Source organism: Alcaligenes sp. EGD-AK7 (assembly GCF_000465875.3).
GTDB classification, from domain to species: domain Bacteria; phylum Pseudomonadota; class Gammaproteobacteria; order Burkholderiales; family Burkholderiaceae_B; genus Alcaligenes; species Alcaligenes phenolicus.
Genome location: NZ_AVOG02000012.1, coordinates 400089 through 457276, shown reverse-complemented (window position 1 = coordinate 457276; position 57188 = coordinate 400089). Strand labels below are relative to the sequence as shown.

Genomic DNA, 57188 nt, shown 5'->3' with positions numbered 1-57188 from the left:
AAAGGATCGTTGCGAGCATTCAAAACGAGCGTAGGGATTTTGATATTGCGCAGCAAAGGCTTGCTGGATGCGCGCGTCCAGTAATCCAGCGCATGGCTGAAGCCGTGCATGGGCGCGGTATAAATGTCGTCGAAGTCGCGTATGGTGCGGGCCTGATTCAAGCGGGCCGTATCGACCATGCCTGGAAAACGGTGGGTCTTGTCCTGCAGCTTGCTGCGCATGCTTTTCAGAAAATAGGGCGAGTAAAACCAGCGGCCCATTCGGGATTCGGACAGGTAGCGGCCGCAAGCGACCAGATCCAGTGGTACCGAAATGGATGCACATGCCTGCAACCAGGACACTTCATCACCCGCTTCCCCCAAATATTTGAGCATGGCATTGCCGCCCAGCGAGGTGCCGGCTACGTGCCAGCGCACATTGGGCAGATGGCCTCGAACCGTATTCAGGATAAAGCTGATTTCTTCCGAGTCACCCGAGTAATAGGCGCGTGCCATGCGATTCGGGAAGCCCGAGCAGCCCCGGAAATGAGCGACCACCACAATCCAGCCACGGGCGCGGAAGTACTGGGCGATTGCCTGGATGTAATGGCTGCGGCTGCTGCCTTCCAGCCCATGAAACAGAACCAGGGCATGGGTATCGGCCGTGCTGGGCAGGCTGTCCCAATCCTGGGGTTGCATCCAGCGACGGGCGGCGGTGCGGGATAAGTGGGCGTCGGGTTGGGCGGTGGCACCGTTGGCCAGCTTGTCGGCAAACAGACCAGGCCCGGTCCAGTCCAGGTCCAGGAAGTCGCCATCGGGTGTATCAATCCTTTGACGGACAAAGGCGATATGGTGATGGCGGGCAAAAAATGCCCCATGAATGGTCTGTATGTGTCCGCCAGGTAACCAGGCGGGCAGGGGGCAGGCGCTGGCATCCAGACGGGCAACCGTATCGGCATGACGCCAGGGTTGCGCGTCAGCTCCGGGCACAGGGCCCGGCTCTATCGCATTGCCAGAGGGGGGAGCAGTGGGGTCCAACGAAGCCAGATTCAGAAATTAATGACCGTGAACTTTCTCGCCTTCTTTCAGGCGGTAGCGGGCACCACAGTAAGGGCAAGCGGCTTCGCCGGTCTTGCTGATATCGATATACACGCGGGGGTGCATGTTCCACAGTGTGCCACCTGGACGGGGGCAGTGCACGGGCAGATCGTCGGCTCCGACCATAATCAGTTCGTGATCTGCTTTTTTAGGTTCGATAGCGGCGCTCATAAGGTTCCTGATAACAATGAGAGAGGTAAGAATACCGTGCACGCAACGGCGGTGCCGAACTTTACGTGCGTAGACTAGCGATTGTAGCAAGACCCGGCCTGTTTTTTCTTGACCTTATCAACAGAGCAAGATGTTCGTGCCTCGGTTTTGCTTCTAGAATAAGAAAAATCATAAGCAAAGCTGCCGCCGCTGTTTACAGCTTGCGGGCAGCACATCTCAGGAGACGGCGTGTCAGCCATCACAAGATTATCGGCCTTGTTGCCTAGTGCACAGGATCGTGTACACATGCGCGCCGGTTTCATCGACTTCATTCCCGCCTTGATTGCCACTGTGGTCTGGGGCTTTGTAACGGGCGTGGCCATGGTCAAGTCCGGCTTGAGCGGGTTTGAGGCCACCTTGATGACCTTGTTTGTGTATGCGGGCTCGGCCCAGCTGACGGCCTTGCCGCTGATCGAGTCCCACGCGCCCTTGTGGTTGATTTTCACTGCCGGGTTCATCGTCAATATTCGCTTCATTATTTTTGGAGCGGCCTTGCAGCCTTTTTTTCGTCATCTGAGCTGGAAGAAACGCCTGGGCCTGGGCTATATCACCAGTGACATGGTGTTTGTGCTGTTCATGTCCAAGTATGGCGACTCCAAAGAGCGCGGCTCTCGCGAGCATCTTTGGTATTACCTGGGAATCATCCTGCCTGGTTGGCTAAGCTGGCAGATTGCCTCCTTGTCAGGCATTGTGCTCAGTGCCTATGTGCCGCCTTCCTGGTCGCTGGAGTTTGCGGCCATTCTGGCCCTGCTGGCGCTCCTGATTCCCTTGGTCAACAACCGTGCCATGTGGGCCTGTTTGATTACGGCCAGCGTGATTGCATGGGTCGGACAGGCGCTGCCCCTGCGTTTGGGGCTGGTGGCAGCGGTGCTTGGCGGAGTGCTGGCTGGCGTGGCGGCAGAACAACTGCAACGGCATAGGGATGCACGGTGATGAGCGATTGGCAGTATGATTGGTACGTTTTGGGTGCAATCGCCCTGTTGGTGTTGTGCAGCTTGCTCACCCGCTCCGGCTATTTCATGTTTGGTGATTTGCTGCCCCTGACCGAACGTATGCGGCGCGCCTTGCGCTTTGCTCCGGTAGCTGCTCTGGCAGCAATCATTATCCCGGAACTTTTGCCTTGGGCTTACGGCGACACCCCCCGATTGGATATTAAAGCTCTGGCCAGCCTGGTGGCTGTGCTGGTGTTCATCCGTACCCGTAACGCTGTTTGGGTAATCGTGGCCGGGATGGTGGCGTTCTGGCTGATACGTGCCGTGATGCCATAAAATCCTGACCCGAGTACTGACATGCCCGTGACTGCTGTGAGGCAGGCGGGCATAAGTTAAAATAGGATTGTTACAAATGCTTGCCACTGGTGGCAAGCCGACTTTTTGCGTACATGACAGATAAAACTCCTTCGACCCCCAATGACCTTACGTTTGCTGATTTCGGTCTGCACCCTGGAATATTAAGCGCCGTTACCGAGGCGGGATATTCCAAGCCTACGCCTATTCAGGCCGAGGCGATTCCCGTGGTGCTGGCCGGCCGTGATGTCATGGGGGCAGCCCAGACGGGTACAGGTAAGACGGCAGCCTTTTCCTTGCCTATCCTGAATCGTCTGATGGCGCACGCCACGACCAGCGCTTCGCCCGCCCGCCACCCGGTGCGGGCTTTGGTGTTGACACCAACACGCGAGCTGGCCGACCAGGTGGCCGAGAGCATTGCGCTCTACAGCAAATCGGTCCCCTTGCGCTCGACGGTGGTGTTCGGTGGTGTGGATATTGGTCCGCAAAAAGAAGCCCTGCGCCGTGGTGTTGAAATTGTCATCGCCACCCCAGGTCGTCTGCTTGATCACATTGATCAGCGCACGATCAACTTGAGCCAGGTCAGCATTCTGGTGCTGGATGAGGCTGATCGCATGCTGGATATGGGCTTCCTGCCCGATCTGGACCGTATTGTGTCCTTGCTGCCCAAGAATCGTCAGGGCCTGTTGTTCTCGGCGACGTTCAGCAAGGAGATCCGCAAGCTGGCCCGCAACTTCCTGAATGATCCGGTCGAGATCGAAGTGGCTGCCCGTAACGCGACCGCATCGACAGTCACCCAGGTGGTGTACCCCATGTCGGCGGACGAGAAGCGTCGTGCCGTGGCGCATCTGATCAAGACCAAGAAGCTGACCCAGACTATCGTCTTTTCCAATACCAAGATTGGTGCTGGTCAACTGGCCCGCTATCTGGAGCGTGAAGGCATCAAGGCGGAATCCATCCACGGCAATAAAAGCCAGCTGGAGCGCATGAAGGTACTGGACGCCTTCAAGAGCGGCAGTGTGGATGTGTTGGTAGCAACTGATGTGGCCGCCCGCGGTCTGGACGTGGCCGGTATGCCTTGCGTGATCAACGTGGACTTGCCGTACAACGCTGAAGACTACGTGCACCGTATTGGCCGTACTGGTCGTGCTGGCGCCTCGGGTGAAGCCATTGCCCTGATGGCTCCTGATGAAGAGCATTTGCTGCAAGAAATTGAGAAGCTGATTGGCACGTCTGTGCCACGTCTGAAGCTGGATCTGCCAGCGGCTGCCTCCTCGTCCCGTTCCGGTTCCAACCGTCACGAGCGTGGCGAGCGTCGTTCGTATCAGTCGAACACGCCACCCGTGGATGAATTTTTCCTCAAGCCTTACGAGCCATCGACCGCTGCTGCGCCCAAGCCAGCGGTGACGACTCCTTCCAATACAACGCGCAAGCGTTCGGTGGGTGTGCTGTTAGGCGGCGGCCGCTACTAAGGCGCGCAAATCCCCAGGCCCGGCATCAACGACCGGGCTGCGTTCGGAGATGCTGTGCACCAGACGCTCCAGATGTTCGATATGAGGCAGCATGGGACCGTAGAAAACGGTCCCATTTTCGTTCTGGATCAGCAGCGTGGGGAAATCTTCAATATCTTCATCGCCCACTAGCTCGGGCTGCTCTTCAATATCAATCCAGATCAGGCAAGCCTGGGGAAACTGTGTGGCCAAAGCCTCAAAAGCGGGTTGATACTGCTGACAGGTTTTGCACCATTCGGCGCAGAAACAGGCAATCAACAAAGCATCGGGTTCGGCTTGCAGGTGGGCCGCCAGGGCGGTCAGATCGTGTTGGGCGTTGAACAAGGCCATAATTTCATACAGACAAAAAGAAGCGACTGTGTCTATGATACTCGGGTAATCGATTTTGCTTAGCAGGAGCAGTATGTCCGTATCTTCGTCTGCCCCATTGCGATCGGGCCCTGCTGGCGGTTGGGCCAGCATCTCCATCGCCTTCAAGCGTTCTTTGGTGTCGCAATTTCAGCCACGCATGCTGGTGGCCCTGGTCATGCCTTTCCTGATCATGTTTGTGGGCCTGATTTTACTGAGCTGGCTATTGTGGACCCCTATTCAGACCTGGTTGCTGGAGCTGCTGGGGGGCTGGAATGCCTTTGAATCCGTGGATCAGTGGTTGGTGGGCTTGGGCCTGTTCTCGCTGAAAGTGTATCTGGCGCCCTTGTTGGCTTTAGGCATTTTGTTGCCTCTGGCCGGTGTGTTGGGCCTGATTATTGCCGCTGTGCTGGTCATGCCTTTGGTCCTGGGCCATTTGCAGCAGAAAGACTATCCCGATCTGATCAAGCAAGGCCACAATGCCACGGTCTACAGCGTCTGGAACGCGGTGTGGGTGGGAACCTTGTTTGTAGTGGGTTGGCTGGTCACCTTGCCGTTATGGATTTTTCCTCCTTTTGCGCTGATTTTGCCCGTGCTGTGGTGGGTTTTTGCCCTGACGCGCATGTTGCAGGTGGATTCCCTGGTTGAGCACGCGAATGTGCAAGAGCGCAAATATCTGTGGTCCCGTCTGAATAGCCAGTACTGGTTGATCGGTCTGATCTTTGCCCTTTTGAACCTGATTCCACCGGCCTGGCTGGTCTTGCCTGTGTTCTCGGCTCTGGTGTTTGCCCACTTCTCTTTGGAAAACCTTCGTCGCCTGCGCCAGCACGAGGCAGCAGCGGCTTCTACTACGCTTATTGACCATGACAACTAAGGATCAAGCCATTATTCGTCTGATTATTATTGGCGACGAAATCCTGTCGGGACGTCGCTACGATAAACACTTTTCAAAACTGATCGAGCTGCTGGGGGCCAGGGGCTTGCAGCTGGGAGGCGCCCAGATCATCCCTGATGACCTGGATACGATTGCCGCCACCCTGGAGCGCAGTTTTGCGACGCCGGATATTGTGTTTTGCTGTGGTGGGATTGGTGCGACACCGGATGATCAAACCCGCCAGGCGGCGGCCAAGGCTTTGGGTGTGGAGCTGAGGCTGCATCCCGAGGCCGCAGCCTTGATTGCTGAGCGCTGTGCTGAAAATGAGCGTAATGGCGTGGGTAGTGCGGATATGTCCTTGCCCGAGAACCAGCAGCGCCTGCAGATGGGTGTGTTCCCGGTGGGTGCCGAAATTGTGCCCAACGTCTACAACAAGATTCCCGGTTTTTTCATTCACAATCACACCTTCATGCCGGGTTTTCCTGTGATGGCCTGGCCCATGATGGAGTGGACGCTGGATACTCGCTATCGGGAACTGCACCATCTGGCTCATCGAGTCGAACACTCTTTCCTGGCCTTTAACTTGCCAGAGTCGCGTATTACGCCGGCCATGGAGCATGTAGAGCTGACTTGGCCAGGTGTGAAAGCGTTTAGCCTGCCCAGCGTGGGGGAAGCGGGCGGACAGCCACATATTGATCTGGGCGTTAAAGGGGAGCCGGAACCGGCGGCAGAGGCCTTGGCTTATTTGCGCCAGCAGGTGCTGGACTTGGGCGGGAGCTTGAGCCCTGCGCTAAAATAGCGCTTGCCAAGCGCGCGACCATTTCATATTATGGAATTTGTTGCGTTGCATCATAATTCTCCTAATAATGACAACAAATTCCTTTACGCCCTCAGGCGCGTCGTCAAACAATGGTGGTCAGATGTCGATCCAGGTTCTGGAACGCGCCATGATTCTATTGGACGAACTGGCCAAGCAATCTGAGCCAGTGGCATTGAAGAATCTGGCGGCTGCAACTGGCCTGCATACCTCAACCACTCACCGTATCCTGAACGATCTGGTAGTGGGGCGTTATGTGGAGCGCGTGGACAGCGGTTTATACCGACTGGGCATGCGTTTGCTGGAGCTGGGCTCCCTGGTTAAAGGCCGTCTGAATGTGCGTGCGGCTTCCCTGGGCCCCATGCGCGAGCTGCACAAGTACACCGGACAAACGGTGAATCTGTCCTTGCAGCAGGGCGATGAAATTGTCTATGTGGAACGTTCCTGGAGCGAGAGCTCGGGTATGCAGGTGGTGCGCGCCATTGGTGGCCATGCACCTTTGCATTTGACCTCGACCGGCAAGCTGTTTCTGGCTTCCTGGGAACCGCGTCAGGTGCGGGCCTACGTCATGCGTACCGGCCTGGCCGGTGCGACTCGTAACAGCATTACTCAACTGGAATTGCTGGAGCGCGAATTGGCGCAAGTTCGTCGTCTGGGCTATGCCCGCGATAACGAGGAGCTGGAGATGGGTGTGCGCTGTATTGCGGCTGGTGTGTATGACGACACCGGCAAGCTTTTGGCCGGTCTGTCTTTATCTGCTCCGGCCGAGCGCTTGCACGACGACTGGATTCCCGTTTTGCTGAATACCGCCGCTAAAATTTCCGAAACGCTGGGATACGACAAACAGCGTTAAGTCTGTGTTTTAGTGTTGTTTTTCCAGTCTTGATTACAAGTCCATGACGGTTTTGTTGCAGCGCAACAAATTACGTTGACTTTGTTTTGGATAGCGCTTAAAGTTGAATTGTTGCGGTGCAACATAGAAGGTTTGCCTTGCGTAGTTGCGAATGGGCCGGGCCTTCTTCAGACCCTTGTCTAGTAACACTGACACTAATTTCACGCTGGCTTGACCCAGGCCACGTATCTCCAAGGAAAACATCATGAGTGCTATTCCACAAAACGTACTGGAATCCCAACAAGCTACTTTGAACAACCTGTTCGCTGCTCAAGGTCAATTGCTGCAAGGCTTTGAAAAACTGGTTGGTCTGAACCTGAATCTGCTGCGCAGCTCGCTGGAACAAGCGGCAGGCCAATCCCAGCAAGTTATCAACGCCAAAGACGTGCAAGACGTTGTGGCCCTGTCGCAAAGCGTGGCCAAGCCTAATGCTGCCCAGGCTCTGGAATACGGCAAAAGCGTTTACGACATCTTCTCCGATCTGCAACTGAACCTGTCGCGTATCGCTGAAGCTCAACTGGCTCAAGGTCAACAGCACGCCGCTGACGCTATCGACCAGCTGGCCAAAAATGCGCCTACCGGTACCGAAAGCGCTGTTGCTTTGCTGAAGTCTTCCTTCGCCACGGCTTCCAACGCTGCTGAAACCGTTGTCAAGGCTGCTCGCCAAGCTGCTGATGCTGCTGAAAGCAACATCCAGGCTGCCACCAACGCCAGCCTGAAAGCTGCTGCTCAAGTCACCGAAGCCAGCAACAAAACGGTTGAAGCCGCTGCCGCTGCTGCGACTGCTGCTACCAGCAAGAAGTAAGTTTTTGCTTGTCTGATTTAATCAGGCGCTAAAGAAAAAGCCAGCTCATTGAGCTGGCTTTTTTCTTGCGTGCAGTGCCAATAGTGACCGTGCTTCAGGGTGCTAGTGCACGCGTTACGCGGGCACGATGCGTTTTACAGGGCGCGAATGCACTCGGAAATCAGGGCCGGGCCTTTGTAAATCAAGCCGGTATACAGCTGTACCGCCTGGGCTCCGGCCTGGATCTTTTCCTGAGCCTGACGGCCAGATTCAATACCGCCAACACCAATAATAGGGAAGTCGGGGCCTAGTTGCTCGCGCAGACGACGAATGACGTTCAAGGATAATTCGTGCACTGGTGGACCGGACAAACCGCCTTGCTCCTGGCCGTGGCGCAAACCCTGTACGGCATCGCGCGACAAGGTGGTATTGGTGGCAATAATGCCGTCCAGACCTTGCGATGGAACCGTGTCCGCAATGGCATCAATTTGTGATTGATCCAGGTCAGGGGCGATTTTCACCACAATGGGCACGTAGCGTTGGTGTTCTTGTGCCAATTCCGTACGTAGCGCTTGCAAGGAACCGAGCAGACGAGCCAGTTCATCCTGAGCCTGCAAGGCACGCAGGTTTTGCGTGTTGGGTGAGGAGATATTCACAGTGACGTAATCGGCGTGGGGGTAGACCGCACGCAGACACGTCAGATAGTCCTGATCGGCCTGTTCAATAGGGGTGCTCGCGTTCTTGCCAATATTCAGGCCCAGAATGCCGCCTTGCGAGCGGAACTGGCTTTTGCGCACATTTTCAATAAAGGTATCCAGGCCGTGGTTGTTAAAGCCAAAGCGATTGATCAGGCTATTGGCTTCAGGCAAGCGGAACAGGCGTGGTTTGGGATTGCCGGGCTGCGCTTTCGGGGTCACTGTGCCAACTTCGACAAAACCAAAGCCCAGTGCGCCCAGGGCATCAATATGCGCGCCATTCTTATCCAGGCCTGCGGCCAGACCCACAGGATTGCGCAGCTTCAAACCCATCAGTTCCAGAGGCTTGCTGGGCAGGTCTTTCAGCAAACTGCCCAAAATAGGAGTTTGGTGGGCGCAATGCAGGGATTTCAGAGTCAGTTCGTGAGCGTGTTCAGCATCCAGACTGAACAGCACCCGGCGAGCCAAGGGATAAAGGCTGAATAGGGCAGACATGGGGATCGATAAAAGAGGACGTTAAGCCAGCCATTCCCAACGACCTTTCATCAGGAGCTGGTAGGGGCGAAAGCGGGTTTTGTAGGCCATTTTACGGCTTTCTTCGATCCAGTAGCCTAAATAGAGCCAGGGCAGGGATTGTTGACGGCAATAGTCCAACTGCCAGAGCACGGCGTAGGTGCCCAGACTGCCGGTGTCGTCGGGATCAAAAAAGGTATAGACAGCGGAAAGCCCGTCTTGCAGCACGTCGATGACGGCCACAATTTTCAAGGTACCGTCGGGTTCACGAAACTCCAGCAGGCGCGAAGTGACATGGCTGGCCAGCAGAAACTGGGCGTACTGGGACTGGTCGTCCTCGTCCATGCCGGCGCCGGGGTGGCGACTGGCCTGGTAACGGCGGTACAGCTCGTAGTGTTCGGCATTCCAGTGCAGGGGCAGGTCTTGTACGACCAGATTGCCGTGGCGTTTTTTGGCACGGCGCTGGGCACGGTCAGGCTGAAAATGCAGGGTGTCACAACGCAGGGGCAGGCAAGCGCGGCACTGGTCGCAATAGGGGCGATAGGTGAAGGTGCCGCTGCGTCGAAAGCCTTGCTGGACCAGCTTGGAGTAAACCGTGTCGTTAATCAGGTGAGCAGGAGCGGCAACCAGCGAGCGTGCCTGTTGTTCTGGCAGGTAACTGCAACGATAGCTGGCCGTGGAATAGAATTGCAGCGTTTGGGGACTGGGTGCTTTGGGATAATTCATGCGACTCTGCCAAGCGTGATAGAGCCATTATGGGATGCTCGCGCCAGCCTAGCAAGTTGGGGGCAGGCCTAGTTGCAATGCCCCACGCGGCCAGACCGGGCTGGGTTGATCTTTGGCCCAGGCCAGGGCAGCCATAAAGTCTTTCCGGGGGATGGGGCTGGCACCCAGACTGGCCAGATGCGATGTCTCTTGCTGGCAGTCTATATACGGGATGCCCGCGAACTTCAGGAACTCCACCAGATGGGCCAGGGCGATCTTGCTGGCATCGGTTTGCAAGGCAAACATGGATTCGCCAAAGAAAAAGCGGCCCAGATTCACCCCATACAAACCGCCGACCAGCTTGCCGCCCATCCAGGTTTCTACGCTGTGGGCGTAGCCACTGTGGTGCAAATCTGTATAGACCTGCTCAATATCCGGGCTGATCCAGGTGCCGGTCGCACTACGTTGGGCGGCGCATTGGCCTATAACTTGCTCAAAGGCCAGATCGCAGGTGACACGGACAGGGGCGTCGTCCTGATCTTGCTGCCGTGCAATCTGGCGCAGTTTTTTGCCCAGGGAGCGGGAAATCTTGAATTGATCGACCTCCAGCACCATGCGCGGATCAGGAGACCACCACAGAACCGGGTCGCCAGGGCTGTACCAGGGAAACATGCCCTGGCTATAGGCTTCCAGGAGGCGTGGAACGCTTAAATCCAGACCGGCAGCCACCAGCCCTTCGGGGCTGGCGTGTTCAGGGCTGGGCAGGGCCTGATCAGGAGCGACCCATACAAGCGACATGATCAGCCGTGGTCGCGGGGGGCGATATCAAATTCGTGAATCTGGAAGCGGCCTGCCTTGTGGTCTTCGACGTAACGCTCCAGGGTGGCGGTTACGGTGCGAAAAGCCAGGTTGTCCCAAGGGATGTCGTCCAGGTGGAAGAAGCGGGCTTCCAGGGACTCCGGACCGGGGTCCAGCACGTCGCTGATGACTTTGGCCAAGTAGTACACGTGAACTTGTTCAGCGTAAGGTACGCTGATAACGGTAAAGAGTGGGCCGGGTTCGACTTGCGCACCCGCTTCCTCGCCCATTTCACGCAAGGCGCCTTGCCCCAGCGTTTCGCCCAGCTCCATGAAACCGGCGGGCAAGGTCCAGGTGTTATAGCGCGGCTCGATAGCGCGACGGCACAGCAAGACCTGATCGTCCTTCCACATGGGCACAATACCGACCACATTGCGGGGATTCTGGTAGTGCACCGCGCCGCAATTTTCGCAGACATCACGCATGCGGTTATCGTCCGGGGGCACCAGGCGTGTCAATTTGCTGCCACATTGATTGCAGAAGTTTTGCGTGCGTGGGGCGGGGAAATAGAAAGAGGCGGATGGCTGGGTCATGCAGATTCTGTGATGGCGGTTCAAATGGGATCGGGCTCTGGCAAAACAATATACGCCAATTCCTCGGCGGGCGACACGCAGGACGACCAGACTGTCAGGGAACAGGCTTGTGGGTAAGCGGGCAAGGACCAGCCTTCGCTGCGCTGGGCTTGCTCCAGATCCAGACTCTCCAGGCCGTGTTGGTCTGTGCGTAACTGTTCCAGCAGGGCAGGAACATCACGACCCGCCAACAAGGCCGGGCCTGCGGAGGTGCGCAAATAGAGCCTGCCCTCAGCGCTGATGTACCAGGCCTGAATAGTTTCAACAGGTCGGCCAGTATGGTCTTGCAAATGGGCTTGATCCTGGGCCAGGGACACAATCAGTGGGGCGGCGTCCAGACGGACATAAACACGTTGCGGACCATTCTGGATAAACCAGCGGCCTTGTTCGTCCGCCTGATAATTGCGGTTGAAAAATGCCAACAAACCCTGGTGGGCAATGCGCTCGCCCACTTTCCCTGGGTGCTGGTTAGCATCGCCAGCCGGGTGATGACGCCAATGACCAGACTGATCCAAAGAGATATACCCGCTGACAGCGGGTACATTGGGCCATTTTTTCATGGCATCCATAACAGCAGCATCCATAAGTTTCAGCCTTGCAGGGACGAAAACAAAGGGTGGCACCGATACGGTTGCCACCCTTGACGGTGTAGGGCCGACGACAAGGTCGACCCTGGGACAAGGCGAGTTTGTGCCTTAAGCCATATAACTGCGCTGCATGGTTCCGGGGATGGTGTGCGAAAGAGGCTTTTCAACTTTGATTTCCGGTGTGTCGTTGCCTTGCAGGGCTTTGGATAACAAATTGGACAAGCGTTCGCGCACGTCTTGGGGCACATGACTAAATACGCCCGATAGCCACTCGATGTAATAGGGCAGCAGGTGCTCGCACAACTCTTGTCCGGCCTCGGTGAGTTTAACAGTGAGCACGCGGCGGTCCGAGGTATTGTTCTGGCGTACCAGCAATTGCTGCTGTTCCAGCCCGTCGAGCAGGCCGGTGATGGTGGCGCGGGTCACGCCAGCTTGTTCTGCCAATAGCGCGGGGCTCAGGCCAGAGGGTTGGCGGCTAAGCAAGAACAGCAGAACCAGACGTCCTTCGGACAGACCAAATTCGTTCAGAACAGAGCTGGAAGCGCGATTAATGCTGGAGGCCAGCGACAGAACGCGTAAACACAGTTCGATATCCTCGGTTTTAGGGTGGGCCTGGCGTTGGGATTCGCTCAGGATAGTTTGATATTTCAGATCGAGTAATTTCATAGTGCTGTGCCGTTAAGGAGTGCGCGGCAAAGAGCAGTAGTTATTTAGAAAGAATCAATAAAACCCAATAAAAACGGGTTTGCTTTCTTTTATTACTGAGCCGCTGCTTTTAATGTGGAAATTTATCTTATTTTTTAATTCCATTTTTACTGATTTAAACATCTTTTATTGATTAGGAATTTTCATTTAGTAAAATAAGTTCAATTTTTTTCAGTATAAGCGGCTATGGGTTTACAGAATAGTCGTAAAGCCTGTGTATACTCTTTTGCCTTCCTTTTTTTCTCAAACTGCAAGGTTTCCGGACTTCCTATCCGGGCAGCATGGGATGATTTTTGATCCTGTGCTGTGAGTCTTATGGCTTGAACGCATCAAAATGATGCAAGCGCGCAACGCTCGTGTCCAAAGCGCCAGACTCTTGTTACAGACATGATGAGCGAGCTATATCGGAGATACACCGCTAAATTAAGTGAGTTTTCAACTGTCAGTCAGGAAGACAAGGCGGCCCAACTCAAGAAAAACCGCAAAACGACGTGCATGTGAGCGCTCGGCGTTTACAATGTTCAAAGCGCTTCCCGAGCTCGACGATGCCTTCAAAAAAGGCGGTTGGATCATTCACCCCGCTTGGCGGATTGCAATAGAGGCCCGTTTTTTACGGGCCTTTGCTTTCCGGAATTGGATACAAGCATTATCCAAAGCTTATTAGCGGTATTTGCCAGCATGTCCCCGAGCCCCTGCCAAGTTCGCAAGAAATGGTAGGGCTTTGTTCCGTTTGTAGTCCGGGATTGAGTATGAGGCGTATCAAAAAAGTCTTGCTATCGTTATTAAGGAAACGAAGGAATTATGAGTCAGTTCCGTATCGAACATGATTTGCTGGGAGACCGCCAAGTCCCCGATGAAGTCTATTATGGTGTTCATACCTTGCGTGCCAAGGAGAATTTCCACATTACCGGTACGCCTATTTCAACTTACCCGGAACTGATTAATGCTCTGGCGCTGGTCAAGCAGGCAGCTGCTCAGGCCAATTTCAAACTGGGTTTGCTGGAGCAGGATAAGCACGACGCCATTGTGGCTGCATGTCAGGCCGTACAAGCGGGCAAGTGCCATGAGCATTTCGTGGTAGACATGATTCAGGGCGGCGCAGGTACCTCGACCAATATGAATGCCAACGAGGTTATTTGTAACCTGGCCTTGGAACATATGGGGCACAAGCGCGGCGAGTACCAGTATCTTCACCCCAATGAAGATGTGAACATGGCCCAAAGCACCAACGATGTCTATCCAACGGCTTTGCACCTGGCTGCCTACCGTTCGCTGGACCCGCTGTTTGCCGCCATGGAACGTCTGCGCGACGCCTTCCTGAAAAAGTCCGAGGAATTCTCCTCGTACATGAAGATTGGCCGCACTCAGTTGCAAGATGCTGTGCCCATGACCCTGGGTCAGGAGTTCAACGCCTTTGCCACCATGATCAACGAAGACATCGTGCGTCTGAAAGAATCGCGCAAGCTGATGTGTGACGTGAATCTGGGCGGTACGGCTATTGGTACCGGCATTACGGCTCACCCTGAGTATGCTCAGCTGGCTGTGGCTGCCTTGTCCGATCTATCCGGTGTTCAACTGCGTGTCTCTGACGATTTGATCGAAGCCACTCAGGATTGCGGCGGTTTCCTGCACCTGTCGGGTGTGTTGAAGCGCGCTGCCGTCAAGCTGTCCAAGCTGTCCAACGACTTGCGTCTGCTCTCCAGTGGCCCTCGTGCTGGTATGGGTGAAATTTGTCTGCCCGCCGTGCAAGCTGGTTCGTCCATCATGCCCGGTAAAGTCAACCCCGTGATCCCTGAAGTGGTCAACCAGGTTGCCTTTGAAGTGATTGGTGCCGACATGACCGTGACCATGGCTGCTGAAGCCGGTCAGTTGCAGCTGAACGCGTTTGAGCCTGTGATTATTCACTCCCTGTTGCGTAGCATGGCTTTGTTGAGCAATGCTTGCGACACGCTGACCCAGTTCTGCGTGGTAGGTATCACTGCCAACCGTGAATGCCTGGAAAGCAATATCGAGCGTTCCATTTCCCTGGTCACCGCCTTGAACCCGTTCATCGGTTACAAAGCTGCTACCTCGGTTGCCGCCGAAGCCTTCCAGACAGGTACCAATATTCGTGACGTGGTTCTCAAGCGTGGTTTGATGGATGCCGAGACCCTGAATGACGTGTTGCGTGCCGAATCGCTGATCCAACCTCGTGATCTGCGTGCTGCTGACCCAGCCTGAACCAATCTGAACCAGGCCTGATTGGCCAGTCTTGGCCGACGCCGGTAACAGTTTGGGAAGCCTCCATTGTGGGGGCTTTTTTCTGTCCGCTCGATTCGTAAAGAGAGATACTGTCGCTTGTCTACAGGCAAGGAGCAGCGGGGGATGATGGAGTCGGTTTACTGGGCGGTGGCTGTTGGCGCCATTGTGGCGGGTTTTGTGCAGGGTTTGTCGGGATTTGCCTTTGGCATGGTGGCCATGTCCTGCTGGGCCTGGTTTCTGGAGCCTCAACTGGCCGCGGTGCTGGCGGTATGCGGTGCCTGGACAGGGCAGATGATTGCCGCCTTCACCCGGCGGCGTACCTCTTATTGGCAGATCCTGTTGCCGTCTATAGGACTGGTGATGCTGGCTGTGCTGATCCCTGTGCTGGCGGGCGCGCGCCTGTATGTGGGCATTAGCCAAAGCACGTTTCGGGCCATTGTTTTAAGTCTGTTGACCCTGTCCGGCATTGCCATGCTGGTCTCGTCCGTGCCGCAGCTGCTGGCGCGCTAGAGCAGGTGGTTGAAGCCTCTAGGGTAATGCTCTATATCGAAAAAAGGCCTGTTTACCTGATAATAAATGTCGGCGATGGGAATGCATTTCGGCTTCCCGCCCACTGGAGCAGAGCCTGTGAGGTTTCTGGGATTTCAATTGTTGTTTGGTGATCACTTGGCACGCAGTGTGCGTGGGGTATCCTGCGCGCCCCCCTGCAAGGCTTGAGCCCAAGTTTCAAGGCGTTTTTACGCCATCTTTGATTACCTGATTGCAACTGGAGTCTGCTATGACTGACTTGTTTGAAAATCCAATGGGCCTGATGGGCTTTGAGTTCATCGAATTTGCCGCTCCCCAGCCTGGTGTGATGGAACCTGTCTTCGAGATGATGGGGTTCACCAAAGTGGCGGTACACCGCTCCAAGAAAGTGTCCCTGTATCGCCAGGGTGAGATCAATCTGATCCTGAACGAAGAACCCAAGAGCCACGCTGCTTACTTTGCCGCCGAGCATGGCCCTTCGGCCTGCGGCATGGCGTTCCGGGTGCGTGATGCGCAAAAAGCCTACGAGCGGGCGCTGGAACTGGGTGCCCAACCCGTCGATATTCCTACCGGACCGATGGAACTGCGTCTGCCTGCCATCAAGGGTATTGGTGGTGCCCCTCTGTACCTGATCGACCGTTTTGGTGAAGGCAACTCCATCTACGATATTGATTTCGTTTACCTGGACGGCGTGGATCGTCATCCCGTGGGCGCGGGCCTGAAAGAAATCGATCACCTGACCCATAACGTGTATCGCGGCCGCATGGCTTACTGGGCCCAGTTCTATGAGCACCTGTTCAACTTTCGTGAGATTCGCTACTTCGACATCAAGGGTGAATATACCGGCCTGACGTCCAAGGCCATGACCGCCCCCGATGGCAAAATCCGCATTCCCCTGAACGAGGAATCTGCCAAGGGCTCGGGCCAGATCGAAGAATTCCTGATGCAGTTCAATGGTGAAGGTATTCAGCACGTGGCTTTCCTGACCGACGATCTGATCGCCTCCTGGGACAAGCTCAAGGCCATGGGCATGCGCTTTATGACCGCACCGCCACAAACCTATTACGAGATGCTGGAAGGCCGCCTGCCTGCACACGGTGAACCCACCGCAGAACTGCAAAGCCGTGGCATTTTGCTGGACGGCACATCGGAAGGTGGCCACCGCCGTCTCTTGCTGCAGATTTTCTCTGAAACCTTGATGGGCCCCGTGTTCTTCGAGTTCATTCAGCGCAAGGGCGATGATGGTTTTGGTGAAGGCAACTTCAAGGCCTTGTTTGAATCCATCGAGCGCGATCAGTTGCGCCGTGGTGTCTTGCGGGCCGAGTAACAAGGTTCTGCGCCTGTGCTGGACGCACGGGTGCTGATCTGTCCCCACTGTTTGGCGATGGCAAACAGTGGGGATTTTTTTGGGCTGAATCTATATATTCAGTCCTGCTTGCCGCGTGGTGGCTGCAGGATTCTGAACAGCTCCAGCATCAGGTCAGATTGGGTAATCATGCCTACCAACTCTTTATGGTCATTGACCACAGGCATGTGACGGTGGCGGCCCTGGCTGAACAAGGGAATCAGCTCTGCCACCGACCAGTTTGCGTTGGCGGTAACGGCAGGCGCAGTCATGATCTCGGCTACTGTGGGGGCTGCACGCTGTCGGGGGCTCAAGAAGCGCTTGAGTCGCTGGCGCAGATTATCCGGCTGATCCAGTCCGGCGCGTTGCAAGAAGTCCGACAGGGCCAGGATACCAATCACGTGCTTGTTCTGATCCAGCACGGGCAAGGCCTTGATCTTGCGCTCGCGCATCATGTCCCAGGCCTGCTGCAAGGGCGTACTGACCAGGCAGGACAGAGGCGCATCATTCATCAGGGTGGAGCAGCGGCGTGTGCCCAGATTGCGTCGGAAGGCAGACTGGTGCACATAGCTGACCAGCTTTTCCAGATCATCGTGGCTGATGTTCAGAGTCTGGTTGTAGTGGCTTAAAGCCGCATCGTAATCCTGGTCCGTAAAGCGGGCTGGTGTGGCGGCCGGACGTGTTGCGGGTTTATGTACCGGCGGATAAGCCACGCCGGTCAGGCGGTTGTACAGCATGCCCAGAAGGATCAGCACGCAGGAGTCAAACAGCACCGGAAACAGGACGAAGTCGTAGTTCTGAATACCATTCAGAGCGGGAAAGACCGCCATTGCCAGACTGGGCGGATGCACGCAGCGCAGGGCCAGCATGATGGGCATGGCAACGCAGACGGCCATCGTAATGGCAGCAATCGGATGAGGGAGCAGCACCGCGCAGGTAATGCCTGTGAGTGCGCCCACCAGATTGCCCAGCAATATGTTCCAGGGCTGTGCCAACGGGCTGCTTGGCACCAGAAAAATCAGCAAGGCGCTGGCAGCCAGGGACGCCACCAACCAATGATGCGTATGTGCAAAATCCGACAGGTACAGGCTAAGAGAGGAAACCAACAACACGCTAAGCGTGGCGCCTAGCGTGGCACGCAGCATTTCAGGGCGTGCAATGGCCAGCGACTTGGGGCGCAGGCTGTCAAACCAGTGACGAAGTAAAGCAGGCATACCCACCAGGGTGAAGAAGAAAGACAGCTTTAAATCATACTGCTAACTCTTCAATTCAGGGCTTAGCCCCTTGCTGGATACCGGGAATGATGGCGGGGCCTTTGCGCTCGGTGGCGATTTGTTGAGGCACGGCATCTACCGTAATCACAATGTGTTCGCGTTGCAGCGAATCCAGCAGCACACCCGGTGCCAGCTCCTGGCCAGGGCGATACGCACGTACCGGCTGTTGATTGATGCTGAGCAGGGCTGCCCCCGACTGGCCGCTTACGATCATGCCATGCAAACGCAACTCGGGCAGCGCGGTGCTGCCTCCAAACCACTGCGCAATTTGCTGCGTGCTGATCTGCTCGCGGTGGTCTTCTTCCAGTACCGGCGCAATGGTCCCATCCGAGGGCAGGAACAGGTTGATCAGCAAATTGATCAGGGCCAGAGCGATACCGGCCTGACACAGACGCAACCAAAGATGTGACGGAAATATGGCGGAAATAATACCCATTTAGACTGCATCGCATAGTGCTTTGGCAGACGGCCGAGATGGCTGTCTTAAGGGCTCTTAGTGTGCGTGTGCTGCATGAAGCCCGTATGACAAGAGCTTGGGTTTTTTTGGGTAGCTTATTTCCTTCATGTCTCGATCTACTTTATCTCGCCGTCCGGCACGCCGTTTGGCCGGCTCTGTTCAGTCCCGCGCTCAACAAGGTTTTTCTCTGATTGAGGTCATGGTGGTGGTGGTCATCATGGGCATTATGGCGGCCCTGGTCGTCCCCAGTCTGATGGACCGTCCCGATCAGGCACGTGCCGTCGCCGCTCGTCAGGACATTGCTGCCCTGACACAGGCCCTGAAGCTGTACCGCCTGGATAACGGCCGTTACCCCAGTACCGCTCAAGGTCTGGCGGCACTGCACCAGCGTCCCACCCAGCCTCCCGAGCCACGCAACTGGCGTCCTTATATGGACCGCCTGCCCAACGACCCTTGGGGCAATCCGTACCAGTATCTGCAACCCGGCGTTCATGGCGAGATTGATGTGTTCTCGCTGGGGGCGGATGGGCAGGCCGGTGGGTCGGGCAGTGATGCCGATATAGGCAATTGGGACTGATGTGGCTCAGCGGGGCTTTTCCTTGATCGAGACCCTGGTGGTCTTGCTGATCGTGGGCATTGTCAGCAGCGCGGGTTTAAGCGTGCTGGTGCTGGACCGGGATCACGGAATACAGCGAGAAGCCCGTCAACTGGCTCTGCGTCTGGCCGAACTGCAAAGCTATGTGCGTGAAAGCGGGCGTAGCGTCGCCTGGAGTGCGGATCAGCAGGGCTATCGCTTCAGCTTGATCCCGGACGCTACGGATGGTGCCAGCCCCACACCGGGCTGGCTGCGCGATCAGGCCCGTTTTGCCCAATTGTTTCCCCAACGATCCTGGACTTTGGAATCAGTGCGTGTGCGCCTGGAGCCGGCGGGACCGTGGGTTTTTGTGAATGAATGGTTGTCCGCGCCGCGTCAGCTGGAGCTGGATGATGGTCACGAGGTCCTGCATTTACGCAGCGACCCGACGGGCCGTTTTGATGTGCAGTCATGACAGAGCGTGGCATGAGTTTGATTGAAGTATTGATTGCGCTGGCGATCGTTTCGGTGGCCTTGACCGCCGGATTGCGCGCACTGGGCCTTAGCGCCTCTGGTAGCCAGGCCATGCATGAACGCAGCCTGGCCTTGCTGGCCGTTGATGGCGTGGTGGCCGAGATGCGCTTGCGCCGCCTGTTTCCCGAACCGGGTGAAACCGTGGTGCCGTGTCGCCAGGGGCCTCTTAATTTGCAGTGCAAGCAAACCGTGCAAGCCACGGCCAATCGTTTCTTTCGTCAGGTAACGGTCCAGGCTTCCATGCCCAAAGGCCCCGTGCTGGCCGAGTTGCACGCGACCTTGGCGTCCTTGCCATGACAGACGCTGGCCAGGAAGGCTTCACTTTGGTGGAAATGTTGGTGGCCCTGACCATCATGGCCTTGATCAGCCTGATGTCCTGGCGTGGCCTGGATGCGGTCTTGCACGCGGATGAGCAGCTTGGCCGACAGGCGCGCCAGACCCAGGCCTTGTTCAATGTCTTGTCCCAAATGGGCCGGGATCTGGAGTTGCATCTGCCCACCGCACCAGGTCCCGCGGACCCGACGGGGGCGATGGCGGTATTGCCAGCCAGTATTCGCTGGCAAGCCAAGGGCGAAGGCCCGGCCATCCTGATGATCGAACGTCGCGCCGAAGCCGGAGCGGGAACCCAGCAGATTCAATGGCGTTTGCAGCAAGGTGTGTTGCAACGGGCTATTGCCCAGGCAGGAACGGTTTACCCCTTGCCCGAGTTGGGCCCTTTGCAAGATGTGCTGGAGCAGGTCACCGCCTGGAACTTGCGTATCTGGATTCCGGCGCGTGGCTGGCAAAGCTGGCCGTGGCCCGATCAAGCCGGGGCAGCCGCTACAGGCATAGAACTGACAGTGCAGTTGGAAGGGCAGGAGCACCCGTATCGCAAAGTGGTGATGCTGCTATGAATCGGGCATCTCAACAAGGCATGGCGGTGATCAATGCGCTGGTGGTCGTGATGGCGGTGTCCATTGCCACCATGGGCATCGTCCAGCGTCAAAGTGGGCTGGCAACCCAGTTGGCCAGCGAGCGCGATTACATGCAGGCCAACTGGTTGCTGCGCGGTGCGCTGGATTGGGCTGTGCTGGTCTTGCGTCTGGACTCGCAGCGCTCGGCTGTGACGCACAAAGGTGGACTGTGGGCACAGGCCCTGAGCGAGCTGAAGATAGAGACTCCGGACAAGACCCGTGCGGCTTACTTCTCCGGCTATATCCAGGATGAGCAGGGCAAATTCAATCTGGCTTTATTGCTGCGCGATGGTCGCATTCAGGCCCGCTATGTGCAGGCATTGGAACAATTGCTGGGCAATCTGCAGCAGGAACCCTCTTTGGCTTTGGAGCTGGCCCAGCGATTGGAGCGGGCACAGGCCGGGCAAGCGCCTTGGCCCTCTCATTTGCAGGACTTCTTTCCCAATGCAGAGCAACAGGCCAAGCAACTGGAGCCATATCTGAGCTATTTGCCGCAAGCCAAATCCGTGAATGTGAATACCGCCAGTGCCCAGGTGCTGGCGGCAGTGCAGCCTTCCGTCAGCCTGGTGGAATGGCGTGGCCTCTTGGAGCAGCGCGACCGGGGCCAGTGGTTTCGGGATCAGGCCGATGTGCAGGCCCGCCTCCAACGTCAGGAGGCGCTGAAGGGGCAAACGCTGAGCGTGCGCAGTGAATGGTTTTTATTAAGTGGCGAGTTACGACTTGACCATAGCCGGGTGGCGACCCAGGCCCTGATCAACAGGGCCGCGGACCGCAGCCGGATTGTCTGGATTCGTTGAAGTGATGAGCAAAGTGCTGCGTATTTATTTGGACTCTCCGCCAAGGCTGGATCAGCCGGTGGACTTTGTGCTGCGGGACAAGCGCGCCAGGGTATTGCGCCGTGGGCGGGGAGAGGTGCAGGAGTTCAAGGGCCTGGCCCGCTCTTTGGAACTGGTCCTGCCTGCAGGGATGGCGACGGTGACGGAAGCGCGTATTCCCTCGGTCAGCGCCTCGCGGCGGCAGGCTGTGGCGAGTAGTGCGGTCGAGCCTATGTGCTTGAGTCCTATCGAACAGGTGTGGGTGGCCTGTTCGGCACCGGGGCCGTCCGGGATGAGTCAATTGGCCTGGACGGAGCGCCAGCCTTTGCTGGCTTTGGGGGAGCAGGCGCGTCAGTTGGGACTGCCGTTGAGCGGGGTTTATGCCTGGTCCGATGGCCATGAGCAAGACAGGCAGGGCCAGGGCCAAACCTTGACCGTACCCGCCTGCTCCTTGCTGATGCCGGAGATGGCCGCCAGTGGCGGAAACAGCGTGCTACGACAAAGCCTGTGGTGGACTTTGGCCGCCATCTTGAGCTGGACCTTGGTCTTGCAGCAGCAGGCGCAATCGTTGCGATCCCAGATGAAACAGGTACAGACCCAGATGGAGCAGGCGGTTCGGCAAGCCTTGCCACACCTGCCCGTTATCGTCGCGCCCTTGACGCAGGCCAGACAGCATCGTGATGGTTTGCTGACCGAGAAAAGCCCGGCCTCGGCTCCCTTTGATCGTTTATTGATGGCCAGCGCCGTGCAGTGGCCTGCTTTGCAAGGACAGGTGCGGGCATTGAGTTTCAAAGATCAGCAATTGCATTTGACGCTGGCTAGCGAACTGGCCGCGCAGCCTTTGCCGGCTGAATCGGATCTGGAGTGGAAGCAGGGCGAGTCTGCCCGCCAATGGGAAATTGGTTTCAGCAAAGCAGCGCAAGCAGCCAGCCAGCAGGGGGCGCCGCAATGAGCAAATTCACCGCACTCCAGCCTGTATGGCTGACCGTACAAAGCAAGCTCGCCCTGGCAAGACAGTACTGGCAAGCCTTGGGCCGTCGGGATCAATTGGCCTTGTCGGTATTGGGCGCTTTGCTGGTTTTGATGTTTCTGTGGTTGTTGCTCTTACGTCCTGCCATTCGTGATCTGGCCTTGGCAAAACAGGAGCTGCCTCGTCTGCAATACGAGATGGCGCAACTGCAAACCGTGCTGTCGCAAATTCAGGTTCTGGATAAAGAGCTGGTCGCGCCTGTGGATGGACAAGGGCAAGACAAGGCGTTGCAGCGCAGCTTGCAGACCTTGGGTACCCAGTGTCAGACAGAGCAGTCACAGGCCGAGCAACGTGTTCTGGTCTGCCAGGCCGTGGCCGCTCCTGCCTTGATAGATTGGCTGATGCACGCCCCTCGCGTGCTGGGCTTTGCCGTGCAGGAAGTCAGCATGAGTCGCTCTGTGGTCGATAGCCGTGAACGCGCCGGTCTGCTGGATGGCCGCATTGTGCTGCGTGCAGGAGAGCCTTCATGAAAAAGCTGACCAAGATCATGGGGTGGGTTTTGCTGGCGCTGTCTCTGCTGCTGGCCGCCGTGCCCTTTCTGCCTGCCCGCATGATGCTGGCCTGGCAGCCCGAGCAGTTGCCGCTACGGCTGGAAACCGCCCATGGCAGCCTGGCCTCCGGTCAAGGCTTGCTGGTAGTGGGTTCGGGTCTGTTGGCCCGCACCGTTCCTGGTCCTGTCAGCTGGCGTTGGCGTTTGGCACCCTGGCCGCAAATGGAGTTGAGCCATGGCTGGTTGGATCAGCCTGTGCGCCTGCAGGCCAGCCTGCAAGGTTGGCGTATTTCGGGCCAAAGCCTGACCGCTCCCGCCGCGCTGTTAGGACGTTTACATCCTTTGTTGCAGACCGTGCAACCGCAAGGGCAATTGCAGCTGCGCTGGCCCAGTCAGGCTCTGGCCGCTGAAACCGGGCCGTTGCTGGAACTGGATTGGCGTAATGCACGCTCCGCGCTGGCAGCCCAGGCCGAGCTGGGTGATTACCAATTGGCAGTCAGCCGCAAGGGTCAGGGCGTGCAGTTAAGCCTGCGTACCTTGGCGGGGGATTTGACCTTGGCAGGTCAAGGTCAGTGGGGGCCGGATGGTGGGCTGTTTGAAGGACGCGCCCAAGCCAAACAAGCCGACGATCAACGATTCAAAGAGTTACTGGAGGCCTTGGGGCCTCAGCGTCAGGGTGTGACCCAATGGCAAATAGCCACAACGACTAGCAAGCAGGAATAACGATATTTTGACTATGAGTACCTTGACTAAACGATCTCATGGGCTGCGGCCTCGCTTCCTTTTAAGCCTGGGTGCAGCCGTGCTGTTGAGCGCCTGTGCGAGCAATGGTCAGAAGCCTGAACCCGGCCCCGATCCTTCTTCGTTTTTTGCCTCGGTAGGCAAGACGCCTGTTCGTAGCACTCAGGCTGACCCGCGCTTTGCCAATAGCAATACGTCGCCTCCGGCTGTGACGCGTCGGGTCCCGCAGCGTGTCGGGGGCAGTGCTGCTCCGATCGACTTGCCCGATCCGGCCGAGTTCCCGCAAGGCAACGACATCACACTGAATTTTGTGGATGCCGAGCTGGATGGGGTTGTAGCTGCCTTGGCCCGTTTTACCGGCCAGAACTTCATCGTGGACCCTCGCGTAAAAGGACAGCTGACTTTGGTGTCCGAAGTACCGGTCGATGCCCGTACCGCCTACGAGATGCTGTTGTCTGCCCTGCGCATGCAAGGGTTTGCCGTGTTGCGTAGTGGCAAGGTCAGTCGGGTGGTCCCTGAAGCTGAAGCGCGCCAGCAGGGCGGTGCAGTGCGGGCGGCCGGTACCGGGGCCAGTGGCAGCGGCGAGCTGGAAACGAGGGTGTTTACCTTGCGTTATGAAAATGCGACCGCCTTGGTTCCGGTGCTGCGGCCGATGATTTCGCCCAATAATCCCATCAATGCCTACCCGTCCAACAACACGCTGGTGGTGACCGATTACGGTGATAATCTGGACCGTATCGCTCAGGTCATTGCGGGGGTCGATACCCCCGCAGGCTTGAACACGGACATTATCCCGATTGACTACGGCGTGGCCCTGGATGTGGCAGCCCTGGCCTCGCAAATGCTCGATACGCCCGGCAACGATGTGGCGCAGCGCATTACGGTGGTGGCCGACCCGCGCAGCAACTCGGTTCTGGTGCGGGCAGGCAGTCCGGCCCGGCTGGATCTGGCCCGTGACCTGATCCGGCGTATTGACAGCCCGGAAAGCAATAAAGGCAATTTGCATGTGGTCTATCTGCGCAATGCTCAGGCGGTGCAGCTGGCTGAAGTGCTGCGGGGGGCCTTGACTGGGCAAGCGCCTTCGGGGAACGCGAGTACCGGGAATCAACAGGCGAACAGCAATAGCCTGGCACCCGCCGCCAACGCCAGCACCACCGGCGGTGCCAAAGCCATGGACACGTTGGCCACCGCCAAGCAGCAGCCTCAGGCCGAGATGGGTTTGAGCGCCGCAAACAATGCCAGCGGCACCGTGGCCTTTAGCGCTGGCGGTGCCACTGTGCAGGCTGATCCATCCACGAATACGCTGATCATTTCGGCCCCTGATCCGGTTTACCGCAGCTTGCGTGAAGTGATCGATCAACTGGATCAACGTCGCGCTCAAGTGCTGGTCGAGAGCCTGATTGTGGAGGTGAATGCGGAGAATGCGGCCGAGTTTGGCATCCAGTGGATGACAGGCGGTGGCAATATTGCCGATGGAGGTTCAGGTTTTGTCGGGGGCGCCAATCTGGGTGGCAGCGGGATTAACAAGGCCGGGGTGACCACGCTGGATTCTTTGGCGGCGGGTTTAAGTCTGGGCGTGGTCAAAGGCACGGTGAACGTGCTGGGCCAGCAGATTGTCAATCTGGGCGTCCTGGCCCGGGCGATGGAGCGCCAGGGCGGCATCAATATTCTGTCCACACCCAACCTGATGACGCTCGATAACGAAGAAGCCAGCATCATGGTGGGCCGTACCGTGCCCTTTGTGACGGGGCAGTACACGACCACGGGTGATGGGGCCAGTAATCCCTTTCAGACCATTCAGCGCGAGGATGTGGGCCTGACCCTGAAAGTGCGTCCGCAGATTTCCGAAGGTGGGACCGTCAAGATGGCTCTGTACCAGGAGGTCAGCAGCCTGGACCCTACTACGTCGGTATCGCCCAGCGCGCCTGTCACGCGTAAACGTGCGCTTAGTACCAATGTTCTGGTCGATGATGGGCAGATTATTGTGCTGGGCGGCTTATTGGAAGACTCGATTGAGGATGGTCAGCAATCGGTTCCCTTGCTGGGCGATATTCCGTTGGTGGGCAACCTCTTCAAATACGAGAAACGCAAGCGTACCAAAACCAATTTGATGGTGTTCCTGCGCCCTCATATTGTGCGTAATGCCCAAGATAGCCAAAGCCTGTCTTTGGACCGCTACAACTACATGCGTGCCGTGCAGACAGGCTTGCCCGATCGCTCCACCTGGTTCCACCCGGATGCGGGACACATGGTGTTGCCACAGGCCGCAGGCTCGTCCGGAGCCGTGGACCTGCGAGAGACGCTATGACCCGCCTGCCGTACTCCTGGGCACGTCAGCACCGTGCGGTGCTGACGCAGCAGCAAGGCGTGGGCACGCTGGTGATTAGCGAGCGTACACCGGATTGGGCCTTGGTGGAATTGCGGCGACGCTATCCCGAGCTGGACGAGCGGCAAGTTCCGGATGCGGAGCTGGATACCCTGATTGATGCCAGTTACGCACAGGGCGACGATGCCGCCAGCGTGGTGGATGCGGCTGCCAATGAGGTGGACCTGGATCGCCTGATGCAGGAACTGCCCGCTGTCACCGACTTGCTGGAAAACCAGGACGATGCGCCGGTCATCCGCATGATCAACGCCTTGTTCACCCAGGCGGTGCGGGATGGTGCCAGTGATATACACCTGGAGCCTTATGAAACCCATTCGGTCGTGCGTTACCGGGTGGATGGCCGTTTGCGCGATATCGTCAGCCCGCGTCGAGCCTTGCATGGTGCTTTGGTGTCCCGCATCAAGATTATGGCCAGCCTGGATATTGCCGAAAAACGCTTGCCCCAAGATGGCCGTATTGCCCTGAAAGTGGGGGGCAGGGCCTTGGACCTGCGTGTCTCGATTCTGCCTACCGGACATGGCGAACGTGCCGTGATGCGTTTGCTGGACAAGTCAGCCGGGCAACTGGAGCTGGAGCGTCTGGGCATGGCCCCGGATATCCTGGCTCAGCTCGATGAGCTGATTCATCAACCACACGGCATTGTGCTGGTTACCGGGCCTACCGGCAGCGGTAAAACCACCACCTTGTATGCCGCTCTGGGCCGTGTCGATACAGCCCGCAGCAATGTGCTGACGGTGGAAGATCCGATTGAATATGACTTGCCAGGCGTGGGCCAGACGCAGGTCAATCCCCGTATTGAGTTGAGCTTTGCACGTGCCTTGCGTGCCATATTGCGACAGGACCCGGACATCATCATGATCGGGGAAATTCGGGATCTGGAAACCGCGCAGATTGCGGTGCAGGCTTCTTTGACAGGTCACCTGGTGCTGGCCACCTTGCACACCAACGATGCCGTGTCCGCCGCGACTCGCTTGGTCGATATGGGTGTGGAGCCTTTTTTGCTGGCGTCTACCTTGCGTGGCGTGCTGGCCCAGCGGCTGATACGCAAGCTGTGCCGACATTGTCGTCAGCCTGCCGAGCACGGGCAGTATCGGGCCAGTCCTGCTGGTTGCGAGCATTGCGCTCACACGGGTTATCAAGGCCGTACCGGGATTCACGAGCTGTATCGCATCGATGAACGTGCCCAGCACTTGTTGAATGCTGCCGGAGCCGAACCTGCCTTGCGTCAGGCCGCGCGTGAATCGGGCATGCGTAGTTTGCGCGAGGATGCCCAGCGTTGGGTAGAGCAGGGCATCAGTACCCCTGAAGAAGTATTGCGCGTCACGCGCGAGTTATAAGGGGGCGAAAGAGCATGGGTACTTATCATTATGAGGCGGTGGACCAGGCCGGACGCAGCGAGCGGGGTGTGCTGGAGGCCGAGAGCGAACGGCTGGCGCGTCAGCAATTACTGTCCCGGGGTCTGCTGACAGTTTCCCTGAAGGCGGGCCGTAGCCGAGCCGCTGCCCGTGCTCGCAGTGCGGGCCTGCGTCGTACCGAGTTATCCTGGCTGACCCGACAGTTAGCCAGTCTGGTGGCGGCGGGCTTGTCTCTGGAGGCCAGCCTGGGCGTGGTGATTGAGCAGGCGACTCGTCGGCCTTTGGTGCAATTGCTGGCAGCCCTGCGTGCGGATATTCGGGCAGGACAAAGCTTGAGTGAAGCCTTGGCGAATCATCCGCGCGACTTCCCTGAGATCTACCGAGCATTGGTGCGGGCAGGGGAGCAGTCTGGCGAGCTGGAACAAGTGCTGGACCGTCTGGCGAGTTTCATTGAGGACAGTGGAGCCTTGCGCGGCAAGGTGCTGACGGCTTTTATCTACCCAGCCATCGTCAGCCTGATTTCGGTGGCGATGGTGGTGTTTTTGCTGAGCTACGTCGTCCCGCAAGTGGTCGGTGCTTTCACCCAAGCCAAACAGCAACTGCCCATGCTGACTCGGGTCATGATCAGCGCCAGTGATTTGCTGCGTGAATGGGGCCTGGTGTTATTTGTTGTGCTCTTGCTGGCGGCTGGCCTGGTGGCTTTTTTGCTGCGACAGCCGGCCTTGAAGCTGGCCTTTCATCGGCGTCTGTTAAGCGTGCCTGTTCTGGGAGGCTACTTGCTGGGCGTGGATACCGCTCGCTTCGCTGCCACGTTAGCTATTCTGGCTGGCAGCAATGTGGCCTTGCTAACGGCATTGGAAGCGGCCGGGCGTACTGTGTCCAATCTGGCCTTGCGCGGTGCCGTGAATCAGGCCGCCATCCATGTGCGTGAGGGTCTGCCTTTGGCGACCGCCTTGCAGCGTAGTGCCTTGTTCCCGCCGCTGTTAGTCCAACTGATTGCCAGCGGTGAAAAAACCGGTGAGCTGGCGCCCATGCTGGATCGGGCTGCGACGACCTTATCAACCGAGCTGGAGCGCAAAGCCCTGACCATGACCGCCTTGCTGGAACCTTTGATGATTTTGCTGATGGGCGGTTTGGTGCTGTTGATTGTTCTGGCAGTGATGCTGCCAATTATCGAGATGAATCAGCTGGTGCAGTAAAAGGCGGTAGGGTGCTTGCCCTGTTCCTCTACAGATCATTGCCGCCACCTGGTTGTCTGGCGGCAATGCTGACTAATACTTAAGTCACTTGCGTTGAGCCGGCTATGTCGAGGCCGTGGCCTTGATGCGGCGGATTGTCCTGGGATGCACGTCATATTTTTTGGCAACGATGTCCAGCGGAACTTGATTGGTCAGCGCAATAAGTGCTTCTTTGTGTTGGGCGGGTGATAAGGCAGGGCGTCTGCCTAGTGGCCTGCCATTGGCACGCGCTGCTGCCATTCCTGCGCGAGTGCGTTCGCTAATCAGCGAGCGTTCAAACTCAGCCAGGGCGGCCATCATATGAAACAGCAATCTACCACCCGATGTTGTCGTGTCTATATTTTCCGTCAAGGAAATGAAATGGATATTCTCTTTGCCTAAACGATCGATCGTGTCGACCAAATAGCGTAGTGATCGGCCCAGCCTATCCAGACGCCAGACAATAAGCGTGTCACCCGATTTCAGTTTTCGCTGCAGATGATTCAATCCTGGACGTGTTGCTTTAGCCCCTGATATCCCTCTATCCGTATAGATATGATCACAATTCACCTTTTGTAAAGCCGCGATCTGTAGGTCCAGGTTTTGATCCTGTGTTGAAACGCGTGCATATCCATATTTCTTACTCATAGTACCCATCTTCCTAGCGCAAAGCGCAGCCTCCCCCCTCCCACTCGACCACATCTCAGTGCAATCGATGTTAGTAAACCCAAGATGGTCCAGTGGAATGTTGGCCACGCGATGTCAAGTTTTACTAACCGCATGCAAACCTGCTGCCACGTAAACGGCGATTGAGGTAGCTCGTACTGCAATAAAAACTATTACGTAATTTTTTATTAACGCTGTGTTTCAGATGCAGATACTGATTAAGTGTTAGCGGCGGCCACATGTGTGTCAACACGAAGCAGGTCTGACCGATGCACTTTCTGAAGAACGTTGCAGCCAGCCATAGGCAAGCGTCAACAATGGTTAAGAAAAGGCGTAAATAGGCTTGCGATTTTGACAAGAAGCCTCCTTTTAGTCCCAACCGAATAGCGCATCGAAATGATCCTTTTCAGCGTAATTTTCACGTACAAACGTGTCTATTTGTTATGGAATCGATGTTGACATAAAGGAGGCTTTTTGACCGCTGTCAGGTGGAAAGCCAGACGCTGATTCACACACAGCGTCCAGAGTGCCAACCGGCGAAGCGGGGCGCGTAATGGGCGTCCAGTCGCTAGAGTCATTGTCCTGCTGGTTGCAGCAAGTTACTCCTTCAAGCAGCTATTTGCTTTTAGGCTTGCGAAGACTGGCAACGCTTGCCCAGGCCTATGATGCGCGCCTGTTCCAGCAAGCCTTTTTGTCCGCCATTTCGGCGCGCCTGCGTCCCTACGGCATAGCACGCAGCGACATCCTGGTGCTTGATCAAGTGGTGTTGATTGGTTTGACGAATTGTCGTCTGCCCACCCAGCTTGACAAGGACCTGTTTCTGGAACGAGTCAAAGCGGCGCTGTGCTACGAGCCCGTTCGCTGCGGCTCGGACCGCATCCTGGTCAATGTTGTTCCGGCTTGGGTTGAAGCATCGGGCGACCGTCCGGTTTGCCTGTCTCAATTGCAGTCTCTGGCCAGCACCATTGCCTTCTCCGAGCTTGAGCCTCCTGTTTGCGAGCAGACTCGGCGCGACATGGCTTTGGCGACTCGTTTCTTTGCAGATATGCGGGACGAGAAGGTTGCCCTGTCATTTCAGCCTGTGGTCTTTGTGCAGGATCGCGAGCAGGTTCTGTATTACGAAGTGCTGTTGCGCTGGGATGATGCGCAGAACAGTACTCAGTCCGTTTCTTGTGCGCCGGTTGTTCAGGCCATAGAGCGCTTGCATGTGACCGAACGCCTGGATGCCAGCGTTCTGTGGTCGGTGGTACAGGTGCTGGAGCGTGATCCGGATGTTCATCTTGCCTGCAATATTTCCCCCTTGTCTTTGCAACAGGGGCCGTGGTGGCGGTTGCTGATTGCGGTGCTGCGTGGTGCGCCACAGCTGGCCAGCCGTTTGACCCTGGAAATTACCGAAACGGCTTCTGTCTTTGATCAGGAAGCCGCCATTAGCCTGCTGCGCACCTTGCGCGGCCTGGGTTGCAAAGTTGCCATTGATGATATTGGGACCGGATTCAATACCTTGGATCTGGCTCGGCAGATCCGACCCCAGGTCTTAAAACTTGATAAATCCCTGGTGCATCAGGCACGGGACAGGGACGGCCTTGCTGCCCTTCATTCTTGGGTTCATGCCTCGCATGGCATCAGCCAATACGTCATCGCCGAAGGAATTGAGACTGCCCTGGATTTCCAGTTGAGCGTCGATGCCGGCGTGCACGCCGTCCAAGGCTACTACATAGACCCCCCCTGCGTCCTGCCCCCCCGGGAGGGGGCGGAGCCTTTGTGCGTTCGAGACAGTTTCAGCCCCACACACATCAACGTAGCACTCAACACGTATTCCTTAAAGGATCAGGAACAGAGATGAATCACGTCTATAAAACCATCTGGAATGAGCAAACGGGAACATTTGTTGCCGTTTCTGAGCACAAGAAAGCCAAAGGCAAGCGCAGTTCCTCGTGCGTCAAAGGAGGAAAGCGTGCGTCTTTTTCCGCACGCATGGGATGGCTCGCCTTGTTGACAGCAAGCGCATTGGCGATGAGCAATGCCTGGGCGGCAGTCGAGATTCCAGGCGACGGTCAGAGCAACCTCATTGACTTCACCAGCCCAGGCGGCACCATTCGGTTTACGGGTGGTGGTGGCAGCATCGTGGGGTTGAGTAGCCTGATGATCTCCGGCGCCTTGAGTGCCGATCAGATTACGGTGGGTGGTGAGTCTGTGGCGACCCAGGCGCAGCTCAATGCTACGTCCGCTGAGGTGCAGACCAATACCGGTAAGATTGATGGGCTGGAAGGGCGGGTCACGAGCAATGAGTCCACTCTGACGGATCATGGGACTCGCATTACGGACAATGAAACGGCCATCATGGCCCATGACAGTCGAATTGCGGGCAACGAAACCGCCATCGCTGCACATGACACTCGAATTGGCGCTACTGAAACAGGGTTGGTGACTGTTAACGATCGTCTGATTGCCTTGGGAGTGGATGAAACCAATCCTGGCGTGAAGTATTTCCGTGCGAACTCGGAGCTGCCTGATTCCGAGGCGAATGGTGAAGAATCCATTGCAATTGGCCCTGAGTCCAAGGCAGAGGGGGATCGCAGTATTGCTGCAGGACAAGGTGCGCTGGCCGACGCCGACAGCGCGATTGCATTGGGTGACGGTGCCAGTGTCGCCAGCGCAGACAGTCGACCTAAACCGGAGGCAGCCATTGCCATTGGCAAGGATAGTCGGAGCAGCGGTTTGGCCAGCGTTGCGGTAGGCCGCGAAGCAGCGGCAAGTGGAAATAATGCGCTTGCCTTGGGTATGCAGGCACAGGCCAGTGGGGCTAACGGGATCGCCTTGGGTTTAGGTGCTCAGGCTGATGCAGAAAACAATATCTCTATCGGTAATGGCGCAGGCCAGGCCACTGGCAATCATCTGCCGGGTGATCGTTCGCACAATATTGCCATCGGTCAGGCCAGTGGTCAGAACGTCAAAGGTCAGTTCAATGTGGCGCTGGGTGATGGCACCGGCAATGGCGTGGATGGCAACGAAAACGTGGCGATTGGCCGAGATGCCGGCCTGAATGTCATAGGCGATAGCAATGTCAGCCTGGGCAAGAATGCGAATCGGGGGCTGTCATCAAACCGTGCGATCGGTATTGGTGAGGACTCCGGCGCTGAAACAGAAGGCGTGGCGATTGGGTACAAGGCGATTGCCGGTAATACCGGGGTCGCGATGGGTCGTCAGACAACGGCATTGGGAACGGGTACTGCCATTGGCCCTAATGCTCATGCTGACAGCAATTTCGTAGCCTTGGGGTTGAACTCTCATGCCGCGCAAAACGATGTGTCTGGCTTGAGCAAGTTCACCAATAGAGGCTTCAATGGCAGTGCCGTTTCCGTTGGTAGCAGCCAGTCGGGCAGTGAGTTCACACGTCGTATTGTGAACGTGGAAGACGGTGCCAATGAGACCGATGCAGTGAACGTGCGCCAGTTGCAGTCGGCTGTTGATCAGGTGACGCTGGGTGCGACTGTGGATTATGAAAAGCTGGCCGAGAAGGTTGGCGAGGACTGGGGCCAGCAGATTGCCGATAGCAAACCTCGTTACTTCAGCGTTAATGATGGTGGTGTCGACAAGGGCAACAAGAACAATAACGGTGCTGCTGCAACAGCCATCGACTCGATTGCCATCGGCCCTGATGCAACTGCCAAGGAAAAGGACTCGGTTGCTATTGGACATATGGCAGGGGCAGAGGGAGCGTCATCTGTTGTGCTGGGACACAACATCAAAGGCTTGGGGCTGAATTCCACGACTATCGGTAACTCCCAATCCGAAGCGCGGGACGAGAGCGGCGTGGCAATCGGTACGCACGTTGTCAGCCGTGACAAGAACTCCATCGTCATTGGCCGGGATTCCTACACAGATCGCCAGGCAAACGGTCCCTCGGTCGAGAACTCGATTGTGATCGGTACAGAATCCAGTTCTACAGCCGTGGAAGGGATTGTGATCGGTAAAAACTCGGTGGTGAATGCGGCTCGCGGCATCGCTCAGGGTAGCAATGCGACGGCAACGGCTAATGACGCTATGGCGTTTGGCACCCGATCACGGGCGGCTGCCGGTGATTCCCAGGCCAGCGGTACGGATGCCAAAGCCTTTGCGGCACGCGGTATTGCAATGGGTACTAACGCTCGCTCCGGCCAGTCTAATCCTGATGTCGAAAATCAGGACAAGAACCGCGACTCCATTGCGCTGGGTACGGACTCCATGTCCCAGTTCAATAGCAGCATTGCGGTAGGTCGCGAAGCTCAGGCCACCGCTGATTTTGCACAGGCACAGGGCAAGGGTGCACATGCCTTTGGCGAGGCATCGATTGCACAAGGCCGTGACGCTTGGGCGCTTGAGCGTCAGGCAATCGCGCTGGGTGACGGCTCCCGCAGCACGGCCGATCGTGCTGTCGCTATTGGACAGGGTTCAAAGGCGCTCAATGCACGCTCGGTAGCGCTGGGTGATGGTGCAGAAACAGCAGGCGCGGTTGGCACCTTGAATGCTTCTTTGAACGGGCTGAACTACGGCAACTTTGCCGGAGATCGTCCTGTTGCTACCGTCAGCGTGGGTACGGAGCAGGAAAAACGCACAGTGACGAATGTGGCCGCGGGCCGGATCAGCGCCAGCAGCACAGATGCGATCAATGGCAGCCAGTTGCATGCCACGAATTCGGTGCTGGGCAATGTAGCTAACACCACGAAAAACATTTTGGGTGGCAATGCCACGCTGGCCTCTAATGGCAACCTGAGCATGAGCAATATCGGAGATACCGGTGAAAACACGGTGCACGATGCGATCAAGTACGCGGCTCAAGGTTGGAATGTGAGTGCCAATGGTGCCATGGCTGAGAACGTGAAGCCGGGTGGTTCGGTAGACTTCAGCAATGATGACGACAACATCGTTATCTCGCGTGATGGCACCGATCTGGCTTTCAATCTGGCCGATGATCTGACTGTGGGTAATAGCATCACTGTAGGCGATACCGTGATCAACGGTGACAGCGTCACGACTAACAATCTGACTGTTACGGGCGAAACCCATTTGGGTGACAGCTTTGTTGTCCAAAACACCGGGGATGTTATCTACAAGGGCAACGAAATTGCCACCCAGGCTGATGGCTTGAGCTTTGCGGGCAACACCGGCAGCACCATTGCCAAGACGCTGAGTGACGACACACCGCTGACCATCTCCGGCGAACTGGCCGAGGGAGCAGAGTCCACGGGTGCCAACCTGCGTGTTGATAGTGACGGCAACAAGCTGAATCTGGTCATGGCTCAGAACCTGACGGATCTGAATAGCATCACCATCAATAACGGTGGTCCGGTGATCAACGGTGCCGGCATCAATATGAACGGCAAGAAAATCACCAATCTAGCCAAAGGGACAGACGACACCGATGCGGTGAACGTGTCGCAGTTGAAGGATGTCGAAGAGGTTGCCAACGCAGGCTGGAACATCAGCGCCAATGGTGCTGCCGCCGAGAACGTCAAACCCGGAGCATCGGTGGACTTCAGCAATGACGACGGCAACATCACCGTGACGCGCGATGGCACCGACCTGGCTTTCAATCTGGCCGATGATCTGACTGTGGGTAATAGCATCACTGTAGGCGATACCGTGATCAACGGTGACAGCGTCACAGTAGGTGACACGATCGTTAATGGCGACAGCGTCACGACCAACAATCTGACTGTTACGGGCGAAACCCACCTGGGTGACAACTTTGTTGTCCAAAGCGGTGGTGATGTTATCTACAAGGGCAGCGAGATCGCCACCCAGGCTGATGGCTTGAGCTTTGCCGGCAATACCGGCGACGCGATTGCCAAAACGCTGGGTGACAACACACCGTTGACTATCTCGGGTGAACTGGCCGAGGGCGCAGAGTCCACGGGTACGAACCTGCGTGTTGATAGTGACGGCAACAAGCTGAACCTGGTCATGGCCAAGGATCTGACGGACCTGAACAGCATCACCATCAATAACGGTGGTCCGGTGATTAACGATGCCGGCATCAATATGAACGGCAAGAAAATCACCAATCTGGCCAAAGGTACAGACGACACCGATGCGGTGAACGTATCGCAGCTGAAAGAAGTTTCAGAGGTTGCCAACGCAGGCTGGAATATCAGCGCTAATGGTGGTGCTACTGAAAACGTGAAGCCTGGCGCCTCGGTGGACTTCAGTAACACGGACGGCAACATCAACATTTCGCGTGATGGCACGGACCTGGCCTTCAACCTGAACAAGGATATTGATCTGGGCGCAGACGGTAGCCTGAAGACGGGAAACACGGTCGTGAACAACGACGGTCTGACCGTGGATGATGGGGCAGGTAACAAGACCTCCACGACTGCGGCAGGCACCACGGTCAGCAATGCCGCCGGTGACACGACTACCGTAGGCGCAGGTTCGATCACGGTGGCAGATGCGGCCGGTAACAGCACGGCTATCGGCAGCACGCAGGTCGTGGTGGGCGGAGCAAACCCGGTCACGATCAATGGTGATACCGGCCGAATCGGCGGACTGACCAATCTGACTTGGGATCCGGACAGCTACACCAGCGGTCAGGCGGCGACCGAAGATCAGCTCAAGCAAGTCAATGACGTTGCCAGCGCTGGTTGGAATGTGACCGATGCGGATGGCAATAGCGCCAATATTGGCCCGAACGGCCAGGTTGCCTTTGTCGGTGACAAGAATGTCACGGTTGAGCAGACTGGCACCGATGATTCCGGACAGGTTGAAGTCAAGCTGAACAAGGACATTGATCTGGGAGCAGATGGCAGCCTGAAGACCGGCGATACCGTCATCAACAACGCAGGGGTTGCGGTAGGAAACGACGTACACCTGGGTAACACCGGCCTGACCATCAATAATGGCCCGAGCATCACCCTGGCTGGCATCAACGCAGGTGATATGCGCATCACCAATGTTGCCGCCGGTCGCAATCCGACCGATGCCGTCAATTATGGTCAGCTCCAGCCTATCGAGTCCTTCATTGGTCTGGATGGAAACGGCTCGTTTGCCTACAACGGTGGCCAGCACTCCTCCTTGAAAGATGTTCTGGACAGCATGCACTGGAATGTTGAAGCACCGACGGATGGCAAGGAAGGCGGCAATACCGGTGGTTCCAACGGCAATGGTTCCGGCTCCACAGGTGGTGGCAATAATGGCTCCGGTGACGGCACGCCTATCCATAATGGCAACACGGTGGGCTTTGTTGAAGGGGACAACATCGTTATCTCCAAGACGGACCGGGTCAATGATGCAGGCCAGACTGTTGGCGCTGATATCAAGGTATCGGTATCCCAGGATCTGAAGGTCAATTCCATTACGGCAGTGAATGTTCAGGCCGATGAAATTCAGATCAATAACGGTGGCCCGATCATTAACGAGAACGGCATCAATATGTCCGGCAAGCACATCACCAATGTGGCGGCGGGCGTGAATGACACCGATGCGGTCAACGTAAGCCAGTTGAATCAGGTGGCGGGCAATCTGCAAGGTCAGATCAACAATATTCGCCACGATATCAATCGTCTGGATAACCGCTTAAGTGCAGGTGTGGCGGCCGCGATGGCAACAGCGTCTCTGCCTCAGGCTTACTTGCCGGGCAAGCACATGATGTCCATGGCCGGCGGTACCTGGCGTGGAGAGTCCGGTATGGCCATTGGTTTCTCCGGTATTACCGATAACGGTAAGTGGGTTTACAAGCTCTCGGGCAATACCACCTCGCGCGGTGATTACGGTGGTGCCGTGGGTATTGGTTATCAATGGTAAGTCGGCCCTGACTCTATGGTGCATCGGCGCATTGGCGCCGATGCACAGCACACACTTTTGAAGGAATTCAGATCATGAAGAAAAATTGGTTTGGGGCTGCTTTGCTAGGCAGCCTGGTGCTTGCTGGTTGCGGAACCTTGAGTCAGGTGGACTCGGAGGGCCACACGGAAAATCCGGTGTTTCCGGAAGTGGATAAAGCAACTTTTCACACGGGCTCTTACCCGAATATCGACAATCTGCGTCAGGTCCGGGAAGGCGTGACTCGCGATCAGCTGTATGACCTGCTGGGTCGCCCGCACTTTGCTGAAGGCTTCAAGGTTCGCGAGTGGGATTACCTGTTTCACTTCAACACGGCACAGGGCATCAAGACTTGTCAGTTCAAGGTGCTGTTTGATCAGGACAAGCTGGGTCGCAGCTTTTACTGGAAGCCTGGTGAATGTGCTTCTGTTCTGGATGCGGCACCGAAAACCGCAACCATTCAGCCGTTCTCGCTTTCCGGGGACGTGGCCTTTGCGTTTGGCAGTGCGACCTTGACCAGCGCAGGTCTGAGCACGATTCGTGATATTGCCGGCCAGCTCAAGCAAATGTCCGACATCGAACGGGTGACGGTTTCCGGCCATACGGATCGGATTGGAAGTGCGGCATCGAATCAGCGCTTGTCGCAGCAACGTGCCCAGACGGTACGACAGGCCTTGTCCGCCCAGGGCATTCCAGCCGCCGTAATTGTGACGCAAGGCTTTGGTCAGGACCGCCCCCTTGTGCAGTGTGATCAGCCCAATCGCAGTGATTTGATTGCCTGCCTGGCACCGAATCGTCGGGTCGATATCGAAGTTCAAGGCCAACGCTAAGTTGGATGCGGCAACCAGGCACGCACCCGTCTTGGCCGGGTGTGTGCCGTGATCGAGAAAACAATGAATATTCTGCACAAATTAGCGGTGTTGATTCTGGCGGGTGGTCTGGCTGCTTGTCAGCAAACCATGCCTCGTCATATTTCCGAACCTGTAGATCCAGCACCGCCTGTCATGCAAAGCGCGGGTGGTTCGAACAATGCCAGCACGGCAGCGCCGACGGCCTCTCGTACTCAAGCTCCAACTGTCATTACCCTGCATTTGGCGCAAGAGAAAGCAGAAGCGCCCTTGGTGGCTGTGGATGTGGGGGGAACCTCGCTGTTTGCGCTGCCCCAGCCTGTTTTGACGCAATCCGATCTGCACCGCGTCACCCCTGTAACCACTCAGGATCAAGGTACGTTTTTGCTACTGGAGATGAACCAGAACGGCATTAGCAAACTGCGCAGTGTCACGGCTCAGGCACGAGGCCACTATCTGTTGTTAAGTGTGCAAGGGCAGTTGGTAAGCGTGGCCCGTATCAGTGAAACGATTTCCGATGGGCGTTTGCTGATCGGAACCCAGAACGCCCAGCATACACAGGCCATTATTAAATTGATGCAGGGTGGTCGGTGATAACAGGACTGCGTATCGCGCCCTATGTATGATTTTGATGTGGTTTTTCTCCTGATTGCACAGCCTGCATCATCGCGTGTGGGCGATATGCTGGCCCTGCATGATTATTTGGCCGGCTCCGGGGTGTGCACGACGGTAGCAACCAGTCCTACAGACCTTGCCACTTTCGGAAAGCGCCAGCGCATTCTGATTATTGACGGGGAGGGCGAGAGCGCGTTTGATGTGTACGCCGTTATTTCCGCGATGCGGCAGCTGGATAATGTCGCCCTCCTGTTTCTGGCCGATGAGTCCCCCCTGTCCAGTGAGCGTGCTATGTATGCAGGGGCTGACGTTTGCTTGCCTGCCCGTACTGCTTACTCTGCTGTTTTGCGCGCGGTTGTGGAGTTGGGCAGCGCCCGGATATCGGTCCAGGTCAAAGAGGAAAGAGTGGCGACGAAAAGAAAGCGGCAACGTAGAAGGCACTACCTAGGCCTGGGTCTTCGGTCGCGCTTAACCCGCTAAGTTTGCTGGATCCGCGGGCTTTTAGTTGCCGCTTCACACCAGTCACTACAAAAAAAAGCCCCGATGCCAAGCAAAGGCATCGGGGCAAAACGTGTGCGTGGTGCGCACGCACACATAGTCAGACGATAGAGAACTATAGATGCACAGCGTTTAAGTCTTACAGGTAAGCCGGAATGCCCAGAGCCGGATCGCTGACACCGTGCTCGCCAAATTCCACGCGGCCAGCGAAACGACGGTAGTAGCTTGGGTCGCTGTTGCTGCGCACCACAAAGTCGTACCAGTGACCGCTGGATTTCAGAACCCAGGATTGCTTGGCTTGCTTGCCCGGTTCCACGGTCACTTCCCATGGGCCATCCTCACGGTAAGCCATGGACTGGATGGTGAAGGTGCAGGCCGACTGGCCACCGTTCATCATTTCCAGATAAACATCACCTTTGGTCACTTCGTAACAAACGCGGATTTCTGGACGGGCGGTGTCGGGCTGGCTCAATACGCTGACATCACCACGGAAGTGGCGGTGGAAACCATTCGGGCCCAATACCCACAGGTCGTAGTGCCCCAGATTGTTCGCCTGCACGTCCCAGACATCGTCCAGAATCTGGTCGGGAGCGACCATGTAGCGGCGCGGGATACGGTCCAGGTTCAGCTTGTCGTAGACGTGGAAAACAGCGGCGGCTTTACCTGTGTTGGAGAACAGCAGTTGTACGCCTTTTTCACTGTCGCAACGGGCGCTGACGTGCAGCTCGTAGGGCAGGGCACGCGATGGACGCACACCGGTTTGCTGTACGGGAATACGCTGGTTGTCCACGGGCTGAGGTACTTGAGCCAGACGTTCCTGAGCGTTGCGAATGGCATCAGCCTCTTGACGGTTGCGACGGCCGTTCAAGGTAGGCAGTGGCTCGTCGTTCGGGCTGGCAAAGTTGAAGGCCGAGGTCAGGTCACCACACACGGCACGGCGGTAGGGGCTGATATTGGGCTCCATCACACCGAAGCGCTCTTCCATGAAGCGGATGACGGATGTGTGATCAAACACTTGCGAGTTCACCCAACCGCCACGGCTCCAGGGGGAGATTACGTACATGGGCACGCGCACGCCGGGGCCGAATACTTTGCCATCACGTGGAGGCTGGCCGGCCAGACCTTTGGGACTGGGGTAGTTGTAGTATTCAAACGCGATTTCTTCTTCGCTCAGCGAGGTCTTGCCAGCAGGTTTGCCAGTGACAGGATCAATCGATGGGGCAGAGGGGGAGGGAATGTGGTCAAAGAAGCCGTCGTTCTCGTCAAAGTTGACCAGCAATACGGTCTTGCTCCAGACCTCGGGATTGGCCGTCAGCGCATCAAGCAGTTCTTGGGTGTACCAAGCGCCTTGCACGGGGCTTGAAGGGCCAGGATGCTCAGAGTAGTTGGCTGGGGCCACCACCCAGGAAATTTGTGGCAAGGTGCCGGACTCGACATCCTTGCGGATCTGTTCCAGAAATCCGCCGTCGGGCATGGTGTTGGCAATGCCCTTGAATAGAGGATTGCCGACGTCGTCAGATGGTTCATACGGGGCATTGGTGGGTTTGCCCGATTTTTCAGCGGCAAGTCGGTACTGGATAAAGCCAGCCAAGGGGTTATCGGTGAAGTTGTCAGGCAGGTTCTGGTACACCTTCCAACTGATACCGGCTTCTTCCAGGCGTTCGGGATAAGTTTTCCAGGTGTAGCCGCCAAAGATCGAGGGCCACAGGCTGTCCCACGCATTGTTGACGGTACACTCGCCTGTGCCGGTCGGACCGTTTGTGCCGGTCCATAGGAACATGCGGTTGGAGTTCGTGCCGGTGTGCATGGAGCAGTGGTAGGCATCGCAGATGGTGAAGGCGTTCGCCATCGCGAATTGGAAGGGCAATTCGGCTTCGCGGTAGTAGCCCATGGAGTGACGATTCTTGTGCTTGGGCCAGAAGTCCATGCGGCCGTGGTCCCAGGCAGCCTGGCCGTCCGACCAGGAGTGCGGTGTGCCGTTAACGCGCTGGGCATTGCCTTTGGTGGCGTCCAGATGATAGGGCATCACGGTTTCGGTCGAGCTGACATTTTGCTGCCAGACGTTGCGCCCATTGGGCATTGGGATTGTGAAACGGTCTCCAAATCCACGCACGCCTTTCAGGGTGCCGAAGTAGTGGTCAAAGGAGCGGTTCTCTTGCATCAGAACCACAATGTGTTCTACATCCTTGATGGTGCCCGTCTTGTTGTTGGCGGGGATGGCCAACGCTTTGCGGATACTGGGAGGAAAGGCGGCCAGGGAGCCGGCTGCCAGGCTGGCACCGGTCATGTTGCGTAGGAATGTGCGACGTGAAGTCATTGTGCTTAATCTCTTAATCAATCAAGGGGCGCATTTGAGTTGCGGCGCAGGTTCTGGGTTAGGTTTGCCCGGCTCAGCAGGTTCTTCGGTAGAGCCGGAGCTGTTCGAGTTGCCTGTGTCGTTACCGCCGCCGCAAGCAGCCAGCAGGCCGCATAACATCAGCAGCACGGATGCGCGTTTCATGCGCTCGAAAGTGAATGAAGTGCTCGTTGGAGTCATGAGAATTCCTTGGTTGTGCTATCAGGGTTGGAGGCTGGACAAGGGTTTGCGCGATTCGTAAATACTGGTCAGCTCGTCCGTGCTCAGGTCACGATCCCAGATGGCCAGTTCGCCAAAGTCCATATTGATGTCGCTGCGACCCCAGCGTTTGTAGTACTGGCCGGTAACGTCTTCGTTCAGCCCCAGTTCGCTGGTGCCGGTTCCGCCCAATGCGGCGATTGTGCGGGCCTCCAAGGCTACAGACCCGAACTGCGCCCCTTTTTTGGTATCGAATACGTGCCCACGCATGATGCCTTTGGACTTGTCAATCACGACGGCTATGTAGGCCCATTGGTCGGGTGTGACGTTGTAACCCTGACTTTCATTGCGACCGCCCCCATAACCGGTGTTAAAGCGGACGTCACAACCATTGGCGTTGAACAGGCCCAGTGCAAAGCCGGGAGTGTTACCGGAGTCGTAGTTCTTGTTGGCCATGATGGGAGCGCCATAGCCGTGACAGTTGTCGGGGGTTCGGAACCAGAAACCGATGGTCAGTTTTTGCACACCACCTGTGCCCAGCAACTCGCGGCTCAAGGACAGGCGATAACCCCGGTTTCCATTGGCATCGGCTTTGCTACCGACCAGGCGCAAGCCCCCTTTAGGCTGGGAGGGATCCAGGAAGTCAGCAGCAATAAGTTCACCGCTCGGGACGCTAGGGCTGGATGTTTGCAGGCTGCTCCCGCCCTTAGCATCGGTAAAAGGTTGTGAGCTGAAGGTGTAGTAGCTGCGCAACCCATTTTTCAGCGTGTCGGCCAGCTTGGGAGGGGGTTGGTACCCGACTTCAGCCTTGATGGTGGATGCGGCCTTGCCTGAACTTATCGAGTAGATCAGCGAGTAAGTCTGGGCATTTTCCGATACTGGCAATGGGTCGGAGTACTGGGTTGTGCCGGCAGGCAGGGTAGCGATCAGCTTGCCGTCGCGCATGACCTGGATTTCCTGCGAGGCGTCACCATCCAGTACCCATTTCAGGTCCACCATGTTCTTGTCGGCGGGTTTGCTGAAGGACACGTTGCGCACACGAGTTTCAGCTTGCAGTGGGGAGCCACGGAAGCGGTACTGTTCGCTTTGGATGCCCAGGTGGGACAGCACAGTGGGGGCAATGTCGATAACGGCCGCCAGGGTGTTCATGTCCGTCGTGCTGGTCACGGCGCTGTCAACGGCTGGCAAGGAGGCCAGTGTCTTGTTGGTGGCGATGAAGCTGGTCTTGTTGCGGTTGAATTGCGAGCCAGTGGTGCCGCCAAATTCGTCCAGACCATAGCTGGTGGTCAGAATGACCAACCAGTCTTCCGAAGCGTCTGCCTGCTTGCGTTTTTCGATCAGGGCAAACAGTTTGTCCACTGAGGCCAGCGAGGCTTGCACGGCTTGCTGGTAGGCCTGGCCACCCATGCCACCCTCGGAGGCAGCACGGGCGGGAGCCTGGATTTGGGCCAGGATCAGGGATTTGCCTTGCTGCAGGTATTTTTCGGTTTGCTCGCTGACACAGCTGTCGGAGTCGGTACAGTTGGCTGCTTCGAGGATGCGTCCGGCCTGCAGGTCTTCACCTAGCAGCTTGCGGTAGTCGGCGGCGCTCAGGGCCATGGCGGCCTGGGGCTGCTTGTCAGCCAGGGCTAGCAGGGTGGGGGCGCTCAGTGTGGGGGCGGCAGTGCCTACGCCACGCAGGCCGTGCTGGTCTGCCCAAACGCCGGTGATCAGGGAGGCCCAGCCAGGGACGGGCAGGGTGCGTTGTTCGCTGCTGGTGCCGACATAGCCGCCGGTTTGTGCGGGGGCGATGGTCAGTGATTTCAGGGCGGGGTGCTGGCCGGCCTGACGGGCTTGCAACAAGGCTTCGTAGCTCAAGCCGTCGATGGTGACGATCAGTGCTTTTTTGCCACCCAGGGCCTGGGGTTTGTCGCCGGGTTCAACGGTAGGGGGTTCCGGGTCCACGCCAGGACTGGTGGAGCCATCATTGCCGCCGGAGCCACCACTACAAGCACTTAGCAGCAAGGCCATGGACAGAGTAAGCCCGGCTTGCTGCATGCGCTGCAATGCCGGGGACTTGGGAAGACGGGGAGAGAAGGTCATACAGCCACTCGTGTAGAAAAGTGAAAAGAGAGGCCAGACTGGGCGTGGGGGTGGGCTGCTCAGTTGGCATCGGATCAGGACTGCGGGCAGTGTAGGAAGGGCGTATGACTGCCCTGTGAACGGATCAGCAAATCCGCCGATGATTGGATTGTGTTTTATGTGAAGGGATGGACGGGGGTGGGAGCAGTGGGGCTCAAGGGCTGGCTGGCTGCGGCTTGGCAGGCATATGGCGGCTTGATGGATGGTTTGTTACGGTGGCGTGGTTTGGCGGGGTTTTAGGCGTTTTTTATGCTTTAGGCTCAAAGTTGTTGTTGTTGTTGTTGTTGTTGTTGTTGTTGTTGTTGTTGTTGTTGTTGTTGTTGTTGTTGTTTGCTGAGCTTGAAGGTGGAGCAGGCTTGGGGGCGTTGGTTGCTGCAGAGTGGGGGGCCTGAGGCATTCTTCGTAGGGCGCCCCGAGCAGCTCTCAATGGCTTCGAGAGTGAGGTCGGGAATCGTTGTTTGGGTGGAGTGCTGATTTGATTTGTGATGGGGCAGGATCGTTGTTCGGGCTGACTTTAAAACCGTCCGGGGGGAGGGCGTCATGTCACCCCGTCAGTTCGAACCCAGAGTCGAGGCGAGTGGAGATGGTGAACGGAGGGGGGGGCCGTTGGGCCGCTAAAGATAGTGGTCAGCTAGCTAGAGCAGCCAACTCAAGCGGCTCTTGCTGGAAACATCGAGAGATTGAGGATGAACAATTTCTACAGCGCGCTTGGCGAATGTATGGGGAATGCCAGCATGGTGGGTTCGCTCAGTCCTGTCAGGGCTTGGATGACTTTTTGGGCTTGGTCCACGGGGGCGCTGCTGATGAAGGCGCTGTTGCCTGCTTGGGCTTGTGTGTTCAGGCAGTTGGCCTGCTCCAGGCGACGGTGCACTTGGGCGGCGACGGCAAAGGACGGTTCCAGAATATGGAAGCGCGAGCCGCTGATGGCTTCGATTGTGGGACGTAAAAAGGGGTAGTGTGTGCAGCCCAGGACCAGGGTATCGGCCTGGCTTTGCAGGGCGGGGGCCAATCGTTCTTTGAGTTCTGCTTCGATTTCCGGGCCTGACAGTTGCAGGGCCTCGACCCGGTCGGCCAGCCCTGGACAGGGAATGCGTATGACTTCCACGTCGCTGGCATAGCGGTCAATCAGGTTTTGCAGGCCGCCGCTGTCCAGGGTGCGGCTGGTGGCCATCAGGGCGACGCTACGGCTACGGCTCAGGGCGGCAGCCGGTTTTATGGCGGGTTCGATGGCGATGATGGGGATGGAAAGCCTGGAGCGCAGGGCGGGGGCGGCTACCAGTGTGGCGGTGTTGCAGGCGATGACCAGTGCCTTGCAGCCTTGGTCTACCAGCAATTGAGTCATTTGCAGGGTACGCTCCACAATCCATTTGGGGGATCGGTCTCCGTAGGGAGCGTATCGGGAATCGGCCAGGTAGAGCAAATGCTCGTTGGGCAGGGATTGGCGCAGGGCACGCCAGATGGACAATCCGCCCACGCCCGAATCAAACACGCCAATAGGGGCTTGTGCAAAAACGGCGGGGCGGGATGGACTCATGGCGCTGAACGATGCTTGTGGGGCAAAAATTCTATTATGGCGCTTTTGTCGTGTTTGGAGCAGTGGCTTCAGCCTGGTTTACAGCGGCTGTCTCCTTTAGGCCCTGTTCCAGGTCTTGGTTGGTGTGTGGGGCGGTCTTTCCATGACCGCCCTGTTGCTGCGTTCAAGCCAGGTTCTTCAGGACGCCTCCCACCGCATCGAAGAGCGAGTTGAGTTGCTCGGGGGTAGAGGTAAAGGTGGGGCCAAATTGCAGGGTGTCGCCACCAAAGCGTACGTAAAAGCCCTGTTTCCAAAGTTGCAGTCCCGCTTCAAAGGGGCGGATGGCGGGGTCGCCATTCCGTGGGGCGAGCTGGATGGCACCTGCCAGGCCGCAGTTGCGGATGTCGATGACATTCGGGCTGTCGCGCAACTGGTGCAGGGCTTGTTCAAAATGCGGAGCCAGTTCAGCGGAGCGTTGCAGCAGATTATCCTGTTCCAGCAACTCCAGGGCAGCCAGTCCAGCGGCGCAGGCGACGGGGTGGGCAGAGTAGGTATGACCGTGGCTGAATTCCACGGCGTGCAGTGGCAAGTCCTGGCCCATGAAGGTTTGGTAGATTTCCTTGCTGGCAACGACCGCGCCCATGGGGATGGCACCGTTGGTCAACTGCTTGGCCATGGTCATGATGTCGGGGGTGACGCCAAAGTATTCGGCCCCGGTATAGGTTCCCAGGCGGCCCAGGCCGGTGATGACCTCATCAAAGACCAGCAAAATGTTGTGCTGATCGCAAATCTGGCGCAGGCGTTGCAGGTAGCCGGTAGGTGGCACCAGTACGCCTGCCGATCCGGAGACGGGTTCGACAAAAACGGCGGCGATGGTACTGGCGTCGTGCAATTCGATCAGTTTCAGCAGTTCGTCGGCCAGGGCAAGGCCCCCTGTTTCGGGCTGGCCGCGCGTGAAGGCGCAGTCTGCTTGCAGTACGTGGGGCAGGTGGTCGGCATCCATCAGTTGCCCGAACATCTTGCGGTTACCGCCTATGCCTCCCAGGCTGGTGCCGGCCACGTTCACGCCGTGGTAGCCACGAGCACGGCCAATCAGACGGGTTTTGGTCGCCTGGCCTTTAATACGCCAGTACGCCCGCACCATCTTGACGACCGTGTCGGTACATTCAGAACCGGAGTTCGTGAAGAAAACATGATCCAGACCGTCAGGGGTGTGCTGGGTCAGCTTGTCGGCCAGCTGAAAAGCAGCGGGGTGTCCAAACTGAAAGGCGGGAGAGTAGTCCAGTTGCCCGAGTTGACGATGCACGGCGGCCTGGATTTCATGGCGAGCATGTCCGGCACCACAAGTCCAAAGCCCGGACAGGCTGTCAAAAATCTGGCGGCCATCCTGATCGTACAGCCAGTTGCCTTCGGCTTTGACGACAAGGCGCGGGTCCTGCTGGAAGTGTCGGTTCGCGGTAAAGGGCATCCAGTGGGATTGAAGATTGAGTTCACTGGCAATCTGCTGTGGCGCAAAGTAGGGTGAGTTCATGGTGGTCTCCTCAAGGCGGTGAATACCCCCAGTGTAGGCAGCTAAGTTGTTGAGTAAAATACGTTTTTATTCAACTTCACTTATTGTTTTACTCACCTATATGCAACTCAAAGGACTCTTGCAGGTTTCCGATTTTGATTTGCGTCTGCTGCGTGTGTTCAGAACGGTAGCGCAAGTGGGCAGCTTTTCGGCTGCGGAAGGCGTGCTGGGCATTACACGTTCGGCCATCAGCTTGCATATGAGCGATCTGGAAAAACGTTTGGGTGGAATCCGGCTGTGTCAGCGTGGCCGGGCGGGTTTTGCCTTGACGGAAGAAGGGCGACAGGTACTGCGGGCCAGTGAAACCTTGATGGCTGCGGTGGAGAATTTCCGCAGTGAGGTGAACCAGCTGCATTCCAGTTTGCGGGGGGACTTGAATATAGGCTTGATGAATAGCCTGATCTCGCAGCCTCATATGCACATCACCTCGGCCTTGCGTGCCTTGCGGCAAAACAGTGAGGCGGTGCGCGTCCATATCAGCATGAGTACGCCGGGTGAGATTGAGCGTGGTTTACTGGACGGTCGCTTGCATATGGGTGTGCTGCCTGAAACCAATGCCTTGAGCGGGCTGGAGTATCGCACGCTTTATGCCGAACCTTATTTTCTGTATTGCTCCTGGGAACATCCTTTGTTTGCCGCGGCGCAAGAAGGGACAGTGTCTCAGGAAGTCTTGCGCCGGGCTGCAGCCATTGCGCCTGCTTATCGCATGAGCCTGGAGGCGATCGGTCAACACCAGGATCTGAATTGTGTTGCCACGGCCAGTGACCGGGAAGGGATCGCCTTTTTGATTTTGACGGGGGAATACATCGGTTTCTTGCCCGAGCACGTGGCGGCTCGCTGGGTAGAGAAGGGCCAGATGATTGCGGTGGACCCGCAGCAGCGTCAGTTCACGATTCCCTTGTCCTTGGCCATGCGTAAGGACAGGCGCGCACACGCGATTGTGGATTATTTTCTGGGCCTGTTAGATAGTGAGACTCAAAACTGAAACGGCCAGCATAAGCTGGCCGTGGGGTGGTGTCCCCAAGCGGTCAGACAGGCTTGGCACGATGCCACAAGAGGGTGCCTGTGCCCAGCTTGCCTGCGACGGTGATGGGCGTGCCTGTCGTCAGTTCGAGCTCATCCTGGGTAAGACGTGCCAACCGCGGTTGGGGAATACCGAGCCAATTGGGAGATAGGGACATATCTACAAAGTGGGTAACACACTGAGAGGTTTCATCGACCTCAAATGTTCCTGCGTAGGCCAAGTATTTGTCTAGTAGCGTTTGGCTGCTGTCTTGCTCCGTTCTGTCTTTGCTACCTAGTTGCGCTGTCACGTAACCTGTTTCTGTGTACGTCAATTGCCCAATGGGATTTGGCCCAAACCCCGGGTAATTGGGCGAGCCATCTTCCGGGACAAAATCAAAGGACACCAATTGCCAGACACCGATCAGCTTGCTACGTAAGGTATGGGCCATCAAAAACTCCTGAATAGACAGTGTTGTTGCGTTATGTAACTAAGCCATCATGCTGTCTTTTTGTTTGTTATTCAATGACTTGCCTATTCTTATTTTCTATCGTCAGGCACTACGCTTCATGACTTTTTAAGTGGCAATGGTCGGCATAAATTACCCAGTATTTCCAGCGCGTGATCGCTGTGTTCTGTCCACGGGTGGCCAAAGTTAAGACGCAGGCAATGACTGTAATTCTGGGTAGTTGAAAAGATGGAGCCTGGTGCCAGACTGATGCCTTGTGACAGGGCCTGGCGATGCAGTTCCAGGGTCTGCACACTTTTTTCCAGCTCCACCCACAGGAAGTAGCCGCCCTCGGGGCGGGTGGCCCGAGTCCGTGCGGGGAAGTAGCGTCCCAAGGCTTTGGAGAACTGCGCATACTGGCTTTTTAGTTGAGTGCGTAAACGGCGCAGGTGTTGCTCGTACGCACCTTTTTCCAGGTAGCTGGCCAGGGCCAATTGGGTGGGCACGGGAGACGTCAGGGTAGTAGTCAACTTGGCCTGGGCGACTTCACGTATATAGCGTCCCGGCACAGCCCAGCCGATGCGATAGCCGGGTGCCAGGGTTTTGGAAAAAGAGGAGCAGTGCATCACCAGTCCTTGACGGTCAAAGGCTTTGGCGGGACGGGGGCGCTCCGTGTCGAAGTACAGTTCGCCGTAAACATCGTCCTCGATCAAGGGGATTTCATAGCGGGCCAGCAGCTCGACCAATTGGGCTTTTTTGGCATCGGGCATCAGGCTGCCCAGCGGGTTCTGGAAGTTGGTCATCAGCCAGCAGGCTTTGGGGGCGTGATGCTTGATCGCGTGTTCCAGCGCTTCCAGATCAATGCCTTCACGCGGGTGGGTGGGCACTTCCAGGGCTTGCAGCTTCATGCGTTCCAGCGATTGCAGCGCGGCATAAAAGGTGGGCGATTCCACCAGCACGATGTCACCCGGTTGAGTTACCGCTGCAAGACATAGGTTCAGCGCTTCCAGAGCTCCGTTGGTAATCACAATATCGTTGGCATTGATGGCCATGCCTTGAGCCAGATAGCGCAAGGCAATCTGGCGACGCAGGGGAGCGTGGCCTTGGGTCAGATCGTCCACGCTGGCCCAGGGATCTTGCTGTTTCAGACTGGCAGACAAGAAGCGGCCCAAGCGTTCCAGAGGAAAGAGCACAGGGCTGGGGAAAGCGGAGCCTAAAGGCGCTACGGAGCGCTCGGAACTTGATTGCAGGATCGCCATGATCAGGTCGCTATTGTTAACGCTGGTCGCTTGCAGCGGTGGCTGGGAGGCCGTGTCTGCCTCCAAGGTATGAGGCGCCAGGCTGGAGCAGACGTAGTAGCCCGAACGAGGACGCGCCTTGATCAAGCCTTGTGCTTCCAGTCGGTAATACGCCTGGAAAATCGTCGAGGCACTGATCTTGTGCTTATCCATCAATTGACGCACAGAGGGCATGCGCTCGCCTGCGGCAACTGTGCCGTCAAGAATGGCCTGGGCTAGTTCCTTGGCCAGAGTCTCGTACAGTTTCATGTCCTTCTGCGCTCCATCTGATACGGTAATTTTAATAAATGTGGTTTTTTTATTATCTGATGGGTATGTCTTCAAGCACAAGCAAACGGCGATTTGCGTGGCTTTCAGGACAACTGATAGGGTTTTTTAAGCTTTAACTGATTCTTGGAATGCTCTGTGCCGACAGGTAGCCTTGCCGGGTGTTTTCGTCCGTGCCCGTGTGGGCTGCGGGCCTATCTAATCAGAGGAATACCATGAACCCGACGGCGCTTTTGCTTGCCGCATTCATCCTGTCGATTGCCGGGCTTTTTGCTTTTATCTGGTCCTTGCGCAAGGGCCTGTTCGATGCTGACGTCAGTGGTGCGCGCACTATTTTTCACAAGGGCGAAATCGGCCAGCCCGAAGAACCCTCGGCCGATGCTGCCCAACGGCAGGCGCTAAGCCTGGCGGCGGCCGACCATATTGCAGAGAACCATGGTCAGCAAACCAGCGCGCTTGAAATGGCGGCGCGTGAACAGGCCGACCGTTCCAGTTCCATGCCTGCGTTTTTACTGATTGTCTGTGCGGTAGTCTGGCTGGTGGTGGCCTCGTTTGCGGGTCTGATCAGTTCCTTGAAACTGCACTGGCCCGAGTTCCTGGGTGACGTTTCCTGGTTGAGCTTTGGCCGTCTGCGCACGATTCACCTGAACGGCGTGGCATATGGCTGGGCACCCATGGGCTTGTTGGGGCTAACGATCTGGATGTTGCCGCGCTTGCTGCAAACCCCTTTGCTGGGTGGCCGTTTGGTGATTGTGGGCGGTCTGGTCTGGAATGCTGCGCTGGTAGCGGGGATTGGTGCTTTGGCCATCGGCTTGAACGCGGGCCTGGAGTGGTTGGAAATCCCCTGGCAAATCGGTGTGCTGTTCGCCTTTGGCGGCATGATGATCGGCATGCCGCTGGCCTTGATGCTCTCGCAACGCAAGGTCAAGCACTTGTACGTGTCGGTGTGGTACATCGGCGCGGCGCTGTTCTGGTTCCCCATTCTGTATCTGGTCGCCAAGGTTCCTGGCGTGCACTTTGGGGTGGAGCAAGCCACCATGAACTGGTGGTTCGGGCATAACGTGCTGGGCTTGTTCTATACCCCCATGTCGATTGCCGCTATTTACTACTTCCTGCCCAAAGTCATTGGACGCCCTGTGCGCTCCTACAACTTGTCGCTGCTGGGTTTCTGGACCTTGGCCTTCTTCTACGGACAGGTCGGTGCGCACCATTTGATTGGTGGTCCTATCCCTGAATGGCTGATTACCTTGTCCATCGTGCAAAGCGTGATGATGGTGATTCCGGTGCTGGCCTTCTCGGCTAACCAGCATTTGACGTTGAAGGGGCATTTCAGTGCGCTGCGTCACTCGCCCGTTCTGCGTTTCATCGTCTTTGGCGCCATGATGTACACCGTTGCGTCCCTGCAAGGTTCTGCTGAAGCCTTGCGTTCGCTGAATTCCATTACACACTTCACGCACTTCACGGTGGCTCATGCTCATCTGGGTATGTACGGCTTTGTGACCATGGTGATTTTCGGCGGAGTGTACTTTGCCTTGCCTCGCATTCTGAACACGGCCTGGCCCCGTCCTGCCTTGATCTCCTGGCACTTCTGGCTGGTGGTGGCTGGCTTTGCCGTGTATATGATCACGCTCAGCATTGGTGGCGTGCTGCAAGGTTTGGCCTTGCTGGATCCTGCCCGTGGTTTTATGGAGTCGGTGGCAGTCACCATGCCCTGGTTGCAAGGCCGTTCTATTGGCGGCGCCATGATGACGCTGGGCCATCTGGTCTTCGCCCTGCACGTACTGCTGATGATTGTGAAGTCGGGTGCGTTTGCCTTGACCGAGTCCCGCTCGGCTGCAGTGCGCCGTACCGCTGAGCTGGAGGTTTAAGGACATGGAAAACGAACTGAAGTTGATTATCGGGTCCATGGTGACCTTGTCTCTGGCAACGGCGGCCATGATTGTGGTGCCGTTTCTGCAGCTGAAAGACGAGCCTGCCCCGGAAGGTTTGTTGCCTTATACCAGTCAGGAAATACGCGGTCGGGCGGTGTATCGGGGCAATGGCTGCATTACTTGTCACACGCAGCAGCCCAGTACAACGGGCGCGGGTGTGGCGGATGCCAGCCGTGGTTGGGGGCGCGCTTCGGTGGCAGGGGATTATCACTACGACGATCCGCCTTTGCTGGGCACCATGCGTACCGGGCCGGATCTGTTCAATATTGGTGTGCGTCAGCCTAGTCAGGATTGGCATTTGGGGCACTTGTACGACCCGCGCGCTTACTCGCCGGGCAGCAATATGCCTCCCTATCGTTTCTTGTTCGAGGCCAAAGACCCGGATCAGGTACAGCCCGATGAGCGTGTGGTGAGCCTGCCGCCAGGTGTGGCACCGGAGGGCAAGGTGGTGGTGGCTCGTCCGGAGGCTTTGGATCTGGTGGTGTATTTGCAGTCGCTCAAGCATGTGTATCCGATCTTGAGTGCGGATGCCGTGGGAGGTGAGGAATGAGTCGCCCTGTGCAAAGTCGTCAAAGCGAGAATGCAGATCCTCACGAGCAGTACAACCCGGTTCCGCGCGTAGTGATTCTGGTGATTTTGGCCTTGCTGGCCTGGGCGGTGTATTACATCGTCTCGGCTCAGCCCAACAGCTCTCCGCGTTTGGGGGATCAGCGTCCTTTGGCGGTTCTGGCTCCTGCGCCTGGCAGTGCATCTGCGGATGGTAAGCAGTTGTATGCCAATGCCTGTGTGGCGTGTCATCAGGCGACGGGGCAAGGTTTGCCGGGGGTGTTTCCGCCTTTGGCTGACTCTGAATGGGTGAAGGGCGAACCCAAAGTGTTAGCTCAGTTGGTGCTGCATGGCATTAACGGGCCTATCACGGTGAAAGGGCAGCAATATCAGGGCGCGATGCCTGCTTTTGCGGAGCAGTTCAGTGATGCGGAGCTAGCTGCCGTGTTTAATTTCATTCGCCATGAGTGGGGGAATGAGGCAGAGGCGGTCACTCCCGAACTGGTTGCCGAGGCGCGTGCGGCTAGTGCTGATCGAAGCCAACCCTGGCAAGGGGAGAAGGAATTGCAGGACTGGATTGCGGCGCAGTGAGGTGACTGGGATTGGCTCTTCTGGAATTAATAATTAGAAGCACGTTTTGAAACGGTAGCACGCCGGGAACAGGCCCCCGGCTTTTGAACCGATATCTCGCCCGACCCCAGGGTTGGAGATGTCGGTTTTTTTTTGTTTGGTGTCTCTGTGGGGACGCCGCTTGGGGGCCGGGTCCAGGGGGGCGGGCTTGACTACTTGCCGATGCTGCGCATCGGTACCCTTGTCGATTCTGATATCCGGGCGCCCTGTGAACTCGCCCGGTGATTGGTCCCCCGGACCAATCACAAGCGTCGGGCTCAAACAGTACAGGGCTTGCATCCCGGATATCAGAACCGCCTGCGGCAAGCAGTCTGAATCGCCCGCCCCCCTGGACCCGGCCCCCAAGCGGCTCACAACGGAGAAATATAAAAAACCGATTTGTGGCGGAAGGAAGTGCTGGTTGTAGCGCGGACGGGGGGCTGTCTAGTGTTTTTGGGTTTGGTGCTTGGTGGGGCCAGGGCTTGTGGTTGGCCGAGTTGTTGTGATGAGTTGAAGGGCTACTGCGATTGGGCGGAGTGCGGCCAGTTGAAAAAGCCCAAAAGTATTCAGCAATGATAATTAGCATGCCTGCAGTATTCACACGCTGATGACAGGTATCGATCTGTAGCGAGAGCTCGTAAATCAGTAGTTTTTAGAAGGGCGCTTTGAGGGTTGCCGCTTAAGAATAAAGATCTAGGCATTGAGATCTGTCCATGCCGTGCCTGGATTTGGGAAGCAAACCGACTTGAATCGTGGATATGTATCACTGTGAACCACTTGGGTCCCTCTGCAGGGATTGGGCGGATCAGAGTACTTGCCGCGGGCAGGAGATAGCGTAGGGGTGCAAGCATCCTGCTGTTTGAGCGGGGCGCTTGTGGTTCGTCCGGGGGACGAACCACCCCGCGAGTTCAGGATGCGCCCGTAGCTATCTCCTGACTAGGGCACCGGTGCGCAGCACCGGCAAGTGCTCAGCCCAATCCCTGCAGAGGGACCCAAGTGGTGGCTTCACGGAGACCGATCTCATCATTCAAAGACCGATTTAACTCTCCGTGAAACCCCACTTATAAAAAGCAGACTTACGCCGCCTTCTTCCGTAATGTCAGCCACAGACCCGCCAAGATAGCCACCAGTCCCAGCCCTGCGCGAGCTGCCAAGGTATTCCCCAGAATCAGGAAATCCAATCCCGCCGTCACCACAGGAACCAGATAAAACAGGCTAGTGACATTGACCAGATTCCCGCTGCGAATCATGCGATACAGCAGTAACTGGGCCAGTACGGAAATCACCAGACCAAGCCAGACCACCGGTCCCCAAAAGCCCAATGTGTTCTCCCAGCGGATTTCTTGTCCCAAACCCAGGGACGCAAGAATAAACAAGCCCAGAGACAAGGAATACTGCAAAGGCATTCCTTGCAAAGCCCCCACGGGCTGACGCTTTTGAACAATGGTCCCCACAGTGATGCTCAACAAAGCAGCAATTGCAAATACCAGACCCATCACGGACAAACGGCTGACAATCAGGCTTTGATACACCACCAGAATCAGTCCTGTCAGCGATAGTGCCAAACCGGCCACACGGCTCAAAGAAAAACGCCGCTCGGTCAAAGCCAAGGTCAGAATTGGCTGCACACCCAGGATCGTCGCCAGCAGACCCGGTGTGATCCCTTGAGCCAGGGTTTCAAAATAGAAAAACGAATACAGCCCGATCATCAGCAAACCGCTGATAGCTGGCAGCAGACGTTGCCCTTTGGGCGGCAGCCAGCCGCCATTGAAGTGCCCCAGCATGATCACCATAGGTAGGGCGATGGCAAAACGCAGGATCAGCATGGCCATAACCGAGCCATGATCCAAACCGATACGCGTGAAAATACCCGCGCTGCCCCAAAGCAGCACGAACAGGGCAATAGCACCCGCTTGGGCGCGAGAAGAAGAAATCATGATGTTCTTTATCTGTCTAAATAAATTAGGTTTGTCTGCAAAGACATTCCAGGCGCATCAATGGCGCAGGAAAAGAAAAAGAGGTCTTAGGAGCAGACGCTGTAGACGCGTGTGTCGACGACGACGTCGGACACGACTGCGGCTTGATTGACGACGCCTGGGGCGACGACAGTCAACAGCAAGACAGATGGAGGGGAGCCCGCCCGTAGCGACGCGGCCCGCGACAGGGGCAGAGTGCTTGGCAAAGAGGATGCGGGGCGGTTCATGAAATAAGAATCAGATCGTTAAATCGATGAAATACTGTAGCACAAAATATATTTAGGACGTCAATCATCAGCCGCTAGGGTAATCGCTAGTACAGACGATAGAGCAGGCTATGTAAGAATTGCATCGATCGCGATTTCAGATCGCTGCGACATTTCCGAATAGACACGACATCCGCTGCCAATGCTGCCAGCGCCGATGCCGGGCAAAAAGGCCCAGACCGGTTCAATGCTTGAACCGGTCTGGGCCTTTTCGTTTGCCTGAAATAAATCCGACCTCGTAGTTAGGTTGCGAACTATCTGGAACCCTGCTTCGCGGCACGATGCCATCGCGATACACAGAGCTCACGCAGCGTCAGCAATATCTGACGCCAGCCAGGCCGGAATCGTCACCTTGTTTTGGAGGCTTATGCCATGTTGGGTGTTGCGCTTTTCTTTATTGGGGCTGTGCTGATTGTGAATGGCGTGGGTTTGACTGGACGTATTGAAAGTCGGGACCTGGCCCCCTTTAACTTGCTGGTGGGGCTGTTGGCCCTGTTCATCAATTTGCTGGGCTTGCAGCGCGGCGAGCAAATGGCGGATTACTTTGCCGTTGCTGGTGGGCTGCTGTTTGCCTTCACCTATCTGTATCTGGCTGTGGTGCAGTGGTATGGGCTGAAAGGAGTGGGTTTTGGCTGGTATTGCCTGTTTGTTGCCATCAGCGCACTGGCCTTTGCCGGTTCTGTCAGCGATCCGCGTTTGATCGCCATGTGGCTCTTGTGGTCCAGCCTGTGGTTTCTGTTTTTCCTAGCCTTGGGACTGGGACGATCCTTGCGTATCTTGCCTGCGTATACCGCCCTGATCGGGGCCTTGACCTGCTGGTTGCCCGGCACCCTGATCATGATGGATGCCTGGTAGTTTTCATAGGAGTGCAAGCGTGGTGGGGGCCAGAGTAATGCAGTTTTTTGGAGTAACCTGATGCTCGCTCGTAGTGTTTACCGGCAGGTCCGTCGACCTGCGCCCCTACCATGCTAGACAGGAGATGGACTTTGGCTCACAACGAACCCGTACGCGTCGGCGTTCTTTATTCCGCAACCGGCATGACCTCTACCATTGGTCAGTCGCAATGGCAGGGTACCAAACTGGCGATTGAGGAAATCAACGAGGCCGGTGGCCTGCTGGGGCGTGAACTGGTGGCGGTGTGCTACGACCCGGCGTCCAGGCCCGCTTGCTACGCTGAACAGGCCGAGCGGCTGATTGTGCAGGACCGCGTCAATGTGATCTTTGGCTGTTATATGTCCAGCAGCCGCAAGGCCGTGATCCCGATTGTGGAGAAGTGGAACAAGCTCTTGTTCTATCCCACCCTGTACGAAGGTTTCGAGTTTTCGGGCAATGTGATCTATACCGGCGCGGCGCCCAATCAGAACAGTGTGCAGCTGGCGCATTTCATGACCAGCAATTTTGGCGCGCGGGTCTACATGATTGGCTCGGACTATATCTACCCCTATGAGTCCAATCGCATCATGCGCGAGCTGGTCATGCAGCATCCCGATAGCAACGTGCTGGGCGAACACTATCTGCCATTGGATGCCAGCGAGAGCGATTACAGCCTGATCATGGAAGACATACGCCAGAAGCAGCCGGACTTTATTTTCTCCACCGTGGTGGGGGACTCCACTGCCAATCTGTATCGCGCTTATGCCAATGCGGGCTTTAATCCGCAAACCATGCCCATTGCCAGTTTGACGACCTCCGAAGCCGAGATTGCCCAGATGGGCGCGGAAATTGCCTGTGGACACTTCACCGCTGCACCGTATTTTCAGTCCATCGAGTCGGAAGTCAATGCGCGTTGTCTGGCCAGTTTGCGCAAGCGCTTTGGGGCCGACTGCCACCCTAATCTGTGCTGGGAAGCTGCCTATTCACAGATGCATTTGTTCGCCAATGCGTATCGACAATCCGCCAGTGATGCGATCGGAGATCTGCTGCCCTACCTGCTGGGCAGTGAACTGGATGCACCTCAGGGGCGGATCAAGATCGATCCCAATAATCACCATACTTGGCTTTATCCACGGATTGGCCGCATCAATGCCGACGGCGAATTTGCGATTGTGCGCCAGGCAACGCGCCCGGTCTCGCCCGACCCGTATCTGGTTACCCATTCCTTGGGCGACTGGACTGCCAAGCTGGATACTTTGGAGACATAAAGCGTGGCCAACTCCTCTTCCTACGGTGATGAGCCGGCAAACAAGCCTTTGCGAGTGCGAAATCGTTTTCCGCATGCCACCTCGCCGCAGCTCAAGGAACTGCGGCAATTGACGATGGTGGTCATGCATCCGGACGATAGCGATG

General features: G+C 56.8%; 54 protein-coding genes (2 of these 54 cut by a window edge). 34 read left to right on the top strand and 20 right to left on the bottom strand.

From position 1 onward, the window contains the following. Both N879_RS10750 and N879_RS10745 read right to left on the bottom strand, forming a co-directional pair. Positions 1 to 968: the 5' portion of a YheT family hydrolase gene (locus tag N879_RS10750; protein ID WP_009460098.1), read on the bottom strand. Its footprint begins 163 nt before the window's first position; the window shows 968 of its 1131 coding nt (coding positions 1-968); it begins with the start codon at positions 966 to 968; its stop codon lies beyond the left edge, outside the window. Between the two features lie 66 nt (positions 969 to 1034). Further along, positions 1035 to 1247 (bottom strand): zinc-finger domain-containing protein, encoded by a 213-nt coding sequence (locus N879_RS10745; RefSeq protein ID WP_021446957.1) that lies wholly within the window; start codon positions 1245 to 1247, stop codon positions 1035 to 1037. 285 nt (positions 1248 to 1532) lie between these two features. Here N879_RS10745 and N879_RS10740 point away from each other — a divergent pair, with 285 nt between their 5' ends. The 3 genes from N879_RS10740 (at position 1533) to N879_RS10730 (ending at position 4044) form a co-directional block, all read left to right on the top strand. Then, positions 1533 to 2219 (top strand): AzlC family ABC transporter permease, encoded by a 687-nt coding sequence (locus N879_RS10740; protein ID WP_009460096.1) that lies wholly within the window; start codon positions 1533 to 1535, stop codon positions 2217 to 2219. Beyond that, entirely contained in the window at positions 2219 to 2554 is a 336-nt protein-coding gene (locus N879_RS10735) for an AzlD domain-containing protein (protein ID WP_009460095.1), read from the top strand. The genes N879_RS10740 and N879_RS10735 overlap by 1 nt, the downstream gene beginning before the upstream one ends. Before the next feature lie 113 nt (positions 2555 to 2667). After that, positions 2668 to 4044, top strand: coding sequence for a DEAD/DEAH box helicase (locus tag N879_RS10730; protein WP_031232711.1), 1377 nt, complete (start codon positions 2668 to 2670; stop codon positions 4042 to 4044). On the opposite strand, the gene N879_RS10725 is transcribed toward N879_RS10730, so the two are convergent. Continuing rightward, positions 4024 to 4413 carry a thioredoxin family protein gene (locus tag N879_RS10725; RefSeq protein WP_009460093.1) on the bottom strand — a complete coding sequence of 130 codons (390 nt, stop codon included), beginning with the start codon at positions 4411 to 4413 and terminating at the stop codon, positions 4024 to 4026. The genes N879_RS10730 and N879_RS10725 overlap by 21 nt on opposite strands. A 73-nt stretch (positions 4414 to 4486) precedes the next feature. Between N879_RS10725 and N879_RS10720 the strand changes: the two genes are divergently transcribed. The 4 genes from N879_RS10720 (at position 4487) to phaP (ending at position 7819) form a co-directional block, all read left to right on the top strand. After that, positions 4487 to 5305 (top strand): EI24 domain-containing protein, encoded by an 819-nt coding sequence (locus N879_RS10720; RefSeq protein ID WP_009460092.1) that lies wholly within the window; start codon positions 4487 to 4489, stop codon positions 5303 to 5305. Continuing rightward, positions 5295 to 6104 (top strand): competence/damage-inducible protein A, encoded by an 810-nt coding sequence (locus tag N879_RS10715; RefSeq protein WP_021446956.1) that lies wholly within the window; start codon positions 5295 to 5297, stop codon positions 6102 to 6104. Before N879_RS10720 ends, N879_RS10715 begins: the two co-directional genes overlap by 11 nt. A 121-nt stretch (positions 6105 to 6225) precedes the next feature. Then, complete coding sequence (locus N879_RS10710; RefSeq protein WP_009460091.1) at positions 6226 to 6975, top strand: IclR family transcriptional regulator; 750 nt, start codon at positions 6226 to 6228, stop codon at positions 6973 to 6975. Positions 6976 to 7219: 244 nt separating this feature from the next. After that, on the top strand, positions 7220 to 7819 hold the full coding sequence (phaP, locus tag N879_RS10700; protein WP_009460089.1) for a TIGR01841 family phasin: 600 nt from the start codon (positions 7220 to 7222) through the stop codon (positions 7817 to 7819). A 134-nt stretch (positions 7820 to 7953) separates the two neighbouring features. Here the strand turns inward: phaP and N879_RS10695 are convergent, their stop codons facing one another. The 6 genes from N879_RS10695 to N879_RS10670 form a co-directional block, all read right to left on the bottom strand. Beyond that, a complete protein-coding gene (locus tag N879_RS10695; RefSeq protein WP_021446955.1) occupies positions 7954 to 8988 on the bottom strand; it encodes a quinone-dependent dihydroorotate dehydrogenase in 1035 nt (344 codons plus the stop codon). A gap of 21 nt (positions 8989 to 9009) precedes the next feature. Continuing rightward, entirely contained in the window at positions 9010 to 9732 is a 723-nt protein-coding gene (locus N879_RS10690) for an arginyltransferase (RefSeq protein ID WP_021446954.1), read from the bottom strand. 48 nt (positions 9733 to 9780) lie between these two features. Continuing rightward, positions 9781 to 10509, bottom strand: a complete 729-nt coding sequence (gene aat / locus N879_RS10685) for a leucyl/phenylalanyl-tRNA--protein transferase (protein ID WP_009460086.1) — start codon at positions 10507 to 10509, stop codon at positions 9781 to 9783. A 2-nt stretch (positions 10510 to 10511) separates the two neighbouring features. Next, positions 10512 to 11102, bottom strand: a complete 591-nt coding sequence (locus N879_RS10680; protein ID WP_009460085.1) for an NUDIX hydrolase — start codon at positions 11100 to 11102, stop codon at positions 10512 to 10514. A gap of 20 nt (positions 11103 to 11122) precedes the next feature. Next, positions 11123 to 11725, bottom strand: coding sequence for a DUF2946 family protein (locus N879_RS10675; RefSeq protein WP_009460084.1), 603 nt, complete (start codon positions 11723 to 11725; stop codon positions 11123 to 11125). A gap of 111 nt (positions 11726 to 11836) precedes the next feature. Next, entirely contained in the window at positions 11837 to 12394 is a 558-nt protein-coding gene (locus N879_RS10670; protein ID WP_021446953.1) for a MarR family winged helix-turn-helix transcriptional regulator, read from the bottom strand. 840 nt (positions 12395 to 13234) lie between these two features. Between N879_RS10670 and aspA the strand changes: the two genes are divergently transcribed. The 3 genes from aspA (at position 13235) to hppD (ending at position 16529) form a co-directional block, all read left to right on the top strand. Next, positions 13235 to 14653 carry an aspartate ammonia-lyase gene (aspA, locus tag N879_RS10665; RefSeq protein ID WP_009460082.1) on the top strand — a complete coding sequence of 473 codons (1419 nt, stop codon included), beginning with the start codon at positions 13235 to 13237 and terminating at the stop codon, positions 14651 to 14653. A gap of 147 nt (positions 14654 to 14800) precedes the next feature. Beyond that, the gene (locus N879_RS10660) at positions 14801 to 15184 is read left to right on the top strand and encodes a TSUP family transporter (protein ID WP_082453649.1); all 384 of its coding nucleotides are present in this window, start codon (positions 14801 to 14803) and stop codon (positions 15182 to 15184) included. A gap of 268 nt (positions 15185 to 15452) precedes the next feature. Continuing rightward, entirely contained in the window at positions 15453 to 16529 is a 1077-nt protein-coding gene (hppD, locus tag N879_RS10655) for a 4-hydroxyphenylpyruvate dioxygenase (protein ID WP_021446952.1), read from the top strand. A gap of 98 nt (positions 16530 to 16627) precedes the next feature. Here the strand turns inward: hppD and N879_RS10650 are convergent, their stop codons facing one another. Together N879_RS10650 and N879_RS10645 are read right to left on the bottom strand one after the other, a co-directional pair. Then, positions 16628 to 17761, bottom strand: a complete 1134-nt coding sequence (locus N879_RS10650) for an HPP family protein (RefSeq protein WP_009460080.1) — start codon at positions 17759 to 17761, stop codon at positions 16628 to 16630. 55 nt (positions 17762 to 17816) lie between these two features. Beyond that, complete coding sequence (locus N879_RS10645; protein WP_009460079.1) at positions 17817 to 18257, bottom strand: hypothetical protein; 441 nt, start codon at positions 18255 to 18257, stop codon at positions 17817 to 17819. Between the two features lie 127 nt (positions 18258 to 18384). Between N879_RS10645 and gspG the strand changes: the two genes are divergently transcribed. From gspG to gspF, 11 genes are read left to right on the top strand one after another with little or no spacing between them, the layout of a single operon-like run. After that, a complete protein-coding gene (gene gspG / locus N879_RS10640; RefSeq protein WP_021446951.1) occupies positions 18385 to 18855 on the top strand; it encodes a type II secretion system major pseudopilin GspG in 471 nt (156 codons plus the stop codon). A 1-nt stretch (position 18856) separates the two neighbouring features. Further along, the gene (locus N879_RS10635; protein ID WP_009460076.1) at positions 18857 to 19327 is read left to right on the top strand and encodes a prepilin-type N-terminal cleavage/methylation domain-containing protein; all 471 of its coding nucleotides are present in this window, start codon (positions 18857 to 18859) and stop codon (positions 19325 to 19327) included. Beyond that, entirely contained in the window at positions 19324 to 19683 is a 360-nt protein-coding gene (gene gspI / locus N879_RS10630; RefSeq protein ID WP_009460075.1) for a type II secretion system minor pseudopilin GspI, read from the top strand. The genes N879_RS10635 and gspI overlap by 4 nt, the downstream gene beginning before the upstream one ends. Continuing rightward, positions 19680 to 20279, top strand: a complete 600-nt coding sequence (locus N879_RS10625; RefSeq protein WP_009460074.1) for a PulJ/GspJ family protein — start codon at positions 19680 to 19682, stop codon at positions 20277 to 20279. The genes gspI and N879_RS10625 overlap by 4 nt, the downstream gene beginning before the upstream one ends. Next, on the top strand, positions 20276 to 21136 hold the full coding sequence (gene gspK, locus N879_RS10620; protein ID WP_021446950.1) for a type II secretion system minor pseudopilin GspK: 861 nt from the start codon (positions 20276 to 20278) through the stop codon (positions 21134 to 21136). Before N879_RS10625 ends, gspK begins: the two co-directional genes overlap by 4 nt. Further along, positions 21120 to 22106, top strand: coding sequence for a GspL/Epsl periplasmic domain-containing protein (locus N879_RS10615; RefSeq protein WP_235484282.1), 987 nt, complete (start codon positions 21120 to 21122; stop codon positions 22104 to 22106). The genes gspK and N879_RS10615 overlap by 17 nt, the downstream gene beginning before the upstream one ends. Beyond that, a complete protein-coding gene (gspM, locus tag N879_RS10610) occupies positions 22103 to 22654 on the top strand; it encodes a type II secretion system protein GspM (RefSeq protein ID WP_021446949.1) in 552 nt (183 codons plus the stop codon). Before N879_RS10615 ends, gspM begins: the two co-directional genes overlap by 4 nt. Beyond that, a complete protein-coding gene (gene gspN, locus N879_RS10605) occupies positions 22651 to 23397 on the top strand; it encodes a type II secretion system protein N (RefSeq protein WP_009460064.1) in 747 nt (248 codons plus the stop codon). Before gspM ends, gspN begins: the two co-directional genes overlap by 4 nt. Positions 23398 to 23410: 13 nt before the next feature. Continuing rightward, positions 23411 to 25723, top strand: a complete 2313-nt coding sequence (gspD, locus tag N879_RS10600; protein WP_021446948.1) for a type II secretion system secretin GspD — start codon at positions 23411 to 23413, stop codon at positions 25721 to 25723. After that, positions 25720 to 27138, top strand: coding sequence for a type II secretion system ATPase GspE (gspE, locus tag N879_RS10595; RefSeq protein WP_009459386.1), 1419 nt, complete (start codon positions 25720 to 25722; stop codon positions 27136 to 27138). The genes gspD and gspE overlap by 4 nt, the downstream gene beginning before the upstream one ends. A 14-nt stretch (positions 27139 to 27152) precedes the next feature. Next, positions 27153 to 28355, top strand: a complete 1203-nt coding sequence (gspF, locus tag N879_RS10590; RefSeq protein WP_021446947.1) for a type II secretion system inner membrane protein GspF — start codon at positions 27153 to 27155, stop codon at positions 28353 to 28355. Between the two features lie 102 nt (positions 28356 to 28457). On the opposite strand, the gene N879_RS10585 is transcribed toward gspF, so the two are convergent. After that, positions 28458 to 29021, bottom strand: a complete 564-nt coding sequence (locus tag N879_RS10585; protein WP_128831655.1) for a recombinase family protein — start codon at positions 29019 to 29021, stop codon at positions 28458 to 28460. Positions 29022 to 29670: 649 nt separating this feature from the next. Here N879_RS10585 and N879_RS10580 point away from each other — a divergent pair. The 5 genes from N879_RS10580 (at position 29671) to N879_RS10560 (ending at position 38782) form a co-directional block, all read left to right on the top strand. Continuing rightward, positions 29671 to 30882: an EAL domain-containing protein gene (locus tag N879_RS10580; RefSeq protein WP_009459380.1), complete on the top strand. Its 1212-nt coding sequence runs from the start codon at positions 29671 to 29673 to the stop codon at positions 30880 to 30882. Continuing rightward, entirely contained in the window at positions 30879 to 36821 is a 5943-nt protein-coding gene (locus N879_RS10575; protein WP_021446944.1) for a YadA-like family protein, read from the top strand. Before N879_RS10580 ends, N879_RS10575 begins: the two co-directional genes overlap by 4 nt. Before the next feature lie 74 nt (positions 36822 to 36895). Next, a complete protein-coding gene (locus N879_RS10570; protein ID WP_009459375.1) occupies positions 36896 to 37669 on the top strand; it encodes an OmpA family protein in 774 nt (257 codons plus the stop codon). Positions 37670 to 37732: 63 nt separating this feature from the next. After that, complete coding sequence (locus N879_RS10565) at positions 37733 to 38281, top strand: hypothetical protein (RefSeq protein ID WP_009459373.1); 549 nt, start codon at positions 37733 to 37735, stop codon at positions 38279 to 38281. Positions 38282 to 38305: 24 nt separating this feature from the next. Beyond that, positions 38306 to 38782, top strand: coding sequence for a hypothetical protein (locus tag N879_RS10560; protein WP_009459371.1), 477 nt, complete (start codon positions 38306 to 38308; stop codon positions 38780 to 38782). Positions 38783 to 38939: 157 nt separating this feature from the next. Here the strand turns inward: N879_RS10560 and N879_RS10555 are convergent, their stop codons facing one another. From N879_RS10555 to N879_RS10545, 3 genes are read right to left on the bottom strand one after another with little or no spacing between them, the layout of a single operon-like run. Then, positions 38940 to 41117, bottom strand: coding sequence for a phosphocholine-specific phospholipase C (locus tag N879_RS10555; protein WP_009459369.1), 2178 nt, complete (start codon positions 41115 to 41117; stop codon positions 38940 to 38942). A 21-nt stretch (positions 41118 to 41138) separates the two neighbouring features. Beyond that, entirely contained in the window at positions 41139 to 41336 is a 198-nt protein-coding gene (locus N879_RS20660; RefSeq protein ID WP_022983356.1) for a hypothetical protein, read from the bottom strand. A 21-nt stretch (positions 41337 to 41357) separates the two neighbouring features. Beyond that, positions 41358 to 43436, bottom strand: coding sequence for a LamG-like jellyroll fold domain-containing protein (locus tag N879_RS10545; protein WP_022983355.1), 2079 nt, complete (start codon positions 43434 to 43436; stop codon positions 41358 to 41360). Between the two features lie 215 nt (positions 43437 to 43651). Between N879_RS10545 and N879_RS20570 the strand changes: the two genes are divergently transcribed. Continuing rightward, on the top strand, positions 43652 to 43867 hold the full coding sequence (locus tag N879_RS20570) for a hypothetical protein (RefSeq protein ID WP_161808937.1): 216 nt from the start codon (positions 43652 to 43654) through the stop codon (positions 43865 to 43867). A 305-nt stretch (positions 43868 to 44172) separates the two neighbouring features. Here the strand turns inward: N879_RS20570 and murI are convergent, their stop codons facing one another. Next, on the bottom strand, positions 44173 to 45009 hold the full coding sequence (murI, locus tag N879_RS10535) for a glutamate racemase (protein ID WP_009459365.1): 837 nt from the start codon (positions 45007 to 45009) through the stop codon (positions 44173 to 44175). Between the two features lie 163 nt (positions 45010 to 45172). Further along, positions 45173 to 46519 (bottom strand): aspartate aminotransferase family protein, encoded by a 1347-nt coding sequence (locus tag N879_RS10530; protein ID WP_009459363.1) that lies wholly within the window; start codon positions 46517 to 46519, stop codon positions 45173 to 45175. Between the two features lie 118 nt (positions 46520 to 46637). Between N879_RS10530 and N879_RS10525 the strand changes: the two genes are divergently transcribed. Further along, positions 46638 to 47543: a LysR family transcriptional regulator gene (locus N879_RS10525; protein ID WP_009459362.1), complete on the top strand. Its 906-nt coding sequence runs from the start codon at positions 46638 to 46640 to the stop codon at positions 47541 to 47543. Positions 47544 to 47586: 43 nt separating this feature from the next. On the opposite strand, the gene N879_RS10520 is transcribed toward N879_RS10525, so the two are convergent. Together N879_RS10520 and N879_RS10515 are read right to left on the bottom strand one after the other, a co-directional pair. Continuing rightward, positions 47587 to 48012: a lipocalin-like domain-containing protein gene (locus tag N879_RS10520; protein ID WP_009459361.1), complete on the bottom strand. Its 426-nt coding sequence runs from the start codon at positions 48010 to 48012 to the stop codon at positions 47587 to 47589. Between the two features lie 116 nt (positions 48013 to 48128). After that, entirely contained in the window at positions 48129 to 49556 is a 1428-nt protein-coding gene (locus tag N879_RS10515; RefSeq protein ID WP_009459360.1) for an aminotransferase-like domain-containing protein, read from the bottom strand. Positions 49557 to 49789: 233 nt separating this feature from the next. On the opposite strand from N879_RS10515, the gene N879_RS10510 reads away from it, so the two are divergent. The 3 genes from N879_RS10510 to N879_RS10500 are packed head-to-tail and all read left to right on the top strand — an operon-like array spanning position 49790 to position 52642. After that, entirely contained in the window at positions 49790 to 51442 is a 1653-nt protein-coding gene (locus N879_RS10510; protein ID WP_009459359.1) for a cbb3-type cytochrome c oxidase subunit I, read from the top strand. 4 nt (positions 51443 to 51446) lie between these two features. After that, positions 51447 to 52055, top strand: coding sequence for a cbb3-type cytochrome c oxidase subunit II (locus N879_RS10505; RefSeq protein WP_009459358.1), 609 nt, complete (start codon positions 51447 to 51449; stop codon positions 52053 to 52055). After that, positions 52052 to 52642 carry a c-type cytochrome gene (locus N879_RS10500; protein WP_009459357.1) on the top strand — a complete coding sequence of 197 codons (591 nt, stop codon included), beginning with the start codon at positions 52052 to 52054 and terminating at the stop codon, positions 52640 to 52642. The genes N879_RS10505 and N879_RS10500 overlap by 4 nt, the downstream gene beginning before the upstream one ends. Positions 52643 to 53736: 1094 nt before the next feature. Here the strand turns inward: N879_RS10500 and N879_RS10490 are convergent. Continuing rightward, a complete protein-coding gene (locus N879_RS10490; RefSeq protein ID WP_009459353.1) occupies positions 53737 to 54597 on the bottom strand; it encodes a DMT family transporter in 861 nt (286 codons plus the stop codon). 677 nt (positions 54598 to 55274) lie between these two features. Between N879_RS10490 and N879_RS10485 the strand changes: the two genes are divergently transcribed. The 3 genes from N879_RS10485 to N879_RS10475 form a co-directional block, all read left to right on the top strand. Next, positions 55275 to 55757: an AmiS/UreI family transporter gene (locus N879_RS10485; protein WP_009459351.1), complete on the top strand. Its 483-nt coding sequence runs from the start codon at positions 55275 to 55277 to the stop codon at positions 55755 to 55757. A gap of 131 nt (positions 55758 to 55888) precedes the next feature. Continuing rightward, on the top strand, positions 55889 to 57043 hold the full coding sequence (locus N879_RS10480; RefSeq protein ID WP_009459349.1) for a transporter substrate-binding domain-containing protein: 1155 nt from the start codon (positions 55889 to 55891) through the stop codon (positions 57041 to 57043). Positions 57044 to 57046: 3 nt separating this feature from the next. Continuing rightward, positions 57047 to 57188, top strand: the beginning of a protein-coding gene (locus N879_RS10475; protein ID WP_009459347.1) for an ANTAR domain-containing response regulator. Its footprint extends 548 nt past the window's final position; 142 of the gene's 690 nt are visible here — the first part of the coding sequence; the start codon lies at positions 57047 to 57049; its stop codon lies off the right edge, out of view.

Coding starts and splice junctions, on each gene's coding strand:
- N879_RS10745 (WP_021446957.1), bottom strand. CDS start 1,247: ATGAGCGCCGCTATCGAACCTAAAAAAGCAGATCACGAACTGATTATG.
- N879_RS10740 (WP_009460096.1), top strand. CDS start 1,533: ATGCGCGCCGGTTTCATCGACTTCATTCCCGCCTTGATTGCCACTGTG.
- N879_RS10735 (WP_009460095.1), top strand. CDS start 2,219: ATGAGCGATTGGCAGTATGATTGGTACGTTTTGGGTGCAATCGCCCTG.
- N879_RS10730 (WP_031232711.1), top strand. CDS start 2,668: ATGACAGATAAAACTCCTTCGACCCCCAATGACCTTACGTTTGCTGAT.
- N879_RS10725 (WP_009460093.1), bottom strand. CDS start 4,413: ATGGCCTTGTTCAACGCCCAACACGATCTGACCGCCCTGGCGGCCCAC.
- N879_RS10720 (WP_009460092.1), top strand. CDS start 4,487: ATGTCCGTATCTTCGTCTGCCCCATTGCGATCGGGCCCTGCTGGCGGT.
- N879_RS10715 (WP_021446956.1), top strand. CDS start 5,295: ATGACAACTAAGGATCAAGCCATTATTCGTCTGATTATTATTGGCGAC.
- N879_RS10710 (WP_009460091.1), top strand. CDS start 6,226: ATGTCGATCCAGGTTCTGGAACGCGCCATGATTCTATTGGACGAACTG.
- phaP (WP_009460089.1), top strand. CDS start 7,220: ATGAGTGCTATTCCACAAAACGTACTGGAATCCCAACAAGCTACTTTG.
- N879_RS10695 (WP_021446955.1), bottom strand. CDS start 8,988: ATGTCTGCCCTATTCAGCCTTTATCCCTTGGCTCGCCGGGTGCTGTTC.
- N879_RS10690 (WP_021446954.1), bottom strand. CDS start 9,732: ATGAATTATCCCAAAGCACCCAGTCCCCAAACGCTGCAATTCTATTCC.
- aat (WP_009460086.1), bottom strand. CDS start 10,509: ATGTCGCTTGTATGGGTCGCTCCTGATCAGGCCCTGCCCAGCCCTGAA.
- N879_RS10680 (WP_009460085.1), bottom strand. CDS start 11,102: ATGACCCAGCCATCCGCCTCTTTCTATTTCCCCGCCCCACGCACGCAA.
- N879_RS10675 (WP_009460084.1), bottom strand. CDS start 11,725: ATGGATGCTGCTGTTATGGATGCCATGAAAAAATGGCCCAATGTACCC.
- N879_RS10670 (WP_021446953.1), bottom strand. CDS start 12,394: ATGAAATTACTCGATCTGAAATATCAAACTATCCTGAGCGAATCCCAA.
- aspA (WP_009460082.1), top strand. CDS start 13,235: ATGAGTCAGTTCCGTATCGAACATGATTTGCTGGGAGACCGCCAAGTC.
- N879_RS10660 (WP_082453649.1), top strand. CDS start 14,801: ATGGAGTCGGTTTACTGGGCGGTGGCTGTTGGCGCCATTGTGGCGGGT.
- hppD (WP_021446952.1), top strand. CDS start 15,453: ATGACTGACTTGTTTGAAAATCCAATGGGCCTGATGGGCTTTGAGTTC.
- N879_RS10650 (WP_009460080.1), bottom strand. CDS start 17,761: ATGCCTGCTTTACTTCGTCACTGGTTTGACAGCCTGCGCCCCAAGTCG.
- N879_RS10645 (WP_009460079.1), bottom strand. CDS start 18,257: ATGGGTATTATTTCCGCCATATTTCCGTCACATCTTTGGTTGCGTCTG.
- gspG (WP_021446951.1), top strand. CDS start 18,385: ATGTCTCGATCTACTTTATCTCGCCGTCCGGCACGCCGTTTGGCCGGC.
- gspI (WP_009460075.1), top strand. CDS start 19,324: ATGACAGAGCGTGGCATGAGTTTGATTGAAGTATTGATTGCGCTGGCG.
- N879_RS10625 (WP_009460074.1), top strand. CDS start 19,680: ATGACAGACGCTGGCCAGGAAGGCTTCACTTTGGTGGAAATGTTGGTG.
- gspK (WP_021446950.1), top strand. CDS start 20,276: ATGAATCGGGCATCTCAACAAGGCATGGCGGTGATCAATGCGCTGGTG.
- gspM (WP_021446949.1), top strand. CDS start 22,103: ATGAGCAAATTCACCGCACTCCAGCCTGTATGGCTGACCGTACAAAGC.
- gspN (WP_009460064.1), top strand. CDS start 22,651: ATGAAAAAGCTGACCAAGATCATGGGGTGGGTTTTGCTGGCGCTGTCT.
- gspD (WP_021446948.1), top strand. CDS start 23,411: ATGAGTACCTTGACTAAACGATCTCATGGGCTGCGGCCTCGCTTCCTT.
- gspE (WP_009459386.1), top strand. CDS start 25,720: ATGACCCGCCTGCCGTACTCCTGGGCACGTCAGCACCGTGCGGTGCTG.
- gspF (WP_021446947.1), top strand. CDS start 27,153: ATGGGTACTTATCATTATGAGGCGGTGGACCAGGCCGGACGCAGCGAG.
- N879_RS10585 (WP_128831655.1), bottom strand. CDS start 29,021: ATGAGTAAGAAATATGGATATGCACGCGTTTCAACACAGGATCAAAAC.
- N879_RS10575 (WP_021446944.1), top strand. CDS start 30,879: ATGAATCACGTCTATAAAACCATCTGGAATGAGCAAACGGGAACATTT.
- N879_RS10570 (WP_009459375.1), top strand. CDS start 36,896: ATGAAGAAAAATTGGTTTGGGGCTGCTTTGCTAGGCAGCCTGGTGCTT.
- N879_RS10565 (WP_009459373.1), top strand. CDS start 37,733: ATGAATATTCTGCACAAATTAGCGGTGTTGATTCTGGCGGGTGGTCTG.
- N879_RS10560 (WP_009459371.1), top strand. CDS start 38,306: ATGTATGATTTTGATGTGGTTTTTCTCCTGATTGCACAGCCTGCATCA.
- N879_RS10555 (WP_009459369.1), bottom strand. CDS start 41,117: ATGACTTCACGTCGCACATTCCTACGCAACATGACCGGTGCCAGCCTG.
- N879_RS20660 (WP_022983356.1), bottom strand. CDS start 41,336: ATGACTCCAACGAGCACTTCATTCACTTTCGAGCGCATGAAACGCGCA.
- N879_RS10545 (WP_022983355.1), bottom strand. CDS start 43,436: ATGACCTTCTCTCCCCGTCTTCCCAAGTCCCCGGCATTGCAGCGCATG.
- murI (WP_009459365.1), bottom strand. CDS start 45,009: ATGAGTCCATCCCGCCCCGCCGTTTTTGCACAAGCCCCTATTGGCGTG.
- N879_RS10530 (WP_009459363.1), bottom strand. CDS start 46,519: ATGAACTCACCCTACTTTGCGCCACAGCAGATTGCCAGTGAACTCAAT.
- N879_RS10520 (WP_009459361.1), bottom strand. CDS start 48,012: ATGGCCCATACCTTACGTAGCAAGCTGATCGGTGTCTGGCAATTGGTG.
- N879_RS10515 (WP_009459360.1), bottom strand. CDS start 49,556: ATGAAACTGTACGAGACTCTGGCCAAGGAACTAGCCCAGGCCATTCTT.
- N879_RS10510 (WP_009459359.1), top strand. CDS start 49,790: ATGAACCCGACGGCGCTTTTGCTTGCCGCATTCATCCTGTCGATTGCC.
- N879_RS10505 (WP_009459358.1), top strand. CDS start 51,447: ATGGAAAACGAACTGAAGTTGATTATCGGGTCCATGGTGACCTTGTCT.
- N879_RS10500 (WP_009459357.1), top strand. CDS start 52,052: ATGAGTCGCCCTGTGCAAAGTCGTCAAAGCGAGAATGCAGATCCTCAC.
- N879_RS10490 (WP_009459353.1), bottom strand. CDS start 54,597: ATGATTTCTTCTTCTCGCGCCCAAGCGGGTGCTATTGCCCTGTTCGTG.
- N879_RS10485 (WP_009459351.1), top strand. CDS start 55,275: ATGTTGGGTGTTGCGCTTTTCTTTATTGGGGCTGTGCTGATTGTGAAT.